The following is a 57,183-nucleotide window of genomic DNA, read 5'->3' on the forward strand; positions in this document are numbered from 1 at the left end:
ATCGGAATACGGCAACAAGATTGTGACGGACTCCCCGCTCACCGGCATTACCCGCAATCCTTGGGATCGGCGCGTGACGCCGGGTGGCAGCAGCGGCGGCTCGTCAGTTGCGGTCGCACTTGGCATGGGTCCTTTGTCGCTGGCCACCGACGGCGGCGGGTCGGTTCGTGTGCCGGCGTGCTGGAGCGGCGTCGTAGGCTTTAAGCCCACGTTCGATCTCGTGCCGACCGGCGTAGCCGGCTCCTGGACGCGACTGTCCACGCTCGGGCCAATTGCACGCAATGTGCGTGACGCCGCGTTGATGCTCAGCGTTGCATCGGGAGTGCACGAGCCTTTGCGGTCAGAGTCAGTTCGCCCGGTGGACTATCGCATTGGACTGGAGGATGGCGTCGCCGGGCTGCGCGTGGCGTATTGCCCTGGCATTGCGGGCGTGACGGTCGACCCCATGGTCGCTGCAAGTGTCGCGCAGGCCGCGGACGTGCTCAAGGCCTTGGGTGCGCACGTCGAGCAAGTCGATGTGAAGCCGCTGGCCAATTATCTGGACAGTCGCATGCACGCGATTCAGTGGTCGGTGTTCTTTGCGCAACGTGCATGCGCGATGAGCGAGGCGCAACGTGCACAGCTCGACTCGGACGTACAGGTCCTTGTGCAGTCCGGTCTGCAAGTCACCGCGCCAGAACTTGCCGGTGCGTTGCGTGCACGTCATCTGCTGGGTGTCGAGATGGCCGCGTTCTTCGAGCGCTACGACTTGCTCGTGACACCGGTGTTTCATTGCGGCCCATTGCCGGTGCCCGGGTTGCCGAAGACACTGCTCACGGCACCTCAGCAGACATCGTGGTGCAACCAGACCGGGCTGCCTGCCGCGAGCGTACCGTGCGGCCTGCCCGGTGGTTTGCCCACGGGGGTGCAGATCGTTGGGCGCCTGCACGCGGATGCACTCGTGCTGCGCGCCGCACGCGCCTACGAGTCGGCGCGCGGCGCGTTTCCCACGGCGCCCCTGTTTCAGGGTGAGCACGCGGCGGTAGCCACGGAGGTAACCCCGTGAGCGTTCAAATCGCAAAGATCGTGGTGCATCTGGTTGAGCGGCGTGCCGAGTTGAGCGCCGCGATCTATCCAGCGCACCGCCAGGCCATTGCAGCTGCGATCCTGTCACGGCAGAACTGGCGAATAGATGATCCTCTTGAGCCTCTGTACGAGCTCGGTGCGGAGCTGGGGACGTCGCTGACCGAGCACGCCCGATGTGCACTGGGCGTGCAACGCGGGGCCATTCAAGTGTACGGCAAGGCCGCCTTGGTGGGCACGGCGGTGCCGCTCGAGTGTGCGGCCGCGCTGTTACATCCACGAATGGGCAAGGCGATACGCGCCTGTCTACCGGGGACCACCTCGCTCATTCCGTCGGTCACGAAGCGCGGCGCCGCAGGTGCGTGTCTGGACATTCCGTTGCATGGCGCGGTTGACATGTGGAACTTCGATCACTTCGATACCGCGTCGCTGATTGTGCCGGATTCTCCTGCGCCGGATGAACTCGTGGTGGCCGTCGCATTGGCCGAGCACGGTCGGCCGCTCGCGCGCGTCGTGTCCGCGTAGACGCGTCGCCCCGGTTGCGCGCGATCGATTCGAACAACGAGGAGGAGAACCTATGCGGAAGATAGTTTGGGGCTTGGTGCGCGCTTGCGCTGTTTCGGTTGGGATGTGGGGCATCCCGGGCGTCGTCCACGCCCAGTCTTCGGTATCGCTTTACGGTTTGATCGACGCCTTTGTTGGCGAAACGCATGCGCCAGGCGCCGCTGGCAGTGCCTGGCAGGTTGGCTCAGGCGGGATGACGACGTCATATTGGGGCGTGTCTGGATCGGAGGATCTTGGTCACGGCATGAAGGCGGTATTCACGCTGGAGAGTTTTTTCCGTGTCAACGCTGGTCAGCTCGGTTCATTCAATGGTCAGTCATTCTTCGGTCGCAATGCCTTTGTCGGACTGAGCGGAGGCTTTGGGGAAGTGACGGTCGGGCGCAATACGGCACCCCTGTTCGTCTCCACGTTACTCTTCAATCCGTTCGGTAACTCGTTCGCGTTCTCGCCGATGATCTCCCACGGATACCTGGGCTCCGCCATGGGGGCAGCTTCCGTGCAAAGCGATACGGCGATCGACAGTTCGGTGTTGTATCAGACACCGGAGGTCGGCGGGCTCTCTGCAAGCCTGCTCTATAGCAATGCGGGTGTGGCTGGCCATGCTGGACAGGCGAACTATAGTGCCAACGTCCTTTACTTCGCCGGCTCGTTTTCGGCAACGGCTGCGGTGCAAAGCTTGCACACAGCTTCGCTTTTTCTTAACGGTGCGACGGCACAAACGGCATGGCTTGTCGGCGGTGCCTATCGGATCGACGCGACGAAGCTCATGTTCCAGTACGAGCGGGTGAGTAACAATAGCAACGTGACCGACGACACCGTGCAGGTGGGAGCAAGCGCGCGATTCGGTATGGGCAGTATGCTGCTGTCGTGGGCGGGCACCCGTCGGCGTCCTGTCACCGGTTTCGACATCCGGTGGTCGACGTTCGCGCTGGGCTACGACTATCCACTGTCGAAGCGCACAGACATCTACGCGGCGTGGCGCTATGACACGATTACGCATGCCTCATCAGGAAATGGCGTCGGAGCCGGGGTGCGGGTGCGGTTTTGATTTGCTATGCAAGCACGTCTAGTCGAAACGGATGTCGGTGCCTATACCTGGTTTGGTGATCCCATTCAGCTGGTGCCGGCGCTCGTCGGCACTATCACGCTCAGTCCCGGCAGGTCCGCAAAATCCGGCACGTTCAGCGTCATCAGTGCGTAGCCGTGCTCAATCGCTTGCGAGGCAATCCACAGGTCGTTGCAGTGGGGCCGCGGCGAGCGGCCGGTTTGCTCGACGGCGGCGGCCAGCACGCCGAACGCGGCCGCGGTGTGGCGCGTGATGTCCAGCGCAGGCCGGCGCTCGAGGCGCAGATGCGCGGCGCGCGCTAGGCCGCATTCGCGCAGGACTGCACGCCGAACGCCAGTTCGCCGAGCAAGATCGTCGAGATAAACACCGGCGTATCTCCGGCTGCATCGATCACCGCGCACGGCGCGACCATTCCGCCGGCGAGCCCGACCCCACGCAGCTGTCGATGATCACGCCCACGGGTCACGCACTCCGTATTCGAAGCCGGTGCGGCTGTCGTGTAGCCAACGGGCCGCGGCCTCGGCAACGATCATCGGCAGACCGGCGAGCGCCTGGGCGGCGTTCATCGCGGGTTCGGCGGGCATCAGGCGCGCGATCACGGTCTGGTTGCGTTCGACCACGATGGTCTCGCCTTAGCGGGCAACTCGGTCGAGAATCTGGCGGGTGTGGCGCGCCAGATCGGTGGCGGTGATGGTTGACATGACAGCCTCCTGATACAGTGAATTCGTATTATGCGTATTTTCACGGCTCGAAGGCACGGTGAGTTGCGGCCCTTAGCACGCGCCTGATTTTCAGCCCGACGGTCTCTCTAGCCGGCGGAAGTTTCGTGTTCACGAACGGGCGCCGTCGGTTCGTGTGGTCGCGCGATCACGGAGCGCGCGTTACCGGTCAAGGGCGGGTCGACGCGTATTACCCCGGCTTCGGAATGCTCGAACGTATCGGGCATTTGGATCTGGGGGGCATCCGACATACCAAGTATTCATTTCATGGCGACATGAAAGTCGATTTCAGCCGGACATTGCGGCTTTAATTGCGGCGATGCCGCTGTTCTTAACTGAACAATTTTGCCATAGGTTTAGTGCCGCGCAATCGCGTTAAGAAGAAGGCATTCGAGAGACGGCGTCTAGCGAAATGAAGGGAACATATTAAGGGCTATGTTACCCTTCACTTCGTGACATCGAGCGAACGCCCCAAGCTTGTCGCTCACACAACTAAAGTTGTGGCTATGTTTCAACTAAAGTTGTGTTCAGGCGGCTGGGCCGCATTGGCCAGACCTATCACACCTGAACGTTGGCTGTTCTCCCATCTCATGGCGCGGTCGGCAACGTGACGATGAATGTCGTTCCCTGATGAGACGACGTGACCTGGATCTCGCCACCGTGCGCGTGCGCAATGCTCTGGCAGATGTACAGACCCAGCCCTACCCCGGCCGCGTGACCGTCGCGGTTGGGCGCGCGGGCTCGGGTCAGCGGATCAAACAGAGTGGGTAACAGTTCAGCCGCGATCGGCGTGCCGCCATTGAATACGCTCAGCGTCACGGCGTCATCGCCGCCATGGGCGCAGGCTAAGATTCGGCCATCGCCGTAGCGGGCGGCATTGACCAGCAGGTTCACCAGCAGCTGCTGGACCCGCCGGCGATCCCACGTCCCCGTGAGCACCCCATCGAGCCGCAGCTCCAGTTCAACGGCAGGAAACGCGGCCCGAACCTCGTCGGCCGCCTCGGCGACGAGCGCGCGCAGATCGGCGGCCTCAATGCGAAGTGGCAAGTTGTCGGTCAGGCGCGACTGCGTGAACACGAGTAGATCATCGAGCATCGCCTGTATACGCGTCGCCGCTCGCTCCACGATTCCGACGATTTTCTGGGACTGTTCGGGCTTGTCTGCCCCGTGACGGAGCACGTAGGCGCTACTGGCGATGGCGCTGAGGGGCGAGCGGAGGTCGTGTGCGAGCACGGCCATAAACAGGTCTCGGCCGTGCTCGATGCGGCGGGCATAGGCTCGCACGGACTCGGCGAGGGCTTGATCGATCGCTTCGTTAAAGCGCGTCATCTCCTCCAATGCCAGGTCGGACGCGTCCGGCGCGACCTGCGCCCAGCGCCGCAGCACGGCGGCCCGCAAGGCCCGAAATTCCGCGACCAGATCGTTGATGTCGAACCCTTGCAGGACCCGTATGTCGGCATGGCCGCCCGCGGTGACGTTGAATGCCGACGACGGGTCGCGCGACCCGTGTGACTTCGCTTGCTGTTGAGCCGCGCTCTGCGGAACCCGCATGTTGGCTGCGATCGCGCTCAGAATCGCGGCGCCGGCGTCCCGCAGCTGGGGCTCGCTCAACGGATGGGCCTGCATGCTGAGGGATTTTGCGTAGTCGGACCATTCCCGGACCAGATCCGTGATGTTGGCCTCGATGAAATCGGCGAGCGTCATGCGCGTCTCCAGTAATCCCAGGACGAGTCCTCTACGCGGCGCAGTGTAGACCGGACCGTAGGGATGCGCCATGAAGAAAAACCACGCTGTCAGGGTAAGAAAGGAGACAGTCGACTTTCGTGGGCGAGCTACAGTGTATCGATGAGCCCCCTTTTATCTGGCTAGCCCTGACCGCTGCCGGCACCGGCGAGGGACCTGCCCCGTGCAAACAGGGCCAGCCGGAGTCTAGTAAAGTTCAAACGATGCTGGTATTGAGCGGATGGCGGCAGCGAGTCACGTGTGCGATTCACGGACATCGTTTCACTTCTTGGTCGCCTTTTTCGTTCCGTGGTGGAGAGTAATGACAAGACAGGTCGGACCGGGATCCGCCAAACCTGAATAGCCCCTCGAGCTTCTAGCTCGCTAAGTAAATGAGGTGCGGGTCAGCGGACTTCATGGTGGGCCGCAGCGTATCAGGCTGCAACAAGCCCGGATATAAAGCTGCAACCCATCCTGTCGCAGTCAGAGCACACGAAAACCCTTCGCAAAGGGGAGGCGTTCATATAGAGAGGCTATGTCCGGTGTTTCAGGGGGCTGCTCCACCAGCCGCCACGCTGGCGCACCCATTCGACCCACGGCGAAGCGCTGGGCGGCCCGCCAAAGCCTTTCTGGTAGCGGATGACCGTCACATAGCGCAATGTAGTTCCGTCACTCCGGAACCCTCGCGGATCAAGGCTTCCGGCCCGTAATTTGACGACATTATTTTGGTCTACGGGTGCGAAGAGACTTCGCGATGCGTCAAACACGTCGCCCTGCATTTTCAATTTGCGCGATAGTGACTCGGCAATTTTCCGTACAATGGCGTCAGGAGGTGAGTGACCATGGCTACCACACGATTTGAGGCCCGCATCGAAACGGATGTGCACGCGGCGATCCGGCGCGCTGCCGAGATTCAGGGGCGCACGATGTCCGATTTCGTCGTCTCGGCCGCCCGGGAGGCAGCGCAACGCGCGATTGCCGACGCGGAAGTGATCCGCCTGTCGGTCGCGGAATCGGAACGGTTCGCACACGCGATCCTGACGCCCGCCGAGCCGGTCGACGCGCTCAAGCGAACGATCGATCTTCACGATCAACTGCTGCGTAACGCATGAGCGGTGCGCAGTTGGTAGTGGCCGCCCTTGAGGCGGCTCATGATCGATCTCGATTCGCATGCGGCACGCCCGCGCTTGATCGATATCTGCGCGAGGTGGTTACGCAGGACGTACGCCGCAGGGTGGCCGCTTGTTTCGTGATGCTCGACGGCAACGTCGTCGCGGGCTACTACACACTGTCTGCCGCGAGCGTCGCGCTCACGGATTTGCCGCACGCCATCGCACGCAAGTTGCCCCGTTATCCTGCGATCCCGGCGATCCCGGTGGTGCGCATGGGGCGCCTGGCCGTCGATCAGGCATATCGCGGCAGGCGACTCGGCGCAGCGCTGCTGGTCAACGCGCTGCAACGTGCCGCAAAGTCCGAAATCGCTGCGGTGGCTCTGACGGTCGACGCAAAGGACGAAACGGCGGCGGCGTTCTACCGGCATTTCGGCTTCGCGCCGCTGACTAGCGACCCGCTGGCATTGTTCATGCCATTGGCAACGGTGAAGTAGCGGAAGCTATCCTGCGGGAAATGACGGAGTCGGTGATACTGGGCTACGGCGCGAGGCGTTTAAGGACGCGGTGAACGCACTGTGACGCAGCTCGATGTCGGGCAGGCCGCTTATGCCGGACTGCACCGTGAAATTGCCGATGTAGTTGCGTCGTCGCGCGAAGCGACGGCTCGCACGGTGAACGCCCTGATGACGGCGACATATTGGGAGATCGGGCGACGAATCGTTGAGTTCGAGCAGGGCGGGAAGGGGCGGCCCGCTTATGGCGACGCGGTGATCCGCCGTTTGGGCGCCGGGCTGTCAGAGTGATTCGGTCGTGGTTTCGGATGGCGCAATCTCGCGCAGAGGCGAGCTTTTTACTTGACGTGGCCTGCAGACCGGATTGTGCAGACACTGTCCGCACAATCCACGCCCACCCGGATTGACCCTGCCTCGTTTTCACGTTCAGCATGTCATGCAGCGTCGCGTCGGGTTTCGTATTCGACGGGAGTGAGGTAGTCGATCGACGTGTGCATGCGCTGCCGATTGTAATAGCCTTCGATCCAGTCGACGATGTCCAGGCGAGCCTGAGCGCGGGTTTCGTAGCGCGTTTGGTAAATGCGCTCGACCTTCAGAGTTTTAAAGAAGCTCTCCATCGGCGCGTTGTCCCACGCGTTGGCACGCCGGCTCATCGAGACTGTCATGCCGAATTCGGCGGCTAGATTCCTATGTGCTCGACTGGCGTATTGGCTGCCCCTATCCGAATGCAGCAGTAATCCGGGCCTGGGTTTGCGTTGCCAGTATGCGCTGCGTAAGGCTTGGCAGACCAGATCCGACCGGACTCGAAAATGGCCACGCATATTCGGTCTGATTCGTGCCGAGCCTTCTTAAGGCTCTCAATCAGAACTCGTCAACCACCCGATATCGGTTAATCATCTGGTACCACTTCCACGGCCCCGACATCATGTATTCGAAGTCGGTGGCGAACTCTCGGACGCCAGTATCCGGATGCTGGCGCAAGCTGCTGCAGAGATCGGCCGTCTGCTGCATCTTTTCGCGGTGCATGTCGCAGGCACGTTGGATCGCGTGCTCCGCGGATATACCGTATTCGTGAGCCAGCACATCCACGACGTTCCAGCGCAGTTGCCGGGGCGATTGCGCATCGCGCAGGTAGCTCGCGATGTCGTTGTCGATGCCGTACAGAAAATCGCCGAGCAGGTTCAGCTCGCGCAGCGCGGGGCTGCCCCAATGTGCGCTCGAAATCGGTCGGTCGCTGCCCATGTCGATCATCGACGCGAACAGGCTCGACCCGGCCGTGTTGCCGCGGATCACCAGGAAATCCTGCAACGTGGGCATGGTTCCCTTGACGCGGTAGCCGAGTTCGCACCCGTTGCCGTGCAGCCAGCGCAGGATACCCATGTCGAATCGGTAGAGCTGCTCGCCAGTGGCGACCTTGTGCAGCCGAAGCAGGATGTCCTGCAACGCGACCCAATACGGTTCCTGAACGTCGAGGGGCTGCTGCGGCGCATCGGCGATTTTTTGGAAGCGGGCGAGATTGGCCGTCGTTTGCGAGAAATCGCCCCGGCTGGCCGGGCCTTCGAACCCGGACTCGTCGAACTGCAGGATCCATGTGCACAGATGGCCGGCGGGTTCCAGCGTCTCGAACGGCATGCGCGGATAGCAGAGGGATGTCAGCAAGCCCGTTTGCGCCGCATGGAACAAGGTCCACTCGCGCTCCGTCCGTACCAACCCGAATTTCTGAACCCAGGCTTCGATGCTCGCGTCGAGTTGCGCACGCATGGGATTGACGTCCTGAAGCAGCGGGCAATAGCGCTCGGGAATCACCAGGGTGTCCGGCACTGGGGTGAGCTGGCGCGGATCATTCATGGGCGGCACTCCGAGATGTCATGCGGGCAGGTTCAATGCGCGGGACGCCGGGCCTGTTCGTCGTCACGCTGTCGACCGTCTCCATTTCCGGCGGATAAAACTGCGCCGCCCATTTCCGATATTCGAGGACGGAGCGATCCATGGGCGTGGTGGCAGGGTGGGGCCGATGAGTCTTGTAGTCCCAGATGCGCTTGTCGCGCATGTTCTGCATGTGAAACCACGGTTCATAGAGTCTGACGACGAGGGTGTTGAGCAGCAGGCGAAGCAGGCGTGGGAGGGCATCGAATGCAGCGATGCGGGCGACATGACTCCATCTGAGCGTCCATTTGGCCGGCCCGATCTGGGTGAAAGCGCCAAGCGTCCGGATTTCCAGTCCGATGCCGGGAAATTCGAGTTCACCGATCAGATAGCCAATGCCATACCAACTGGCGCGGAAGTTGAACGGCCACCGGTTCTCGTACATCGTCTTCGTGTAGGCAACCATAATGGGGCCATCGATCGTCACCTCCGGCATGACGGGCGCGCGGAAGTGATGAACGTGCGCCATATGGCCCATGTCGGCGCCGTTTTCGGCCGAATCCTGCATATGTCCTGCGATGACCGTACAGCGGTACACGGTGCGGGAGAATTCCATGCTGTCGAAGGCCGGGATATCCCACATCGGTGGATTGCCGTCGAAGTCGTACCAGACCCACGCCATTCCACCGGTTTCACGCAAGTACCATCTGCTCAACCGCAGACCCGGCGATGGGGGTTCGTTTTTCGGGCGCAGGCACGCGCCATCGGGCCCGAACGCATAACCGTGAAAGGGGCAGACGAGGTTTTCGCCCTTCACTTTGCCGCCGTGGCCGAGGTGCGCACCGAAATGCGGACAATACGAATTGATTGCGTTCAGCACGCCGGATCGAGTCCGGTACAGCACGATTTCACCGTCGGCGAGCGGGAAGGTCCGTACCGCCCCCGACTTGACGTCGTGGCTGTAACACACCGCAAACCAGCCCCTCGGATACGGTTGGACGCTGCGCTTTTCGACCGTGACGCAACGATGCTGGATAGGAATGGCCGGACAGTTCATCTCGTCTCTCCCGTTCAGGTTTCGTTCACGCGCTCGAGGCCTCGACGGCTATCGGCGACGGATTCATGGGCCGGGTAGAACTGGGCCGCCCAGCGTCGAAACGCCATGATGGGTCCGTCGCCGGGCACCAGCCTGGCTTCGTGGTTGTAGCGGCGGTGATTCCAGATCTTGATGTCGTTGCCGATCTGGTATCGGAACCACACCCTGAGCGCCAGCACCAGCGTATCCTGCAGCCCGCGTCGCAGCGGGCCTGGCCACCGGTCGAGCGCATCGACGTGAATGAAATTCAGTACCCGGGCGCGCCATTCGAGCGGTGCGGTCGGAACCGGGCAACTGAGCACCTTCAACTGCACGCGCAGCGTCGGCACGTCGATTTCGCCGATCATGTATCCGAGGCCGCAGTACGTGTTCCGGAAATGCAGCCACTGCCTGGAAGCGTGCGTCGTGATCTCGTACGTCAGTCTGGGACCCGCGGCCCGAAAGGCGCTGACCTGCGCGTCGGCAAACTGGTGAACGCGCACCAGATGCAACCTGTCGATGCCGTTTTCGGCGATGTCCTGTACGTATCCGGGAATGTCGAAGGTGTTCCGGTCCGCGCGGGAGAACGCCCGGAGGTCGAGCTCCGGCACATCCCACGTGGGCGCCCGGCGTTCGGCGTCGTGCCACACGAACACCACGCCGTTGACTTCACGCAGCGGCCATTCGGTCAGTCGGGGGCCGCCGTGCAAGGGCGGGCTGTCTCGATCCGGCTGGCATTGTCCGCCCGGCGCAAAGGAAAGCCCGTGATACGGGCAGACGAGATGCTCGCCGTCGACCTTGCCGCCATGGCCGAGATGGGCGCCCAGATGCGGACAATACGGGCTGATGGCTTTGGCGGCGCCGGACTGCGTACGGTAGACGACAAGTTCGCCACCCATGAATGGAACGGTCTGTATGCGGCCTGGTTTGAGATCGCGGCTGAAGCACGCGCCGAACCAACCGTTCGGGTAGGGCAGCGGACTGCGCGCATCCACCACCGGGCTGTGTCGGGGCAAGATCGGGTAGGTCGGATTCCGCATGGGACATCTCCGAATGCGACGGTTGCGCAAATGACTCGTCACGCGGCGCTCGAGGCTTGCCACGCGCCGGACGGCGAGCGGATCAGGTATGCGGCGCGAGCGCCGATGCGGTGCCGTGCAGCAACTCGGCCGGCAGCGGAAAGACCGCTGTTTCACGCCGTCCGGCCATGGTTTCGATCTCCAGCGGTGTGTACGTCCGCAATGCCGCAATTACCTCGTCGACCAATGTTTCGGGTGCGGATGCACCCGACGTGATGCCCACGGTTGCGATGCCCTGGAACCACTGCGGCCCCAGCTCACCGGCATCGGCGATCAAGTGGCTAGGGATGCCCGATTCGAGCGCGATCTCGTGCAGTCGTACGGTGTTCGAGCTGTAGCGGGCGCCAATCACCAGCATCAGTTCGACTCTGCGGCAAAGCTCGCGTACGGCCGTTTGCCGGTTCTGCGTGGCATAACAGATGTCGTGGACATTCGGGCCGACGATGCCTGGATATCGCTGTTTGAGCGCGTAGATGATGTCGCGCGTGTCGTCCACGCTGAGTGTGGTCTGCGTGATATAGGCCAGCGGCGCGTCGGCGGCAAACGGCAGGGCCGCCACATCGGCCTTGCTTTCCACCAGGACCGTCGCGTCCGGTGCCTGGTCCAGCGTGCCGACGACTTCGGGGTGTCCGGCGTGCCCGATCAACACGACGGTCTTCCCTTGCGACGCATAACGCCGGGCCTGGACGTGAACCTTGGCGACGAGCGGGCAGGTGGCGTCGAGCACATGCAAGCCGCGCTGGCGCGCTTCTGCCTCCACCATTTGACCCACACCATGGGCACTGAACACGGTCACCGCCTGTTCGGGAATGTCGTCGAGGGACTCGACGAAGACTGCACCTTTGCGCTTGAGGCCGTCTACGACTCGCCGGTTGTGGACGATTTCGTGCCGAACGTAGACGGGAGCACCGTATTTTTCCAGTGCCCGATCGACAATGTCGATTGCGCGTACGACTCCGGCGCAAAAGCCGCGAGGTTCGGCAAGGATGACGCGCATGTTGAAATCTCCGGGAAAGGTGCGATATGTCGATAAACGCGGAACAGGGTGCCGTCATGGCCGACCGGCGAATCCATCCGCTGTCGCGTAAGAGCGTGGTTCTCTGCCGGCGCCGAGCGTTTGCTTCAGATTCAGCGCGGCGTGCCGCGCATTGATCAGCGGTTGTTCGCAAAAGCTGCGCGCGGGGCCTGGCGGCAGCGCGTCCAGGTACGCCTGCGCCAGTGCGAGCTCTCGCTCGACATAACCGAGCATCTCGGGCAAGCCCCAGCCGTGCGGCCAGAAATCGACCCCGCGCCCGGTGTCTTCGTCGCGATCGATCAGGATGTTGACGGCCTGCAGCGCGCGGCCGTATCCGATGGCGTCGGTACGGTTGGTATCGGTGTGATTGAACCAGCCCCACAGATCGCTGAGTAGCAGTACCAGCGTGCCGGCCACCGCATAGGTATACCGGTTCAGGTCCTGCTCGGTCCGGATCGCGAAATCCGATTCGACCCAGTCCGCCATTCGCTCTGCCATGACGGAAAACGTGTCCAGTACGCGAGGCGCGATGTCGATCGGCGCGAGCGTGACCCATTGGCCCAGTTGCAGCGAAACCGGCGGGAGAACGTCCTCATAGCCTTCAAATGCAGTCTGAAAATCCGCCGGGGAGAAATGGGTTTGCAGGATGGCGCTGACCCGCCGAAGCAAGCGAGCACGGTCCGCGGCGGCCATGGTCGGATGATCCTCGATTTCGTCGATGCCGCGCATGCACAGGTAGGCGCACGACGCCGCCTCGTTCAGCCTGGGCGGCAGGCCGACTACGGGCAGATACCATGTCTTGCTGTACTGCCGGATCATGTCATGGGCTTTCGAGAGCGGAACCATCTTTTTCTCCCGGTGGGAAGGAAAGGTTGCGGGCCAAGGGTTGCGGCAGGGTTAGGACACCAGGCTCATGCGCGTCATTGTTCGGGGCGAACGACAAGAGGCGGCGACGTCATTGAAAAAGCGATCGATGGATCGCACCAGCCCATCGACATCGAGGCCGCAGGCGGCCAGCAGCATGGCCGGGTCGCCATGCTCGATGAACTGGTCCGGCAGGCCGAGTTGTAATACGGGAATCGGCACACGATGCGCGGCCAGCACTTCCAGACAGGCGGAACCCGCACCACCGGCGATGCAACCTTCCTCTACCGTGACGAGTACGTCGTGCTGGTCGGCGAGGGTACGCACCAGGTCGATATCCAGCGGTCTGATGAAGCGAATGTTCGCCACCGTGGCATCCAGTTGCTTGCCGGCTTTCAGTCCAGCCCCCACCATGGAGCCGAAAGCCAGGATTGCGATGCGGGCGCCTGGTGGCTGCGACGAGGTACGTATCACCGCGCCCTTGCCGATCGGGATGGGCTGCATCTCTCGAACGGGCGGCACGCCGGGGCCGCAGCCGCGCGGATAGCGCACGGCCGCGGGACCATCGTGATCGAGCGCGGTATGCAGCATCTGGCGGCACTCGTTTTCGTCCGCCGGCGCCATGAGAACGAGATCCTGGATGCATCGCAGGAACGCAATGTCGAACGCACCCATGTGGGTCGCGCCGTCCGCGCCGATGATGCCTGCCCGGTCGATCGCAAACGTGACCGGCAGCCGTTGGATCGCGATGTCGTGGATCAACTGGTCGTATCCGCGCTGCAGGAACGTCGAGTAGATCGCTACCACGGGTTTCAGTCCGTCGGCCGCCAGCCCGCCGGCGAACGTGATCGCGTGCTGCTCGGCGATGCCGACGTCGAAATAGCGGTCCGGGAAGCGTCGTTCGAAGTCGACCAGCCCCGACCCTTCACGCATCGCCGGGGTGATCGCCACGACACGGCCATCGCGTTCGGCCTCGTCGCACAGCCAGTTGCCGAACACCTGCGTGTAAGTCGGCTTTCCGGGGGGCGAGGGCGGCACGATACCCACGTCGGGATCGAATTTGCCGGGGCCGTGATACAGGACGGGATCCTTCTCCGCAAGCGCATAGCCGCGCCCCTTGCGGGTGATGACGTGGAGCGGTTGGGGCCCCTTGAGCGTGCGCATCGTTTCGAGTGCGGGAATAAACGCGTCGAGATCGTGGCCGTCGATCGGGCCGACGTAATTGAAGCCGAATTCCTCGAACAGCGTGGCAGGCAGCAGCGCCCCCTTCACTTGTGCCTCGAGTCGGTGTGCGGCGCCCGCGAGAGGCGCCGGCATGGCTTGCAGCACCGACTTCGCCTCTGCCTTCCGTCGATTGAGAAAACGGTTCGCCGTCAGCTTTGCGATGCAGTCTCGCGGCGCGCCTACCGTGGGCGAAATCGACATGTCGTTGTCGTTCAGCACGACGAGAAGGCGCAGGTCCTTGCATCCCGCCAGGTTGTTCATCGCCTCGAAAGCGATGCCGGCGCTCAACGCGCCGTCGCCGATCACCGCCACGCAATGCCGCGCTTCGCCGTTGATCCGGGTGGCATGCGCCATGCCGAGCACGGCGGAGATCGACGTGCCGGAGTGCGCGGTGCCGAACGCGTCGTACAGCGATTCGCTGCGACGCGGAAAACCGGAAATGCCGCCGCCTTGCCGCAGTGTCTCCATTGCATCGCGCCGACCAGTCAGGATCTTGTGCGGATAGGACTGGTGACCGACGTCCCAGACGATGCGATCGCGCGGCGTATCGAATATGTAGTGCAGCGCGATGGCCAGTTCGACGGAACCGAGATTGGAGGCGAGATGCCTGCCGGTGGCGGCGACGCTGTGCAGCACGAAATCGCGCAGTTGGGTCGCGAGGTCAGGCAATTGTGCGCGCGCGAGCTTCCTGAGGTCGGCCGGCGTGTCGATTGCACTCAAGGCATCCATGTCCGTATCCCGGGGTGATAGGGGCGGCGGGTTATGGCGATGCCGACAGGAGGGCGGCACGTGGCTGGAACACGGCGTCATCGAGCCGAACGCGCGCGTGAATTTCGCCAAGCAGCGGGCCGGGCTGGTGCACGTGGGTTTTGGTATCGGCCCCAAGCTGAGCACCGTTTGAGTCCGCCAGAATCAGTATTTTTTTCATTTACTTTCACCTGAATGCGATTCGCTATTCAAAAAATAGCTGCCTTCGAAAATGGAATTCGATTCGGCAGGGTGCAATGCAATGCAACATATTTTCTTCGGAATTGGATATTAAATTCCCGCGACCAACATGAAGCCGAAAATTGCGTTCGTGCCATTATTGAAATGGAAAGCGAGGCGATTCGAAACGAGCCATATCATTACCCATATGCAGACTGCCCTCCGATGACGCCGCCCCGTTACGAACAGGCAGGCGGTGGTTGCTGTGCACGTTGTAAATCAGGAAGCGTTTCCGTTAGACAACGGTTTACAAGTCGGAACGATCTGCGTTGGCTCTTTATTGAATTTATGTTTGGTTAAATCTAGGAGGGCGATTCGTGAATGTCAAGAATCAAACATCATCTGATTTTGTAATAATGAACAGGGAGGCGCATGTGGGATTTATTATGTAGTCGCCATATTTTTGGAGTTTTATACAATTCCAGAGGTCGATGAATTTCGCGAAACGATCACCCGGTTCGGAAGACGATATGGCAGACAGCTACGCCTCGTCCCTTGCGACCATTCACAAGACCCTGGCCCTGTCTCGTTTCCACGTACAGCAAGTCATGCGGCGATCAACGCGGCCTCGTAGTCGACAGGGGTATGGAAGTCGATGGAGGTGTGCAGGCGTTGCCGATTGTAACGACCGAATACTAACGCTCGGCACTGTCCAAGAAATCCAAGCGGTTCAGGTGGATATCTGAATCCAGGTATGACAAGGCTTGTAATGCCTAGGTCGAAATCTCCGCACTTGAACGCACCGGCATACCGAGTATTCGGTTCATGGCGATATGGAAGTAGATTTCAGCTGGACATTGGGGCTTCAATTTGCGCCGATGCCGCCACCCTAACAGTCCGCTGGTTAGCCTAGGCAGCGGGCCCTGATAGTGCCGGGACCGGGCACAGGCCCGCGCATTGTTGGTGTTTGTGGACAATGCGACGAGCCGGTTCGGATGCGGTACTTCACGCAAACTGAATCGACCTTCAGCTGTTTCGGAGCGACGTGAGCAGGCATCGAGCGGCGCGGCAAACCGGGGTCGGCCACTGACACGGTTCAACGGACAGGCAAACGTTTGAGTCGAACTGATCTCAATCGGCGATACAGAGCCAACCCGACGGGAAAACCCGTCTACAAGACGGGTTTGGGTCAGTGCTTACCGGCTGCTTGAATACCCTCGTGTTCCCGCCATCGTTTGCGCGGGTCCGACAGCGAGGGGGCAGATCATGCGCGTGAACGACAATATGGACCAGATACCGGTGCGCGGCCGAGCCGAGAGTGCGACTGTCATTCGGACGGCCGGTACGCCCGTATTGATGATATGTCGACGCGATAATATCAGCGCGCGCCGCACGAGTGGAGATGGGCGATGACCACGCAAGACTTCGTGGCGATGGCTCAGCAGTGTGCGCCTGCCGTCGCCCCGCAGACGTTGGCTGCCATTGTACGAATCGAATCGGGATTCAATCCCTACGCTATCGGTGTTGTCCATGGCCGTTTGGTGAGACAGCCTCGGCGCGAGGACGAAGCGATCGCCACGGTCAAGGCATTGCAAGCGGCGGGGTGGAACTACAGCGCCGGCCTCGCGCAAATCAATCGCGACAACTGGTCTCGTTACGGATTGACCGCGAGGACCGTCTTCGACGTCTGTCGGAACCTGAGCGTTGGTGCGGCTATTCTTCGGGCATGTTTTCTGCGGGCTCGCCCTATTCATGCCCATCCACAAGAGGCGTTGCGCGCTGCGCTGTCGTGCTATGCGAGCGGGAATTTCGTAACCGGTTTTCGCGTCGGATATGTGCGACGGATTACGGAAGCAGCGGCGTCGGGCGACACTTTCGTTCCTGCGCTGACGTCATCTGCAAAGCCGATTCCGGTGATACGCGACCGTGTGACTGGGTCTCGGGCTGAGAGCCGCGGGCGCTCGACTCCTGTGTCTCCTCCATCCTCGAACCCGAACGACGACACAGCGCGAAGCCAAAATAACGGTGGAGTCGAAGGCAGTGCCGTTATTTTCTGAGTAAGGAAGGTGGAATTCGGCTGGATGGAGTGCATTATGAAATCTGTATTCCTAATTAGCATAAGCGACGTGAGACTGAGAAAAACGTGTGTTGCGTGGATCTCGTCGAATTGGCGCCGCATTGCAGTGCTCGGCGTGCTCGTCATGGCAACCCCTCCGGCATCTGCACAACTCAGTCAGGTCAATACCTTGCTGATCACTATTCAGAACACGTTGCTCGGTGTGGGCGGGGTGGTGTGTTCGATTTCCATCATCTGGGCCGGCTTCAAAATGATGTTTCAGCACGCCCGGTTTGGCGATATCGCGCATGTTTTCATCGGCGGCCTTTTCGTTGGCTGCGCAACGGTCATTGCTGGCATGTTGATTCCGACGGCCTAACGTGAACACGGAGCTGATTGTGAACACACTCTCCGACCCCGTATTCAAAGGCTGCACGCGGCCAGCGATGCTATGGGGCGTTCCACTTGTACCGCTGTTGATGGTCGCTGGCGGCATGCTGATCCCGGCAATCTGGGTATTGATGGCGAGTGCGCCTTTGGGTGTCGCAATCGTACTGTTGATCATTCCCGTGTTCGCGACGATGCGCATGATTACGCGTCAGGACGACCAACGTCTCGCTCAGCGCATGCTACGCGTGAAAATGAGACTGTGCCAGCGCAACCGGCGCTTCTGGGGCGCGCATGCCTATGCGCCGATCCGATTGAAGGCGCGAGGGTGACATGAGCACACCGTCGGCACACGCAACCCTCGTACCGCGCGAAGTGGTGCTCGCAGATTTCATCCCATTTTCGTCGCATGTCACGGACCGCGTGATTCGCACACGCGAGGGTGACTATATACAAATCTGGAAAATTCCCGGGATTGCATTCGAGACGGCCGATCCTGCCGATATTCTCGCGCGCCATGTCACCTTCAATCAGCTGGTGCGCAATCTGCCGGGTGGCCACGTCGCGCTATGGACGCATCGGCTGCGGCGGCGTACCGCGGACAGGTTCGAGACGACCTATCTCAACCGATTCTGTCAGGACTTGGCTGAGCGCTACTACGCGAGCTTTGCCGGTTACACGATGATGACCAACGAGCTCTACGTGAGCGTCGTATATCGTCCTCACCGGACGCGATTGGGGCGGCTGTTCAGCCGTGCAGCACGCCGTACAGTTGACGACATTCAGCGCGATCAGCAAGACGCATTGCGTGCGTTGGCCGATATCGCCGCGCAGATCGAGACTGGTCTCAAACCGTGGTCGCCATGCGCGCTCGGTGTGTATGAACGCCGCGATCCATTGACCAAGCGGCTCTGTCGCTATTCCGCCGCGCTCGAGATGCTTGGTTACCTAGTCAACGGAACGTGGGAGGCGGTACCGGTTGGATACGGTCGAATTTGCGACACTTTACCAACCTCGCGCCTGTTCTTCCACCGTGAGAAGCTCGAGATCCGCACACCTACGCGCACCCGCTATGCGGCGTTGCTCGACCTGAAGGACTATCCGGAGCAAACCGAGCCAGGCATGCTCAATGGATTGCTCTACGGCGACTTCGAGTACATCGAAACGCAAAGCTTTACCGTGCTTGACCGTCCCAGTGCCAAGGAGGCGCTCGAGCGCCAGCGCAACCAACTGATTGCGGGAGATGACGTTGCTGTCTCGCAAATCGAGGCAATGGATCAAGCCGCGAACGATCTCGTCAATGGCGATTTCGTTTTGGGCGAGTACCACTACACGTTGGCTGTGCTGGGAGATACCTTGGATGAGGTAGTGCGGCATGTCGCCCAAGCACGAACGAAGCTTGCAGACGCCGGCTTCCAGAGTGCGCTCATTGATCTGGTCGCCGATGCTGCGTGGTTCGCGCAGTGCCCCGGCAACTGGCGATACCGACCGCGAGAGGCGAAGCTCACATCACGCAACTTTTGCGCGATGGCCAGTTTGCATAATTTCGCGACTGGAAAGCGAGAGGGTAATCCGTGGGGCGAAGCTATCACGATTGTCAAAACGCCCAGCGGGCAACCGCTCTATCTGAATTTTCACGCGACGCCCGAGAAAGTCGACTCAAACGACGAGAAGGCGCTTGCCAACACGCAGATCATCGGCCGAGCCGGTGCAGGCAAGACTGTGCTTGAACTGTTTCTGCTCGCGATGGCAATGAAGTACGGTGTGATGGGCGTGCTCTTCGACAAGGACCGAGGAGCGGAAATCGGGATTCGCGCCATGGGTGGTCAATACACGGTATTTCACCGTGGTGAGCCCACCGGCATGAACCCGTTCCAGTTGGAAGCGGACGAGGCGACACACAGTTTTTGGATACGTCTCGTGTGCAAGCTGGTCGACAACGGAGTACCGCTGTCCGCGAAGGATGAGCTCGATATCTCTCGCGCGATCCGGGAGGTTGCACGCATGGATCGATCGCTGCGTCGGTTGTCCATGGTCAGGCAACTGTTGCCAAACGTTGGAGATAACAGTCTTCATGCGCGGCTTGCCAAATGGTGCGCCGGCGGGCGCCTCGGGTGGGTGCTCGATAACCCGGTTGACCGGATTGATCTAGATGCGCACCGATTGTTCGGTTTTGACGACACAGAACTGCTCGACGATCCGGAGGTATGTGCGCCACTGACGATGGTGCTGCTGCATCTGACCGAACGCCTGATCGATGGGCGGCGTTTCATCTATGTGATGACGGAGTTCTGGAAGCGCCTGCGCGACCCGGTGTTCAGCGAGTTTGCCAACGACAAGCAAAAGACCATTCGCAAGCAAAACGGCCTAGGTATTTTCGATACCCAGTCCCCTGCGGATGTGCTTAGCAGTCCAATCTCTCGTGCGCTTGTAGAGCAGACGGCTACATTTTTCTTCCTCCCCAACCCGAGCGCAGATCACGATGATTATGTCCACGGTTTCAAGCTGACCGAAGCAGAATTCAACATTGTGAGACGCATGGGTGAGCACAGCCGGCTGTTCTTGGTCAAGCAGGGTCATCGTTCGGCAATCGGGCGACTCGATCTCTCGGGAATGGGCGACGTGCTCGATGTCCTGTCGGGCACGTCAGACAATGTTGCGTTGCTCAATACGATCCGGGCCAAGGTCGGGGACGACCCCGATATGTGGTTGCCGCGCTTTCATGATGCCCTGACTGCTCGCCGGCGCCAGACGAGTGCGTTTCAAACCGCATTGTCGAGCACCGCTACACACGTGCAAGGTGGTGTTCTATGAATGGCCTCTTCAGCGCGGTGGGCGGTACGCTCGAAAATGGTATGCACACGTACGTGAGCGATGCATCGTCTGCGTTGTCGTCCGCGTTAGTACCCGCGGCTACCACGGGAGTGGTGATCTGGGTTCTCGCGTATGGCATGGCAGTGATTCGCGGAGAGGCACACGAGCCGGTGCCGGCATTTGCGTGGCGAGGTATGAAAGTCGTCATCACGCTCGCGTTTGCGCTAAGTGCGGGGCTGTACCAGTCCCAGGTCGTCAGTGCCGTGAGCGAGACGACAACCGGCGTCGCCCAGGCAATTCAGACAGCAGCCGTTCGTACCGGCGCAGGAAATGTTGGATGCGGGTCAGTAGAACAAGCGAGCGAGGCAAGCGAGCATGCTGTGGGCATTTATCGGACGCTCGATTGCTACGATCGGCAGCTTAACCTCGTGGTCGACGCCTATTTCGACAAAGCGACCCATGAAGGTCTGAGCATGAGCGGCATCGTCGCAGGTATCGGCGACCTCGCTTGTGGTCTGGTTGCCGCCTTCGGGGGCGCAATCTTTCTGATGGTGCTCGGCGTCGAAGTGATGATGGCACGCATGCTGCTCGACCTCGTACTTGCGCTGGGTCCCATATTCATTGCGTGTGGAGCATTTAGTCCTACTGTTAGATTTTTCGAAGCATGGACTGCCAAGCTCGTGAACTATGCGCTGTTGCAAGTGTTGGTTGCGGCTTTTCTTGGTCTCGCGCTCGCAGCGTTCTCGGCCAACCTCGCACCGTTTCAAGTAACGACTGCTGATCCGGACGCTTCTGCCGATGCGTTGGCCGCTGCCGCCCGTCAAGCACTTCAAGCAAGCGCCCCGTGGGCGGCGGCTTTCGGCATGTTTGTTACATCCATGCTATTGGCGACGATTGGGTGGCAGTTGCCGGCTGTGGCTTCGGGGCTTGCGGGCGGTGCGACTGTCTCAGGCTTTGGAGCGTTTGTCGCCGGCTACGCATCCAGACAGGCGGCCGGTGCGATGGCCTTCGCACTGCGCAGTGCAAACCGAAACGCGTCTTCCGGCGGTCAAATATCTAGGCCTGGCGCATTAGTGAGCACCGTCTCGCCGCATCCTCCCGCCTATCAACGGGCTGCACGCGAGCAGCTTGACCGTGCGCACGACTGAACAGGAAGCGAAGCCATGAAGCGATACCTATTCACGCATGTACTGATGAGCGTCATTGTCGCGGGCTCGGCGTCGTTTATTGAGCCGGCGAAAGCGGAAATCTATTCGGTCTATGACGAAAAGAACGTCGCCCAGGCGATCGCGATGGTCGGGCAGCTCAAACAACAAGTGCAGCAGGAGATGGCGTTGTACCGCTCAATGAGCGGCGCGCGCGGCTTTGGTGCGTTGCTGGATAGACCGGGGGTGGTCAATGCGTTGCCGGGCAATTGGCAAAGCGTGTATGCAGCGATTCGCGAGGGAGGGTATGCCGGATTGACTGGTCCGGCCCAGGCGCTGCGTGCGCAAAGCAAGCTCTACGACTGTGAAGATCAGCATGGCATCGATCAGCGAATTTGTCAGCGTGCATTAAACAAGCCATTTCAGGATAAGGCACTTGGCCTGCAGGCATATCAGACCGAGCTTGCCGAACTCGACCGGATTGAACGTCTGATGCGGCACATCGATACGACACGGGATCCGAAGGGTATCGCGGAACTGCAAGCACGAATCCAGTCGGAGAGTGTGGCAGTCGGCAACGAAATGACGAAGTTGCAGATGTTCAAGATGCTCGCGGAAACCGAGGATCGCTTGATTACCGAGCAGCAGACTGAACTGCTTCTTAAGCGAGCGGGCAACACGCGGCGACTTCAGGATCAGATGGTGCCGATCACGTTTGGTCGATAAGGAGAACTGCAATGACGCGACGCCGGATGATATGCGTGCTTATCGGGCTGAGCATGTCGATGTCCGGATGCAGCGGTGTGCCGTCCAGGCTCGTGCTACCCGATGGAGCTCACCGCGTACCGGTCAATCAGCAACTGCCGGTGCCGCCGGGGGCGAACCTGCGGCTGGAAGGAGCTTGTCCGTGAACGATCAAAGCGATTATCGGCGTGCGCTTGATTTTGAGGCGTCGCTCACCGCGTTGCAGGCATGCTCCGAGCGTCGCGCATGGCAAGTGGCGTTTGCCGCCGTTATTGTTGCGGTCGGTTCGGTAGCGGCGCTTGCCGTGATGATGCCGTTTTATCGCGTGGTGCCGTTGCCTATCGAGGTGAACAAGCTCACCGGCGAGGCGCAATTCATCGAGGTGCTCGACGCAAAACGCGTGCCGCTGCGTGAGATCGAAGATAAGCACTGGGTCGAAGTCTATGTACGCACTCGCGAGCGCTACGACTGGGGACTGTTGCAAATGGATTATGACCGTGTCCTGGATATGAGCGACGAATCGGTCGCGCGCGCATATCGTCAAATCTATAGCGGTCCGAACGCGTTGGATCAGCAACTGGGCGCGTCAGTTCAATACCGCACCCGAATAGTGTCGACGACGCTCGTGCCCGACGAGCCGGGACATGCTGTCGTGCATCTCGAGCGCACGGTGCGCAAGAATGGCATCGATACCGGTGAGCCAGCAAAGCGCTTTGTTATTACGCTCGCCTTTACCTACCGCCCCACGGTGCTGGTGCGGGAACGTTCGGCCATCGAAAATCCATTCGGCTTCAAGGTGACGGCGTACAGCCGAGATGCGGAGGATACGCCACCTGCTCCACAGGCCGGTGCAGGAGCTGGCCGATGAATACGCTCGCGACCATGGCGATCCTGTTGGCGTGCTTTGCGGCGCAAGCAGTCGACGCACACATCATGCCGGACTGGACGCGCGATGCCAGGGTGCGCAAAGTGCGTTATGTGCCGGACGAAGTCGTGCGCATTATCGCGCAGCGCGGCTTTGCCACCCACGTCGAGCTGGATCCGACCGAGCACATTCTTGTGGTTGCGCCAGGGGACCGCGACGGTTGGTATGTGGTAGCCAATCGGGGAGACCATGACGTTTATCTGAAGCCGAAACTCGCCGCTCATGACACGAATCTGATTGTCCGGACCGATCGGCGCAGCTACAGTTTTGATCTTCTCGTTCTGCCCCTGAAAGCGCGCTTTGGCAACGCGCACGAGATGTACCGGGTAAGTTTCGTGTACCCGGACACCGCTGCGTCGGATACGTCTATTGCCGCGCGCTTGGCGTGTTTGCAGAAACGGCTGTCTCAGCCGTCCGTCGTGCGTAACGCCGCGTACTCGATGCAGGTCATGCCACATGCAGAGGATATCGCACCGTCCGCAGTATGGGACGACGGTCGCTTTACGTACATTCGAATCCCCAACAATCGTCGTATACCCGCGATCTTCCGAATCGAGGACGATGACACCGAACGCGTGGTGGACAAGCACATGGACCGTGATGTGGTGGTCGTCCACGAGCTTGCTCGCCGACTCGTGTTGCGTCTGGGCGATGAGGCGGTTGGTTTGTGGAACGACGCATTCGACATTGATGGCGTCGCGCCGCGGCACGGTGTGACGGTCGACGGCGTGCGCCGCACGCTGCGGAGTCGCGAACATGACTGAGGACACTTCGCCCAACGGCGCAGCGACGGACGACAGGATCCGTCGCAACAGCTCGGCAGATATGGATACAGATACAGGATCCGAATCGTCTGTCATGCTCGATCGCGGCATGCCCAGCCTGGATGGGTTCGGGCGACGATCGTTCATCAACTGGCTAGTACCGCTCGCGATCATCGTACTTGCGCTAATAGGCGCGGTCTGGACAGTTCATGGTGTGCTCGCTCACCGAGACGAGGCTGCGCGTGCGCGCCGCAGTGCGCTCCATGCGCGAGGCGCACACGAAAAGGTGTTCGACGAGGTGCCGGCACTTGCCGAGCCTGCATCGGCTGCTGCTATGCCTATACCGGCGCCAGCACCGGCCGCGGTACAGCCTGCGCCGTCCAGTGATCGTGCTGCTCCGTTACGCAGCTACTACGACGCGCCGTTGCTTGCCGTTGGGGCCAGCAATGGGCAAATGGCAGACGCGAGCGAGAGTGAGTCAGCTTCCCCCAGTATTTTGCCCGTACATGCGGACCAGCCGCCGTCGAATGCGACTGCCGGTATGGCCGAGGAGCGGGCGAAACCCTTCTCACAGCCGCTGTCTCAGGTGCTCACGCCGACGCGCATGCCAAAGATGATGGCAGCGTTTATCGGCAACCGCAGTTTGCTACTCGCTCAGGGCACAAAGATCGATTGCGCGGGCGACACCGCGTTCGATTCCACCCAGGCAGGTATATCGACTTGCACGGTCGCACGTAACGTCTATTCCGACGACGGGCGCGTGGTGCTGATCGAGCGCGGCTCGCAAATTAATTGCGAATATCGTGCGAATCTTGCGCCTGGGCAACGACGTGTATTTATTCTGTCAGCACGAATTGCTACGCCGCACGGGGTAGCCGTACAGATCGATTCGCCGGTAGCCGATGCACTGGGCCGCATGGGTATGGATGGATCGATCGAGAATCACTGGGGCGCGCGCGTGGGCGCGGCGATGATGCTCGGACTGAGCCACGATGCGATCGGTTATCTGGCCACGCGCGGCGGCAATGGCAACGGCACGATTGTCTACCAGAACACACAGGCGCAAGGCAGCGACATGGCCACACGCGTACTCGATCAGACCATCAATATTGCCCCGACGCTCAGGCAACATCAGGGTACCGAGTTTACGATTGTCCTTGCTCGCGATCTGGACTTCAGCTCGGTTTATGCACTGGAGCCGGAGGGGGGGCGATGAAGGCGTTCGACGCAACACGTCAGCCGCAAACCGATCGCGTAGCCGATGCGATGTCGGTATTGCCCGACGATGCATCGGTGACGGAGCTGATGCGTTCATTCGCACCGTTGCTCGACGACGAAGCCGTAACGGAGCTCGTGATCAACCGACCACGGCGTATTCTGACCGAAACCCATCGCGGGTGGCAGGCACACGATTTACCGGAACTTGATTTCGAACGACTCATGGCGTTCGCCGTGGCGATTGCCACATTGACGAATCAGGGCGTCTCGACCGAGCATCCGCTGCTTTCCGCGCTATTACCGGATAACGCGCGCCTCCAACTCGTGGTGCCGCCCGTGGTTCCGCCGCGGACGGTATCGATCACGATCAGGCGCCCGAGCGCCGATGAAAAGACGCTTGAGTGCCATCGTGCCGACGGCATGTTTGAGGACACGGTTTGGCGACACGTTGATGGTCTCGGCAAGACAGGCTTAGCGTTGCGCGGAGCCGATCGGATGCTCGTCGAGCGGCTCGAAGCGCGTGATTTTTCCGCCTTCTTTGAAAGCGCCGTGCGAGCACGCCGCAATATTGTCATTGTCGGAAGCACGGGCTCCGGCAAGACGAGCTTTATGCGCAGCTTGTGCCGATACCTGAGCGCAACCGAGCGCATCGTGACGATCGAAGACGTACGCGAGCTGTTCATTCGGCATCTCGAAAACTGCGTCCATCTCCTCTATAGCAAAGGCGCTCAGGGGCGCGCACACATAACGCCTGCAGATTTGATTGCCTGCGCCATGCGCATGCGTCCCGACCGGGTGTTGCTTGCCGAGCTCCGCGGGGCGGAAGCGTACGACTTCCTGAAGCTTTTGACCACCGGGCACGCCGGCTCGATGACGAGTTTTCATGCGTCCAGTGCGGGCATTGCCATCGAGCGTTTTGCGCTCATGGCGAAGGAGCATCCCGAGGCAGCCGCCTGGGACATTGCTTCGCTCAAGCGTGTGCTGCGCTTGACCATCGACGTGATCGCTCACATGGAGGCGCAGCCCGTATTGGACTCGCACGGTGTGCAAGTCGGCAAACGCTGGGCGATGACCGAAGTCTGGTTCGACCCGCGCGAGAAGGCCGCTATCGAGTTTGACCCAACCGAGAGGTACTGCGATGGATGACATGTCCGGGACGCTTGCTCCAGTGTGGCGTGTGACGATTCTCACGCTTGCCATCACGATCGGGATATACGCCGAATTGGCTGCTGCCGAATGGTTGGCTTCATGTTTGTTATATGCAAGCGTGCATCTCAACCCACTTCGGGCAGGGTGGTCAACCTGGCTTGATGCGCTAGGGGCATGGCACGACGGCCGTCTTCCGAATATGGGGCGACGTGTGGCCGGTGCGGGCCTCATAGGGATGCTCGTCGCCTTCGGCGGCCCTGCGCTTGCCGTGTATACGTGGCTGGAACAAGCAGGCCGCAGGCCCTTGTATGGCGACGCGCGCTTCGCGAACGATGCGGAGATTCGTCGGGCGGGGCTGTTATGAGACAGATTGCACCCGCGAAGCCTCAACCGACGCTTGTGGTGGGCCGTTGGCGTGGCCGCTACCTGCGCTTTGCCGGTCAGCAATTCGTGCTACTTGCCGCGCCTGCTCGTTCAGGAAAAGGCGTGGGGATTGTGATCCCGAATCTGCTGAGCTATTCCGACTCCGTGGTCGTGCTCGATATCAAACAGGAAAATTTTCGCCTCACGGCGGGCTTCCGGCGCGCGCACGGACAAGCTGTGTACCTGTTCAATCCGTTCGCAGAGGATGGCCGCACGCATCGCTACAACCCGTTGTCGGTCATCGCAGACGGCATGTTTCGCGTCGGCGATATTCTGGCGATCGGTTACGTGTTGTATCCGGCCGGCGGGCATGACGAATTCTGGAAAGACCAGGCACGCAACCTTTTGTTGGGACTGGTCCTGCTGCTGTGGGATTTGCGCGAGGCCCGTCGTGCTGGCGCGAGCGGAGTGCCCGACTATCCGATCACAATAGGCGAGGTACTGCGGCAATCATCGGGAAATGGTCTGCCCGTCAAAACCTACTTAAACCGGATGCTTATACAGCATCGACAGTACTTGAGCCGCGCCTGTATTGATGCACTGAATCGATTCCTTACGAATGACGACAAGGTTCTGGCGAGCATTCTGGCCACTTTTAATGCGCCACTGACGATCTGGGCCAACCCGATTGTTGACGCGGCGACGAGCGCAAACGACTTTGATCTGCGAGACGTCAGACGCCGCAAGATGTCCGTATATCTTGGCGTGACGCCCGATCACTTAAGTGAAGCGGCGATACTGATGAATCTGATGTTCTCGCAGCTCGTGAATCTGAACACGAAGGAGTTGGCAGAGGACAATCCGGCACTGAAATATCAATGCCTGCTGCTGCTCGACGAGATGACGGCGATTGGAAAAATCCAGATTATCGCGCGTGCGGTGGCTTATATGGCGGGCTACAACTTGCGCCTGCTCTCGATCGTGCAGTCCGACTCGCAGCTCGAGTCTGTTTATGGCAGAGCTGACGCGAGGACCATTGTCACGAATCATGCGATGCAGATTCTCTTCGCCCCGCGCGAACAGAAGGACGCCAATGCCTACTCCGAGATGCTCGGCACGCGCACGGAGCGATCGCGCAGCACCAGCCGATCGAATGGCATGTTCGGTGCGCGCGGCGGTGCGAGCGAGAGCTTTTCCGATCAACGTCGTGCGCTGATGTTGCCGCAGGAGATCAAGGAGCTCGCTCGCGACAAGGAAATCATTCTTCTCGAAAATACCAAGCCGATTTTGGCGGACCGGATCTGCTACTGGCGCGATCGTGCATTTACTTCACGGGTAATGGACGCGCCGACTGTGCCTGCGCTCGATCTCATGCGATTTGGTGCACAAATCGAGCAGCGGCTGCGCGAACTGAGCGATGACGACGTCGATGATCAGACGGGCGAGTTGGCGCATGTGCGAGCGGACTATCTGGAACTTGTACACGCCTGGGATCCGCGCGAGCTGCCGCAGGCGCTGGACAATGTCAGTTGCGAGGAGGCAGCCGCATATGTGGATCGGCACTTCACGCTGCTGGGGGTGCCGGCTGACGACGTAGCGCGCGCCGCACGTCGTTTGGCGAGAGACGAAGATGGCATGACTGAGACGGGCGCGCGCAAGCGCGACCCGAGCCCCGTCGCGCGGGCAAGTGGTGGTGTTCAATGAGCGTTGCATATATCAGTGAGGCCGATCGCGTGCGCGCTGCTTTGGCGGCGATTCCGGCCGGCGACTATACGACATGGGTCGACATGGCGTTCGCCGTGAAGCATGGGCTTGGCGAGGCAGGTTTTGATCTGTGGGATGCATGGAGCCAGACGGCGCCGAATTACGATGCACGATCGGCGCGTGCGACATGGCGCTCGGCGAGCGAAAGTGGGGCGATCACGCTTGCGTCGTTGTTTTGGCTTGCCCGCGAGCATGGGTTCGATCTGGCCGGCTCGCGCGCGTTTGGCGATCGCGCGGCGCGGTCCGCGTCGGCGCATGCCCCCATTGTGGGCGCCGACGCCTCACTCGAGCGCAAGCGCCGGGCGCGCCGCGCCGCCGTCGCTCGACAGGCGCTAAGTATCTGGAATTGGGCACGACCGGTGGCACCTGACCATCCTTATCTGGCGCGCAAGCAGATTGCGCCGTTGCCTACCTTGCGCGAGCTGGAAGCAGAAGAGTTGCATGTGCTGCTCGGCTACGTCCCGAAATCCAATGACACTGCTCTATTGGGACGTGTGTTGATCGTGCCTGTTCGTATCGGCCACCAGATTTCGACACTCGAGCTGATCGATTGCGAAGGGCGTAAATCATCGCTGGCAGGCGGTGCGAAGGCGGGAGGCTGGTGGTTTGTTACGCCCGAACAGCATCGACGCGACGCGTGCTTGCCGGTGCTGATTGCCGAGGGTGTGGCCACTGCCGTATCCGCATGGCAGGCGACAGGGTGGTACACGCTTGCGGCTTTGTCGAGCGGAAATTTATCCAAAGTGGCTACGGTATGGCGCGCGCAGCACCCAAAGGATGCGCTTGTGATTCTGGCCGATCTCGGTGCTGGATTTACGCATGCGGAGCATGCGGCGCGCAATGCCCATGCACGACTGGTCGTTCCTCGGTTCGCATCGGGGGCGCATATTGCGAATCAGTTGCCGACCGACTTTAACGATATGGCGGTGCTCGACGGAAAGGAGGCGGTCGGCGAGCTGTTGCGGCGTGCGGTACTGGAGACACCGGCGCCTACATCGACTGACGCCAAGGCGAGCCGGACGCAAACCGAGGGTATGTCGTTTTACTTGACGGGAGACGCAGACATGGGATCGAGGAAGACGGACAAGGGCACGGCGGCGGACGACGTGCGCCGGCACGCCGAGGCCGACCGCTCGGACGGTGATTGCGCGTCGACGCAGCCATCTGGTACTCCGGAGGAAGGGAAACAGGCTTTCACCCACGAACCGGCGGCGAGCTCGGTCACCGAAACCACGGACGACGGGCAGCATTCGAGCCGGGGGCCACGTCATGCGGCGGGAGAATTCATATACGGGCTCGACGCCGTGCCCACGGAGGTCAAGGTGGCGGCCGAGCGGCGGTTTGGGGCTGCACTGAGGATGTCCACGCCACGAGAGAACGGAGGTCCCTATCGCGGGGAGGTGCTCAATACCGAGCATTTCCTTGTTCAAGAGGTGGCACCACGCAGCGTGGTGTTCCATGCGAAGGGAAGGATGACATTCGTGTCGGACCGGTTACGGTGGATGGACGAGCACCATCGCCTAAACGGCGCGGACGTACAGATTGTCTACGAAGGTGAGCGCGCGAAGCTGTACCCGTGGGACCGGGCTCGCGATCAGCTTGAGCGGGCGGTTGCATCACTGAAAAAATCTGCGCGGGAAATGGGGCTCGACGACATGGACGTGAAGCTCGCTGCGCTGCATGCAGCGTCATGGGCGCGCGTGAAAGCTGCACGTGCGGCCGCGCTCGCGCAAGCCAGGTCGCGCGTGGACGGGCGTGGCGATATCGACGACCCGCAGCGGTAGCGATTCGGTCACGCGCAATATGGATGGTGACGCCGCGCAGCTGAGCATTGCGCGACGCATAACCGGTGAGGTACATGATGGATGATACCCAGTCGCCGGCGCTTTTCGCACCTAGTGCGGACTTCGCCGTGAACGCCATCGAGCCTGAATGGACTGCGGACGTCGACATAGCGCGACGTCGTCCGTCGGACCGCTTTCCGGCACAACAATTCGGCTACCTCGCAATGCTTGCGCGTCGGCGCAGCGAGTCTGATGCGGCGCGCGCCCTGCTACGAGAGCAGGCTGGTGGCAGCCGCTTCGAGGCGGGGCGTGACGATGCAGGCACGGATGGTGTGTCCGATACCGGCGCGATAAATTCGGTGCCGAAGTTCACGGAAATCGCAGACGCGCCAGAGCGAGTTAGGCGAGGCTACCTGCGCGCCGGCGGTCAATATTTCCTGAAGGAGGCCCCGTACCCTCTGGCATTCGAGGATCGGGGGCGATATCTCGTCACGATGCAAACTCGTACAGACATTGTTGCTTCCATGATGGATATGGTGCAGGCGAAGGCGTGGACGCGCATTCGCGTGTCGGGGCACGACGCCTTTTGCCGCGAAGTATGGCTGCAGGCCGTTTCGATCGGTATTGAGGTAAGCGGGTACACACCGAAGCCCGCCGACCTAGCGCGCCTTTCTGAGTTGAACGCGCCCACGGAACACACACGCGATCGCGACTCCGAGCGTCCTGTGTTGCAGCCGCAAGTAGGGACGACTGCAACGCCTGCGGGTGCCCGCGACGAAAGTCCAGACCGTCGCATGGGCGCACCGATGCGCCACTCGAGATCGCTGGACGATGAGATTCAGCTCGCCGTGATTGTGGCGGCTATGCGCGAGCAGGGTTTCAGTGATCGTTCGGTCGATCGTGTTAAGCGTCGCGCTGTGCGCATGCTCGACGCGCTTCACGCTGAGGGCGTCGAGCTTCCCCGACCTCGCGTGTTCGATCCGACGGCTCCTTCCGCGCGAGCGGAAAAGGACGAAACCCAGCAATCGTCTGCCCCGTCGCGAGAAATCAATCACGCACCCGCCATGCAGTTGCCTGGCCAACGGTAGACGAACATGGGATCGCGAAACCGAGCGCGCATTGCGGTCGAACTGGGTGCGCTAAAGCCTTTGTGGCAGGCACGATGTGCGCAGAACGGGGTGAGCGCCGGTGAGGGCATCAGGCGGCTCGTGGCCGAAGCACTGGACATTGCCCATGACCCGCCGGACACGGCCGCAATACTTTCGGCGCCGAGCGAGCCGTTTGTACGGATCGGTGTGGGTCTGATGCCGGCCGAGTTGCAATGTATCAAAGGGCTGGCCCATGTCCAGGGGGTCACCGCCAATCGATGGATTGCTGCGTTAATTCGCGCCCATCTGACCGGAGAGCCGCAACTGGGAAACCGGGAGATGATGCTGCTTGCGGAATCGAATCGGCAGCTCGCCGCGATTCGTACGCGACTGGGTGAGCTCGCGCGCGACACGGGCGAGGGCCACCACGTACCTGATTGGGAGCACGCGCGCGCCATGATCCTTACACATCTGCGTTTTGTCGCACAGTTGCTGCAAACCAACCTGGACCGATGGAGCCGTTGATATGCCGTTTCCCAGACAGTACGTCGATGCGCTGCTCGTCAACTGGGGCGATCGACTGTTTCACGATCCGCTACGGCATGTGCGCGCCCCGCATCTGCCCGGCGTGGCATTGCCGCGCGATGCGCGGCGTCTGCGCGAACGGCTGGCTTTGACGCTTCGGCGCGCGCCCGAGGTCATGGTCAAGATTACCAACAAAGCATCAGGCGCACAGGGCATGGGTGCGGTGCGTCGACACCTGCAATATATTTCACGCGATGGCCATGTCGAGTTGGAAGACCAGGACGCGCGCGTGTTAATCGGAGACGCTGCCCTGCAGGACCTCTTTGACGAATGGCGATGGGGTGGTTGGGGGATGCCGGAGGAGAGCCGGCGTCGGGAAACCTTTAATTTGATGCTGTCAATGCCGGCGGGCACGGACCGCGCGGCCGTCCGAGAGGCGTCAAGGGCGTTCGCGCGCGAGATATTCGGCGACGGACGATTGTACGTGTTCGCACAGCACGATGACCAGCCGCATCCGCACGTACATCTGTGTGTTCGGGTGCGTGGTCCTGACGGGCGGTGTCTGAATCCGCGCAAGCGGGATCTGCGCACATGGCGCGAGGTATTTGCGCGACAGTTGCGCGAACACGGGGTCGATGCGAACGCAACGCCGAGGCTGGCTCGCGGTGAGACACAACGCTTTCCGACGCAGGCGGTGGTACGAATGCAGTCTCGTGGAGTTGCCCCGCGTTTTTACCGATCGGTGCTCGATGAGCGGGCGCAAATGGCGTTATGGGATGCGCATATCGAAACATTGGCAGTCTGGCGTGGGGTCGCGCAAGCATTGGCCCATTCCGGTGTCCCTGAAGACCGAACCATGGCAATGGCTATTGTGGATTTTGTGCAGCACATGCCGGCGAGGCAATTGCAGCCCGGCGCTACCCGACTCGACTCGGCCACCACGTGCTCACATCGTGCCCCCCCTCATGAGCACAGGTATATCGCTCGCTTCAAGGGTAAGCAGCGCAGTGTTGATGACAGGCCACCCGAACCGGATCCGCTATTTGACCGAGACTGATCGCCTTTCCGTCGGCCGTGTTTGGGTGTCGGGTGCGCGATTCTGCACGCATGACGTATGCTGCCGCGAACGGCGATTCGTGTGCACACACTGTTGGTTCACGGGCGTCGTGCGATTGTGGTACCGCGGCTGATGGGCACTGGGTAACGTGATGGCGTCCGTCGGCCTGACCGGTTCGCGACGTATACCGGCGCCGTCAGTGTTCACGTATGCAGAGCTTGCATCTGCTTTCGCGCATGCTCTGGCCTGGCGTCGAAGTCACGCGGCTTCATGTCGAGCCCTTAGGCGTAGGCAGATTCCATATCGGCAATGCCCATCAGGCGGAGCGCGGCATACAGATACGGAGTGAAGGCATCCGTCTCCTGGCCGATGTGCAGGCCGTCGCGCGAGTTGGCCACGATCGCGCTGACACCTTCGACGAGGCTTATCGGATAGGTCTTCGTGTACCGATTTGTCGCGCTCGAAGCTCGGAAGTGATGAAGCGGCGTCGCTTCCCGATCCGCCGCCGGGCATTACTGTCCGAAGCGCTGCGTGACGGTGTCCTTTAGGCGCGCTGCAGTCAGCTCGCCCATGTGCGATTCGACGAGCTCGCCTTTCGCGTTGAAGAACAGTGTGGTCGGCAGTCCACGCGAGCCATACGCATGCATCGCGTGCAGCGACGGATCGAGCAGCACGTGATCGAAACGCAGGCTCTGCTGCTCGAGGAACGCACGCACGGCGTGCGCGTTTTCTCCCTGGTTGAGCATCAGCACCGTGATGCTCGGATGGTCGCGCTGCGCCTGTTCGAGGATCGGCATCTCGCGCCGGCACGGTGCGCACCACGTCGCCCACAGGTTCACGACGACCGGCTTGCCGACGAAGCCCGCCGGCATCACGGGCGTCGAATCGAGCGCCTGGAGCGGCATCGCGGCAAGCGGCGGCGCGCCCCGCTGCAACGTCGCCAGCGTACCTTGCGCTATGCCCCACGCGCCTAGGCCCGCGACGATGCCGGCTAGCACCGGCCGACGCAGCGCCGGCAGGCGGCGCAGGCGCCAGGCTGCGAACACCAGCGCGGCCGCGATACCGATGCGCGCGTCGAAGCCCCCATCGCCGAGCGCGACGATCGCGCGCGGCGACGCCGCATAGTCCGGCCACCATTGCGCGACATAAGCGACCCGCGCCGCAATCAATCCGAGCAACAGCACGTCGAGGATCAGGCTCGACGCGCTCTTGTGATGCCCATCAGGCGGACGGCGCTGGATGAGGTGCGCGACGAGCCACGCCAGCAGCGCGGCGACAGCTACCGCGACGACGCGGATCGAGAAGGGACCAATGCTCAGCATGCGATGGGAAAAATGGACGTGATCGAGCGGGACAGGAGCGCAGGTGGGCCGTCGCAGTGCTCAAGCCTTCGACGGTCGTGCGGCGTTTCGACCGGTTGGCGCGTATGGGGGTTCCCTCAGAGAACGTAACGGCGTATTGCGGGTCGCGATGAGTGCCCCGGGGCAGCTCACGAGGGCGTGACGTTCACGCCAGCTTGCAGCGAATCAGACCAGTCTGATGGTCAACGGTATACCGTTCATCAACAATACGCAGACCGGTTTGGTGTGGTGTCCACCGGTATCCCGCCTAGGGATCTCTCCTTGCCGGCCGCTCCGCTCGCGAGCGGCCGCTTTTTTGCTGTCATGCGTGCGCGCGTGAATGCCTTGTGGCGGTCGGTGGGCGCGGCCGCACTCCGATGCATATCGGCTGATTTAACGGAATAGGACCGCTGCCAGATGCGAGCACCGGGCATTCACTCGCGCATTGCAGGACGCATGATGGTCGGTTCGTGACCGGCGAGGCAGTGCGTTGATGGCAGCACCGGGTCTGCCGCCATGGCCCGACGGGCCGCACATCCGCGATCCGTCGGGCGGCGGGCCTTACAGCCTCTTCGACGCTGCCGGTGCCGCGTCGCCTTGCGTGGCCGCGGCCGTCGGATCGAGCGTCGCGAGCGTCTTCTCGGTGAATTTCTCATACAGCCAGTCCATGCGCATGCTGTCGATTCCGGCGATACCGCCGAGCGCATACGACGCCGACACCTTGAAGTGGTCGACCGGATGATTGTCGGCATCGGTGAACGTGACGGTGCCGTCGACGTAATCGCTGCCGGCCATGAAGCCGAACATGACGGCCGAGAAACTTGAGCGCACGCGAATGCCAGTGACTTTGACATTCAGGTGCATCGCATCCGTTGCATCCGCCTTGGCCAGCAGCTTGCGTGCGTCCAATGCGTGTTCGATTTTCTCCTGCAGTTTCTTTGCGTCGAACTTCAGGTTGTCTTTCAACGCTTCCTGCGCGGCATTGTCGAGCGTGACCGTCACGATCACGGGCTTCTTGCCGAATGGGGTCGTTGATGCGGTCACGGCGGCCCCGGCCGTATCGCTGGCGTCGCGCGTCACGCTGCTGGCGCAGCCCGACAGGAAGCCGATCGTCACGAATGCCGGAGCGGCATGGCGGATAAGAGATTTCATGATTTGGTCTTTGATTGAGGTTATTGGAATGGGCTCTGTGGCCGAGCGGGAATCTAGCACGGAGCGATTCCATTCAAATCGTCGAATAGATCGAAAATCGATGCGGTGTTTGGTCGACGCGGCGCGATTGACCGAGGAATGGTCGAAGTAATGGGCAGTGCGTGATGAACGGCGGTGGAGATCCGCTATAGCTTGCGCGGCGGCGTCTCTTGGCTCGCGGTTATTGGCCGTTGCCCGACACCGCTTCGCCCAATCGATACGCGGTAAAGAACTCGTACCACGGCGAGCCTTGCGTGACCGGCACACCGAGCGCCGTCGTGCGCTGTTTCAGCGCGCCGAATACATCGTCGATGAACGCCCTCTGCGCGCCGTCGCGGAACGGAACCGGTTGCGTCCGCCCTGCGGCGAATGCGCCATACGCGATCGCCAGCAGGCGGGCGCGGTCGTCGGTGCCCGCGATCGTCGCGTTGATCGTTTCGACGAAGCGCGACCGGTCTTCCGCGCGCGGCGCGGACAGGCACAGGTACACGATCGCCGAGAGTGCATGCCGGTCCTTCACCCGCAGCAGCGCGGGTAGCCGCGCAATGATCTGTTCCACCGGTTCGTCGCGCAGCGCATCGGCGAAGTCGAGCACGGCAGTCATCGGGTTCGTGTCGGCTTTCAGGCGGTCGAGCGCCGATTGCGGGGCCGACGACGCGCCGTCCTGCATCCCCGCGGGCGCGGACCGCAACGCATCGGCCACCTGCTGCGTCCATTCCGGAAAGATCATCCGCACGTTGCCGAATTGCTCGCCGCCTTCCGCGGACGGATTCCACCGATAGACGATCGTGCCGCCGCGAATGAACGGCGAATACAGATGCTCGGCCGTTTGGGGTAGCGGCCGCCGGTTGATCGGCAGCCACGCGAGCGTGAGCCAGTCGTAGCGACCCGTCGCGGGCACCGCCGGGCTCGAACTCGCGACGACCTGCCACGTGCCGCGATTCGCATAGCGGCGGCGCGCGTCGGGTACCGGGACGGTCTGACCTTTCGCGGTGTCGAAATACGTCGTGCCGGTGACGTTCGCGCCGCTGTCTGCGGCCGGCGTGATGACGGAGATGACCCACGACGCGCCGTCCGCCGAACGGTAGTCGGACAGCTTCAGCGTCGCCACGTCATGCACCATGCGCGTTTCCGCGGCGACGGGGGGCGCGGGGAGATTGGCGGGGGCCAGGATGCTCGGCATGGACTTTCCTCGGGATCGGATGCGTATCGTCGAGCGGGGGGGCGATGCGCGGCGGTGCGGGTCGTTTCTCGTAACTGTAGGACGTTGCTACCGGCATCGCGAGGAACCGCCGCACAGGGCGACGAATGACACGGAATCATATATTGTAGTAACAAACCTACATATATGGCTTCCAGGAGTTCATCGTGACCATCACCACGCTCTCGAGTCGTGAACTCAACTAGGACGTGACCAAGGCAAAGAAGGCGACAAAGGACGGCCCCGTGTTCATTACCGATCGCGGCAGGCCGGCCCACGTGCTGCTGAGTTTCGAGGAATACCAACGTCTCACCCGGCAGCAGCGCAACATTGCCGACGCGCTCGCCATGTCCGGTGTCGGGGACGTCGAATTCGACCCGCCACGCGCGAACGTCAAGATCAAGGAGGTCGATTTCTGATGATGTTCGTTCTCGATACCAATGTGGTTTCGGAACTCCGGAAAGTGCGGGCGGGCAAGGCGGACAGGAACATGGCGGCCTGGTGTTCGACCGTCGATGCGTCGGTGCTGTTTGTCTCGGCGATCACGATCATGGAGCTGGAGGCAGGTGTCTTGCAGATCGAGCGCAGAGATGCGGAACAGGGGGCGCTTCTCAGGGCATGGCTTGACGGGCACGTCCTGCCCGAGTTCGCTGGTCGCGTGTTACCGGTCGATACTGCTGTCGCCCAACGATGCGCACGGCTTCATGTGCGGGACCGGCGATCCGAGCGGGACGCGCTCATTGCAGCGACGGCGATCGTGCATGGCATGACCGTCGTGACGCGCAACGTTGCCGATTTCGTTGAAACCGGTGTCGCGATTCTGAATCCGTGGGATTGAGCGAACCAATCGACTTGCTCCCGACGGAAATCGGATTCCGCTTGCACGCAATCGCGTCGATGCGCTTCGGCTTACCATGCGCATCTTGGGCCTACGACGCAGACCGATCGGGAGCACGCATGACCGACACGAAAGCCATTACCGAACACTGGACGCGGGTCGCCGACCAATGGATTGGCTGGGCCGGCAAGCCGGGCCACGATGCGTTCTGGAAATATCGCGCGGGGCTCGCGGCCTACATCGGTCGCGGCACGGGCGTCGCGCTGGAGGTCGGCTGCGGCGAAGGCCGCGTGAGCCGTGAGTTGAAGGCGCTCGGTTACGACGTGACCGCGAGCGACGCGGTGCCCGCGATGCTCGATGCCGCGCGTCATGCGGATTCCGCGCATCGCTATCGACTGGCGGACGCGGCCGCGCTGCCGTTCGACACGGCCAGCTTCGATCTCGTGATGGCGTACAACGTGCTGATGGATCTCGACGACATGCAGGGCGCCTTACACGAGGCGCGCCGCGTGCTGAAGCCGGACGGCACGCTGTTCATCTCGCTCGTGCATCCGTTCCGCGATCGCGGTAGCTTTGCCGGGCCACAGCCCGATGCGCCGTTCGTGCTGACGGGCAGCTATTTCGGGCGCGAGCATTTCGACGGAGTGGAAACACGCGACGGGCTGTCGATGCACTTCGCGGGCTGGTCGCTGCCGCTGCAGGCGTACATGGAGGCGCTGGAAGCGGCCGGGTTCGCGATCGTGTCGTTGCGCGAACCGCCGCCGGATCATGCCGATACGGATCAGTTGAAGCAGTGGGCGCGCGTGCCGCTGTTTCTGTGGATCAAGGCTCGGCCATTGCGTTGAGCGCGTGCGACTGATAGGCGACGCGGATGCTTCGTGCGATTTTCAATTCGAATGTGTGACCGACTCATCGCGCGCACCTATGCTGAACGAGCGCGAGTCGGCACCGTGCTTTCGCGCCTCGACATCTTATACTCGCAGCGTGTCCGCAACGCTGAACTTGCGTTACACAACCTGCTGATCGTCGCTGGTCTCGATCGAAACAGACAAGAACTGCTTGCCACGCGCTGGTGCACCCGCCGGTTCCAGTCGCAAGAGAAAATCGAAATATCGCTCCGGGAGCTTTCCAAGTTGTTCCTGGATCGCTGCCAGCTTGATGAGGCACTGGGCGTCCCAGTTCATTCCGACAACAAGCTCGCTCGTCACGCCGTTCCACTCGCTAAGTAGAATAGAGGCCGCACGAGCATGCTCTTCGGCGAAGCGTTCGATGCGTTGTTCGATGTAACGCGCATCGTCACGCATCAACGTACCCGAGATACACAATGAAACGGTATGCGCGACGGCGTCGTGTTTCACGTACACGCTGGCGATACCGCTCAGGTGCCGGGATACCCGATCGAGTTGTTCATCGTCCAAGTCGTCCTGGACGGACAGTGCGCCTGAGAGGCTGTACGGTGCGGGCTCTTCCATTGCGAACCTCCAGAGGTTGGGGGGAAATCAATGTCCCGATTGGGCCTAGAATTCCAGCTTTTAGCTAGGCTAGGCGGATTATCCGAGCGGAGCTGCCAGTACCTGAGTGTTTTGAGCATCAGAATGTGGCGGCGTAGACGTGTGATGCCGGACGTATTCTGTCGCCGGACCTTTCAACCGCTCGACATGTCGGCCCGGCGCGAGAGACATGAGAGATCGTTCCCCGAACCGTATGCGACTGAATACGGCGACGGTCCGGGCCCACTTCTGGGAGAATTCTTTCAATTTTCCTTCAATGGAGGTGACTTCTTGATCGGTAAGTGCACCGCGAAGGCGGATCATGACCGAATGCGTGACGGCGTCGGTGACGCAGTAGACGGTCGCGGAAGCGGGCAAGCTCTGCGCGAACTGCTGTGCGTGATTGCGTCGGAAGTGACCGACGACGGAGAGTGCGCCGCAGATTTCATAGGTGGAAGTCATAACGCCTCCTGTGAGAGAGCGACGGCATTGTCAGATGCATCTCGCTACCGTCGGTATCCGATCGACCATACCTGCCATGTTATGTATCAAATGAGCATATGTCAATAAAAATGAATCAACCGGATATATTTTCCGTACGCCTGAGGCTGGAGCGAAAGCGACTGGGGATGAACCAGACCGAATTCGCGGCGGCGGGAGGCGTTCAACAACATGCGCAGGTCAACTACGAAAAAGGGGCGAGGCTTCCGGACGTGAGTTATCTGGTGGGGATCGCGGACTTGGGTGTAGATGTCCAGTATTTGCTGACTGGCCGTACGTCCGACCCCGTAACTTTGGCGCTAACCAGCGACGAAGAACTGCTCCTCGCGGGCTTTCGAGAACTGAAGCTGCGAGAAAGGCGCGGGGTGCTGGCGCTCGTGGCTGCGATCAATGGTACGCCGACGGAACGACCGGGGACGGACAAGCCGTCGGATGAGACCGAGGGCGTTTGATTTCGTGGGACATGCGAGGAGCGTATAGCCGAAATTTGAGGCCGCAGAGCAGGGGAATGGCCGATCAACAGGATTAATCTGCCCCCATTATTGGCGACGAAAACTGAGACATCGAAATGGTGTCCCCGAGGATACAAAAATCCGGTGAAAGGACGAATTTGTATCCCGCGGGCTACCCGGGGTTGGGGGCCATGTCCCCCCGACGGTCGGGGTGCACGTGGCGGGTCGTCGATGCGTTGAATGAGAGTGAGTTGAATACCCGATCAACTGTACTCAGCGCGGAAGCATCTTTCTGTAAATCCTGCCGTTCGTGCCGCGCCGGTGTCGTCGGGCGCGCTGCGCTGTGTGATCCGTCGCGTGCGTCTGCCAGCCAGTGCACGTATTCGGCACGATGTCGGCGCGCGGCGTCGTACACCGCTTCGATCAGCGCGCGGCCGACACCTTTGCCGTGTTCGCTGTCGAGCGTGGACAGATCCTGCAGATAGCAGGACGGCCCGACGTGCGTCGTGCTGCGGTGGCGCAGGAATGCGCGAACCCGACCGGCCTGCCGTGACGCTCCGCGACCAGCGCGAACACCGGTTCGTAGCCGTCGAAGGAGCGCGACCACGTGAGCTGCGTGATGTGCGGCGGTAGCGTGGCGTCGAAGCGGCTATCGAAGAAGCGGTTGTGATCCCATTGCGGCAGCCATTGATCGTAGTCGTCTACTCCCAACCACGCGTACAGTCAGGCCGGTATCGGCAACGTTCATGTTCGTGAGCCTTTCGAGGAGGGAAGAGCGTTGCCGGCCAGACCGGTCGCGGGGCGCAACGACAAGAGGGCAGGGGCACGATGGGGGGCCGCGGTGCTCGCGTTTTCTGATGTCACAGCGCAACTGCATGCGGCTACCGTCGTGCAGCCCGAACGGTGCGGTGGGCTTTCTTTCAGTCTGCTAGACTTTTTGGCCGCCTGTCGCCATCCGGGCCGCGCCCCGGTCCATTGCGCCATGAACGAACACCACGCACCGAATCCGATCACCGAGGTGCTGCGCGCCTACTGGAAGGCCGATCGCTGGATGTTACTGACGGTTGCGGCCGTCGTCGTGCTGTCGAGTGCCACCGCCGTTGCCGCTCCGTATCTGTTCTCGCGCCTGATCGACGCGCTGTCGCATCGCGGCGCGCTGCACGCGCTCATGGCGGGCTTCGTGGTCTACGCGGTGCTGCTGGGCCTGTCCAGCGCGCTGCAACGCGTCGTGCAGTACCTCGCCTTCATGACGTCCGGGAATCTGGGATTCATCACCAGCACGCGCTTTTTCGAGCGCGTCCTGAAGAAAACCGCGGCGTTCTTCGTCGAACACAATCCCACCGAAATCCAGAGCGCGAATACGCGCGGCAGCCGCGCGCTGGCGGTGCTCGTGCAGCTTGCGCTGATGGATTTGATCCCCGGCACGCTCCAGATCGTCTTCACCCTCGTCACGCTGGGCGCAATGATCAACCTCGAAGTGGCGGCCATCACCGCTGCGTATGGCGCGATCGCGGTGACGATCGCGATCGTTTCCGCGCGGCGCTCGCGGGTGTACCTGGATCGCGCGATCGAGGCCGGGCAGGACAATGCGCGGTTCGTCGGCGGCGCGATCAACGCGATGGAGACGCTCCGGCATTTCGGCAGCCACCGCTGGATGAGCGAGCGTTTCGCGGAGAAGGCGCGCGCCGAGCGCGACAACTGGCGCGCCTACGTGATGCAGCACGTAGGTTTTCTTGCGCTGCTGGGGCTCGGCCTCGCAGTCCAGTTCTCGGTAACGTTCTGGCTGCTGTTGCCGCGTCATGCGGCCGGCGCGCTGTCGATCGGCGACATCGTGCTGTTCAACACGCTGCTGCTGCAACTGAACCTGCCGTTCGACATGCTCGCGCGCTCGATCGACGAGAGTGTGCGCTCCCGCGCCGCACTCGTGCCGTTCACCGCGCTCTGGACGGCGCCCGAGGAGCGGCAGGTGTCGCACGCGTCGGCGTTCGTGCCGCGCGAAGGGCGCATCGTGTTCGAGCGCGTCGGCTATGCATACGGCAACGGGCGCGGCGTGCGCGACGTCGATTTCGTGGCCGAGCGCGGCGGCATCACGTTCATTGTCGGCGAAACCGGCGCGGGGAAGTCCACTGTCTTCAGGCTGGCGTTGAAGTCGATCGAGCCGACCGCCGGGCGCATTCTCGTCGACGGTGTCGATCTCGCGACGATCGACCGTGCCGACTGGTACGGCGCGGTGGCCGTCGTGCCGCAGGACGTCGTGCTGCTGAACGAAAGCCTGGAGGACAACATCCTGCTCGGCCGGCCACGCGATGCGCAGCGCCTGCGCGACGCGGCCGCGAAGGCCACGATCCTGCCGTTCATCGAGGGCTTGCCGGACGGGCTTCACACGACGGTCGGCGAGCGCGGGCTGAAACTGTCCGGCGGCGAGCGTCAGCGCATCGCAATCGCCCGCGCGCTGTACGGCGATCCGACCGTGCTGTTTCTCGACGAGGCGAGTTCTGCGCTCGACGAAGCCACCGAGCGCGACATCATGGAGCACGTGCGGCTGCTGGCGCGCGACGTCACGGTGATCGCGATCACGCACCGGCGCTCGGTCATCGGACCGACCGACAAGGTCGTGCGGCTTGGCACGGCTCGCGTGCCGGCCTGATGCCCGTACCTCCACGACTTACCCGCGCATCGGCGGATTGAGCCGCGCGAACGCCGCTTGCCGGCGATACGGGAAGTACGGATACGGCGCTTCCACCGCGCTTGCCGCATCGAGTTTCGCGACCTGCGCATCGGTCAGCGCCCAGCCGACCGCGCCGAGGTTCTGCCGCAACTGTTCCTCGTTGCGCGCGCCGACGATCACCGACGACACGGTCGGCCGCTGCAGCAGCCAGTTCAATGCGATTTGCGGCACCGTCTTGCCGGTTTCCTCCGCGATCGCATCGAGCGCATCGACCACGTCGTACAGGCGCGCGTCGTCGACCGGCGGCCCGTAGCTGGCCGTTTCATGCAGCCGGCTGCCTTCGGGCAGCGGCGCATTGCGCCGGATCTTGCCGGTGAGCCGCCCCCAGCCGAGCGGGCTCCACACCAGCGCGCCGAGGCCCTGGTCCGCGCCGAGCGGCATCAGGTCCCATTCGTAGTCGCGGCCGACGAGCGAGTAGTACACCTGGTTCGCCACGTAGCGCGACCAGCCATGCCGGTCGGCCGCCGCGAGCGACTTCATGATCTGCCAGCCGGCGAAATTCGACACGCCGATGTAGCGCAGCTTGCCCGCGCGCACGAGATCGTCGAGCGTCGACATCACTTCCTCGACCGGCGTGCCGGCGTCGAATGCGTGCAGTTGCAGCAGGTCGATGTAGTCGGTGTCGAGCCGGCGCAGCGCGTCGTCGACGGCGCGCACCAGTCGTGCGCACGACGTGCCGGCGTCGTTCGGGCCGTCGCCGGTCGGCAGGCCCGTCTTGGTCGAGATCAGCACCTGGTCGCGGCGCCCCTTGAGCGCGGCGCCGAGCACGCGCTCGGACGCGCCGTCGGAATACACGTCGGCCGTGTCGAACAGGTTAACGCCGGCTTCGAGACAGATGTCGATCAGGCGGCGCGCTTCGTCGACGCCGGTATTGCCCCATGCACTGAACAGCGGGCCGGTGCCGCCGAAGGTGCCGGCGCCGAAGCTCAGGGCGGGGACCTGAAGGCCGGAGCGGCCGAGCGTACGGTATTCCATGTGCGTTTCCTTTCGTCGTATGGGCGCGGCGTGGCCGCGGATCGATCGTCAGGCGATCAATGTACCGTTTGCGCCATTCCCGGATAATCCAGGAGACGGCGAAAATATCCTTCGGAAGGGGCGAACAATGCTGCTCGACAACCTCGCGCTGTTCCTGCGCATCGTGGAGAAGGGCGGGCTGGCCGCGGCGGGTCGCGAGGTCGGTCTGTCGCCGGCCACGGTGTCGGAGCGGCTGACGGCGCTCGAGCGTCACTACGGCGCGGCGCTGCTTACGCGCACGACGCGCGCGATCAGCCTGACCGACGAGGGCCGCACGCTGGTGGACGGCGCGCGACGCCTGCTGGCCGAGGCCGACGAGCTCGAAAGCCGGGTGCGGCTGGGCGTGCAGACGCTGTCGGGGCCGGTACGGCTGAGCGCACCGGCCGATCTCGGGCGCGAGCGCGTCGTGCCCGTCGTCGACGCATTCCTGGCCGACCATCCGGGCGTGACGGTCGACCTGCATCTCGGCGACGGGTATGTCGACCTCGTCGGGCAGGGGCTCGATTTCGCGATCCGCCGCGGCACGCTGGCGGACAGTTCGTTGCGCAGCCGTTCGCTTGGCCGTGCGCGGCGCGTGGTATGCGCGTCGCCCGCGTATCTCGCCGCGCATGGCACGCCAGCGCATCCGGACGCGCTGGCTTCGCACGACTGCATCGTGATGCGCTTCGGCCAGGAGCTGTATGCCGAATGGCCGTTCAGCATCGATGGCGTGTTGAAGCGGGTGGTGGTGCGCGGTCGGCGCGTCGCCAACGACGGGGCGCTCGTGCGCGCGTGGTGCATCGCGGGGCACGGCGTCGCGCTGAAGTCGCTGGTCGACGTCGAGCGGGATCTGGCGTCGGGCGCACTCGTCGAGATCCTTCGCGACTTCTCGCCGGGTGAAGTCGATCTGCAGATCGTCTATCCGGGCAGCGTCGCGCAGCCGCGGCGCGTGCGGGCGTTGATCGACCGGCTGGCGCAGGCGCTGGCGTAGCAGCACGTTGCCCGCGCGCGGCCTGCGAGACGTTGCGACGGCGATTCAGCCGTGATCGCAGCGAATACCGAAGGTGCATACCGACGAACGACATCACGCCCGAAAATCGTTCTTCAAACCATTTGCCCACGTTTCGTCATTTAGCTAATATTCAAAACGTCAAACGAATCCGAATCCCCATGGACGACGTCACCCGCCTCAGCGCGCTGGCCAACGAAAGCCGTCTGGCCGTGATGCGCTGGCTCAGGCAACCGCGCAAGCATTTCCCGCCGCAACCGCATGGCGACGTCGACGAGCTCGGCGTGTGCTGCACGTACATCACCGAGAAGCTCGGCATCGCGCCGGCCACGACCACGCGCCACATGCGCATCCTTGCGGACGCCGGCCTCGTGCAGGCGACCCGCGTCGGCAAGTTCACGTACTACAAGCGGATCGACGGCGCGCTGCAGCAGCTCGGCCGCGATCTCTCGAAACTCTGACCCTGACCGAGGCAACCGACATGGACGAACTTGCATTGCTGGCCGACGCCGATCGGCGCGCACACGCGTATCTGGCCGCAACGAACGAGCGGCGCGCGTTTCCCGACGCGGCTGCGCTGGCCGGTCTCGCCGCGTTCGACGAACCGCTGCCCGACGCGGGCCGCCCGGCCGACGACGTGCTGCGCCTGCTGGACGAGCGCGGCACGCCCGCGACGGTCGCATCGAACGGCCCGAACTACTTCGGCTTCGTGATCGGCGCGACGCTGCCGGCCGCGGCGGCGGCCGAGCGGCTGATGCTCGCGTGGGACCAATGCGCGTCGTCGTATGCGAATTCGCCGGTGGCGGCGACGCTCGAGCGCCAGGCCGCGCGTTGGGTCGTCGATGCACTCGGGTTGCCAGAGGGCAGCGCGGTCGGCTTCGGCACGAGCGCGACGGCCTGTACGCTCGTCGCGCTGGTGGCCGCGCGGCGTGCGCTGCTCGCGCGCAAGGGCTGGGATATCGACGAGGACGGGCTGATCGGCGCGCCGGAAGTGAAAGTCGTGATCTCCGCGCTCGCGCACATCACGGTGAAGAAGGCGCTGCGCGTACTCGGCTTCGGGATGAAGCGCATCGTCGTCGCGCCGGTCGATACGCATGGCCGGATCGACCCGGCGCAGTTGCCGCCGCTCGACGACATGACCATTTTCTGCGTGCAGGCGGGCGAAGTGAACACCGGCGAATTCGATCCGTTCGCGGCGTTGATTCCGCCCGCGAAGACGGCCGGCGCGTGGGTGCACGTCGACGGCGCGTTCGGCCTGTGGGCGCGCGCGTCGTCGAAGCGCGCGCTGACGGACGGCATCGACGGCGCGGACAGCTGGACGACCGACGGTCACAAATGGCTCAACACGCCGTACGACGGCGCGATGGTGATCTGTCGCGACGCGGCCGCGCTCGCCACCGCGATGAACAGCGACGCCGTCTATCTGAGCGGCGCGCACGATGCGCAGAAGAACCTGAACCTGGAGTTCTCACGCCGTGCGCGCGGCATTCCCGTGTGGGCCGCACTGCGCTCGCTCGGCCGCGCCGGCGTCGCGACGATGGTCGAGCGGCATTGCGCGCAGGCGGCGCGGGTCGCCGACGGCCTGCGGGCGGCCGGCTACGACGTGCTGAACCGCGTCGTGCTGAACCAGGTGCTCGTGCGCGCCGGCACCGACGAGGAAACGGCGGCGATCCTCGAAGCCGCGCAGGCGTCGGGCGACGTGTGGTTCGGCGCGACCGTGTGGCAGGGGCGGCCGGCGTTCCGGATCAGCGTGTCGTCTTGGCGCACCGAGGACGCGCACATCGATCGTCTCGTCGCGTTGCTAACGAAGCTGCGCGGCGTGCACGTGGGTTGAGCGTCACGCGTCGTCCGCGGCCGACACGGTTGCAGACGCACCCTTCAGGCACTCGATGAAGTGCAGCGCGGCCGGCGTCAGCAACGCATGCCGCCGCATCACGATCGCGACCGTCAGCGCCGGCATCGGCTCGGCGAGATTCAACGCGACGATCCCGCGCGACTGGCGTTCGACCTCGGCGAGCGGCCGCGCGAACACGCCGAGCGCATCCGTCTGCGACACGAGCCCGAGCGTCGCGGCAAACGACGGGCAGTGCACCACGCGTTTCGGCGCGTCGAGGCCGAACGGCATGAAGATCGAGCGGATCAGGTCGTCGCCGCCTTCGCCGTAGCGCGGCACGCACCAGTGCGCATCGACGAGCTCGCGCAACGAGCGGGCCCGCGCGAGCCGATGCCGGCTTCGCGCGACGACCGCGAACGCCGTGCGGAACAATGGAATGCTCGCGAATTCGTCCGGGTCCGGCAGCGCGTTCGACAGTTGGTGCGTGACGATGAAGTCGAGCGAGCCGTCGCGCAGCCGCGCGAGGTCCGTCGCGGTCAGTGCATCGTCGACGTTCAGCGTCGCGCCGGGCAGGTCGCGCGTGAAGGCCGCGAACGCGGGCGGCAGGATCGTCAACGCGACGGTCGGGCTGACCGCGATCGATACCGAGCCGGTCGTGCCCAGCCGCAACTGCTCGATCTCGTCGCGCGTGCGCTGGATCTCCTCGACGATCAGCCGCGCGCGAATCGCGAATGCGCTGCCGTAATCGGTCAGCGCGATCCCCTTGACGCTGCGCACGACGAGCGGCACGCCCAGCTCGTGTTCGAGCTCGCGCACGATGCCGCTGACGGCCGGCTGCGTGACGCCGAGCGCACGCGCCGCACCGCGAATGGTGCGATGCTCGGCGACCGCGAGAAACGCATCGAGTTGCTTGAGCTTCATGGGCGATCGATCCAGTGAGAAAGAAGGCACGGGATTCCGGGCGGAACGCCGGGTGACAAGTAAAAATTATCGTCCACAACGAAATCTTGGATTTTTCTTATTGGATCGAGTGTATATGCTCAGTGCTTTTCAGGAGTGGCGACGATGATGCGCGTGAACCAGCAGAGACTGTGGGATTCGCTGATGGAGATGGCGACGATCGGCGCGACCGCGCACGGCGGCAGTTGCCGGCTCGCGCTGAGTGACGACGATGCGCAGGGCCGGCGCCGCTTCATCGCATGGTGCGAGGCCGCAGGCTGCGAGATCCGCATCGATCCGATCGGCAACGTGTTCGCGCGCCGGCCCGGCACGCAGCCCGGCTTGCCGGCCGTGATGTGCGGCAGCCATCTCGACACCCAGCCGCTCGGCGGCCGCTTCGACGGCGTCTATGGCGTGCTCGCGGGCCTCGAGGCGATCCGCACGCTGAACGAGCACGGCATCGCGACGCGGCACCCGATCGACGTCGTCGCGTGGACCAATGAGGAGGGCTCGCGCTTCACGCCGGGCATGATGGGCTCGGCCGTCTATGCGGGCGCGCTCGATCTCGACTACGCACTGGCGCGCCCGTGCATGCAGACGGGGGTGCTGCTGCGCGACGAACTCGAACGCACCGGTTTCGCCGGCCCCGCGCGCGAGCGACAGATGCCGAAAGCGTATTTCGAAGCGCATATCGAGCAGGGGCCGGTGCTGGAGCAGGCCGGCTTGCCGATCGGCGTCGTGACGGGGGTGCAAGGCATCTACGAGCTCGACGTCACGGTGGTCGGCTTCGAGTCGCATGCGGGCACGACGCCGATGAGCGTGCGCCGCGACGCGATGGGCGTGGCGGCCGCGATGATCGCCGCGATCGTCGAGCACGGTCATGCGTTCGATGCCGATGCGCGCGTGACCGTCGGCCATGTCGCGTGCCAGCCGAATTCACCGAGCACGATACCGGGCAAGGTGCGCTTCAGCGTCGACGTGCGCCACCCGTCGCGGCCGGCGTTGCAGCAACTCGTCGCCGATATCGAGGCAATCTGCATGGCGCGCACCGCGCTGCGTGGCACGAGCGTGCAGGCGCAGACGATCGCCGAATATGCGCCGGTGGTGTTCGATGTGGACTGCGTCGCGCGCGTGCGGCAGGCGACGGCCGCCGCCGGCTATCCATACCTGGAGATGTGCAGCGGCGCGGGGCACGACGCGGTGAACCTGTCATACGTCGCGCCGTCCGCGATGGTGTTCGTGCCGTGCAAGGCCGGGCTCAGCCACAACGAAGCGGAAGATGCCGATCCGGTGCACCTCGCGCAAGGCGCGTCGGTGCTGGCGAACCTGCTGGCCGATTGCGCACGTTAACTGCGTCGCCGGGTGCGGCTCGGCGCCCCCTTGCCAGCGTGAAAATGTCGGACAATGGCTGCTGCGCGCGCCGCGCCGGCGTCGCGCGTTCAACCGAAGCATTCACGCTTGCGAGATCCCCATGTCGACTCCCTTTCCCCGGGAACTGCTGAAGGCCGCCGATATCGCGAAGATGGAACCGACGCGCGCGGTGCATTCGCTCAATCCCAATGCCGTGCGTCTGAAGCGACCGCTCAGCGACCTGACCGGGCTGACGCAATTCGGCGTGCACCTGCTCACGCTGATGCCCGGCCACGAATCGGCCGAATATCACCGCCACCTGTACGAAGAGGAATTCGTGTACGTGCTGTCCGGCACCGGCGCGGTGACGATCGGCGAGCACGCCAGTGAAATCGGCCCCGGCGATTTCATCGGCTTTCCGCGCGGCGGCGACGCGCATACGGTGCAGAACACTGGCGATGCGCCGCTGGAACTGCTCGTCGGCGGCCAGCGGCTCGAGCACGACGTGTGCGAATACCCGCGCATCGGCAAGCGGCTTTATATCGCGGGCGAGCTCGAGGAGTATGTCGAGCTGCCGAAACAGCCGTGACGGCCGGTTGCACGTCATTTTCCGAGCAAGCTGTTCGTACAAAGTGCGCGCGGGAACTACCGCGGACAGATAGTGCGTGCACATCGAATACTCGGTGAATGTCCCGATCTCGGACGAGTGAGATGATACCCGTCGCCGGCGCATGCATCGCGAAGCCACGAAGGTCGTAAACGTGGCCGCGCGAGATGCGCGATTCGTGCGCACAATGCTCTTGATTCCAATGGAATGGTTGTCGTCGGCTGCTGCCTATATCGATGCGTCAGATACCTTTTCTTGCTTTTGCACTTTCGGCCCTTGTGCCCGGTCTGGTGTGGTCGTATTGGGCCGACGATCCCGGATCACTCAAATACTCCATCCCAATCGCCTACCTGGGCACGGCAGCGTTTGCCATTCCACAATATCTGCTGGTCACGAAATACTGGCGCGTTTCGATGATTTCATTGTGCCTGTGTGGCAGCATCACGGGGGTGTTGACTTGGATTGCCACTTATTTGATTTACACCGCGATCTGGGATGACGATGTTTTCAAGGACGGTTTGGCGGTCGTTCTCGGGTTCATGGCGTTCGTGGGCCTTGGGGCACTGGCGGGCTTCGAGTTCTGGCTCATGCATCGTTGGCAGCGATCCGAACGATGAATTTGCTCCTCGCGGGTGGGGGCGACGACGGATTCCATATAAAAATCGAATCAATCGCTTTTGTTTAGATAAACAAAATAAAAATTCGTAAAAACACGGGGTAGAGAAAACGCGTTTATTTGGGCACGCTGGTGCCCATTGTCCGTTTCTGGGTGCCGGTATTTCGATAGGTCGGTGCATCTTTTTGGGATACCAGAATGCGGAAATAAATACGCGCCCGGCATTTTCGACCGATTGCGCGGGTGCGCGACGAGTCACGAAAAGATTCCTGATCGAAAGCTCAGTAGTTCGAACAAACGGCTTGATTCAAGAACGAAACGGAGACAGGCGATGTCGAGGAACTGGGGGTTGGGAACGGCGCTGCTAGCGCTGTGTGTGGCCGTAGCTTCCTGCGGCGGCGATGGCGATTCGCCGTCGGCCGTGGCGGCGAACATGTCGACGTCCGCGCAGTCGCAGGGCAATGAGAACGGCAACGGCGGCAAGGACAACAGCAACGACAATGAAAGCGGCAACGGCAACGAAGCGGCAAGGAAAAACGCCGACATCCGCGTCGTCCAGTACGTCAACCCGCTGATCGGCACCGACTACGCGGCCGACCAGCCGGCCGACCCGGTCGGCTCGGGCCTCGGCGGCGGCACGTTCCCCGGGCCGACGGTGCCGTTCGGGATGATGCAGTGGAGCCCGATGACGCCCACCGCGCAATACGACGGGCGCAAGGGCGACGGCTCCGGTTTCTCCGGCGGTTACTGGTACGGCGACACGTCGATCAACGCGTTCAGCATCCTGCATCTGAGCGGCACCGGCTGCTGGGCGAACGGCGGCTACCTGAACGTGATGCCGCAGCTCGCGCCCGGCGACGCCGGCACGCCGGCCACATTCGATCACGCGAACGAAACCGCGCAGGCCGGCTATTACGGCGTCACGCTCGGCAACGGCATCAAGGCCGAGCTGACGACGACGTTGCGTACCGGCTTCGCGCGCTTCACGTACCCGGCGCTCGCGCAGGGCCAGCAGGCGACGATCGCGATCGATCCGACCGTGCTGAACAACCGCGCGCAAGGCACGACGAGCGACACGGTCAGCCAGGTCGGCGACCGCGCGCTGTCGGGCACGATCGCGGGCGGCGGATTCTGCTGGGCCGGGCATGCGGTGCCCGTCTACTACTACGCGGAATTTAGCCGGCCGTTCGCGGCGAAGCCGGCGCTGTCGAACAACCGCCCCGTCACGTTGACGTTCGACGTCGACAGCAAGCATCCGGACGTGATGATGAAGCTCGGCATCTCGTTCGTCAGCGAAGCGAACGCGAAGGCGAACTTGCGTGCGGAGAATCCGGAAACGGATGTGCGAGGCGAACGGAACTGGCGTTTCGACAAGGTGCGCCGCGCGGCGAGCGCCGCATGGAACGCCCGCCTGAACGCGATCCAGGTCGCGGGCGGAAGCGATGCCGACAAGACCAAGTTCTATACCGCGTTGTATCACGCGTCGCTGCATCCGAACGTGTTCAACGACGTGAACGGCCAGTATCCGGATTTCTACGCGTCGAACGGCGCATCGACCGCTCCGACGCGTCAGGTCGAAAACGGCCGCACGATGTACGCGAATTTCTCCGGCTGGGACATCGACCGTTCGTTCATCCAGTTGCAGGCGTTACTCGATCCGGTGCGCACCAGCGACATCGTGCAGTCGCTCGTGCTCGATGCGAAGGCCTGCGGCGCGTTCCCGCGCTGGGCGTACTTCAATACGGAGACGGCCGTGATGCCCGGCGATGCGGGCTCGATCATCGCGGCGAACGCGTATGCGTTCGGCGCGACGCACTTCGATACGCAGGCCGCGCTGTCGATCATGAAGGCCAGCACCGCGCCGGGCGCCGCGTGCGCCGGCACGCCGGTGATGGGCAGCCGTGCGGACTACGACCGGCTCGGCTACGTGCCCGCATCGGGCAGCGGCGACAACCAGACCGCGTCGAACACGCTCGAATACGCACTGCGCGATTTCGCGGTGTCGCGCTTCGCGACGGCGCTTGGCGACACGGCGACGGCCGGCGCGCTGCTGAAGTCGAGCGGCAACTGGCAACACCTGTTCGATCGCGGCGCGATCCAGCCGAAGACGTCGGCCGGCGCGTGGGTCACCGACGGGTCGGGCTTCATGGAAGGCAATTCCGAGCAATACACGTGGTACGTGCCGCACGATCTCGCCGGCGTGATCGCGCAGGCGGGCGGCGCCGCGCCGGTCGTCAAGCGGCTCGACACGTTCTTCACGCATCTGAACATCGGCACCGAGCAGCCGTATTTCTACGTCGGCAACGAAGTGACGATGGCCGTGCCGTGGGTCTACGCGTGGGCCGGCGCGCCGTCGCATACACAGCGCGTGCTGCACGCGTCGCTCGCCAACGCGTTTGGCCCCGGCGCGGCGGGGCTGCCCGGCAACGACGATCTCGGCGCACTGTCCGGCTGGTACGTGTGGGCCGCGCTCGGTCTCTACCCGGTCGTGCCGGGCGTGAGCGGCGTCGCGCTGTCGAGCCCGCAGTTCGAGACGATCACGGTGCGCGTCGGGCAGCAGGACGGCAGCTACCGCCTGCTGCACATCGTCGCGCCGGGCGCGGGTTCCGGCGACCGCGCGTCGTTCTACGTGAAGTCGCTGAAGCTGAACGGCACGTCGTGGCCCGCCGCGTGGCTACCGCTCGAGCACATCGCGAAGGGCGGGAAGCTGACGTATGCGATGACGGCGGATGCGAGCGCCGCGACGTGGGGCGCCGATGCATCCGCGATGCCGTCATTCCCGCGGCCGGCGGGCGCGCAGTAGGGCGGGAGGATCGAAGAGCGGTTCTTGCCGACAGGATCGACGCAAGAGATGGAGGGACGAACGGATGAAGCTACGTCACGTGGTGGGTATCGGATGCCTTGCCGTGTTGTCGGGGTGCGGCGGCGATCAGGGGGCAACGGATGCGAGCGTGCTCGCGCAGATGTCGAACGCACCGGGCAACCAGAACGACCAGGGCGATCAGAACGATCAGAACGATCAGGGGGAAAACGGCGGTGCGCACAAGCGATCGCTGCTGCGCAGCGTCGATCCGATGATCGGCACGGCCAACCTCGACATCAACGCGGACTGGAGCAGCGGCGTGCGCGGCCATGGCCACGTGTATCCGGGCGCGACCGTGCCGTTCGGCATGGTGCAGCTCGGGCCGGACACGACCGGCGGCGCGCATACGCTGCCGTGGAACTGGGATCGCACGTCGGGCTATCAGTACGACGATCCGTTCATCACCGGCTTCACGCATACGCACCTGTCGGGCACCGGCATCGGCTCGGGCGGTGAAGTGCGGTTCCTGCCGACGCTCGCGCCGGTCGACACCGCGACGCTGGCCAAGGTCGCCGCCGATGCATCGATCACCTACGACGCGTCGTTCAGCCACGACGACGAAACCGCGAGCCCCGGCTATTACCGCGTGAAGCTGGCGCCGGTCGGCAGCGGCAACACGCCGTGGAACGTGCAGGGCGCGAAGATTCTCGCGGAGATGACGGCGACCACGCATGCAGGCGTGCATCGCTACACGTATTTCCCGAGCGCGGCGACGCAGAAGCGCAGCATGATCGTGAGCATCGACAACCCGATCGGCGGCTCGACCGCGAGCGGCAAGATCCAGGTCGTCGACGCGCGGACGATTGCCGGCTGGCAGTTCACGAACAACTGGGCGAACAACAAGCCGACGTATTTCGTCGCGCGGTTCTCGAAGCCGTTCGATGCGCAGCACGTCGCGTTCAGCGCGGACGGCTTCAAGGCGTACCCGACGTTCGCCGACGGCAGCGACGGCGGCGCGGTCACGGTGAAGGTCGGCATCTCGCCGTCGAGCATCGCGGATGCGCAGGCCAATCTCGAGTCGGAAGTCGGCGCGAAGTCGTTCGACCAGGCGCGCGGTGCGGCGGAGCGCATGTGGAGCGCCGCGCTCGACCGGGTCCGGATCAAGGGCGGCAGCGCCGACCAGCGGACGATGTTCTACACGTCGCTGTACCGCACGATGCTCGCGCCGACGGTCTACAACAACGCGGACGGCAGCTACGTCGGCATGGATTCGTCAAACGATGGCACGACGTCGCCGCCGACCACCAGCAAGCATGCGAACCCAGGCTTCGACTATTCGTCGACGTTCTCGCTGTGGGACACGTTCCGCGCCGAGGCGCCGCTGATGACGCTGGTGCAGCCCGAGCGCGTCGACGGCTGGGTCAAGTCGCTGCTGACGCAGTTCGCGCAGAACGGCAAGGGCGAGCTACCGGTGTGGCCGCTCGCGCAAACGGAAACCTTCACGATGGCCGGCCACCCGTCGATTCCGATGATCGCCGACGCGTACCTGAAGCGCCTGACGAGCGCGAGCATCGACGACATCTGGACCGCGTTGACGACCACGCAGCGCGCGAGCGCGCACGGCTTCGACCAGTATCGTCAGCGCGGCTACGTCTATGCGGGCGACAACGCATCGGTGTCGACCACGCAGGACTATGCGTTCGACGACTGGGCGACGGCCGCGGTCGGCAAGGCGGCCGGCAAAGGCGCGGCCGACTACCAGCCTTATCTGACGCGCAGTCAGAACTACCGGAACGTGTTCAACCCGGCGCCGAACAACGGCTGGAAGTTCTCGCAGCCGAAGGATGCGCAGGGCAACTGGGTCGCGGGCTTCGATCCGACGGCCGCCGAGAAGACCGACTTCTCCGAATCGAATTCGTGGGTCGACACGTGGAACATCTTCCACGACTTCCCGGGGTTGATCACGCTGCTCGGCGGCAAAAGCCAGTTCATCGCGCAGCTCGACCGCACGTTCGATCCGGCCAATCCGCTGACCTTCCAGTACAACCAGGGCTTCCCGGACCTGACCGGCCGCAGCGGCCAGTTCTTCGCGGGCAACGAACCGGCGAACCACCTGCCGTACCTGTACGACGTCGCCGGCATGCCGTCGAAGACGCAGGACCGCGTGCGCACGGTGATGGACGACATGTACTCGCTGACGCTCACGGCCGGCGATCGTGCGTTGCTGAGCGGCGACAGCCTGAAGGCCGCGCTGAACGATCCGCAGCGCGTGCGCGATGCGGCGATTCCTGGCAACGACGACTGCGGCCAGTTGTCCGCATGGTACGTGCTGTCCGCGCTCGGCATCTATTCGCTGAATCCGGTGGGCGGCGTGTTCTATTTCGGCACGCCGCTGTTCGAGGAGGCATCGATCGACATCCCGGTGGCCTTACGCAACGGCGCTGGCGGCGCGTTGAAGTTCGGCGGTGCGCGACGCTTCACGATCACCGCGCATACGGCGTCCGGCGCCGCACCGTCGTCGGTCAATCGCTACGTGCAGTCGGTCAGCCTGAACGGCACGCCGCTGCATCGGCCATACATCACCTATGACGAGATGAAGGCGGGCGGCAGGCTCGATTTCGTGATGGGCTCGACGCCGAACGATGCGTGGGTCGGCCAGTGGAACAGCCAGGATCCGAACAGTGCGCTCGCGCCGGCGCTGGCGTTGATCAACTAGTTGGCAGGGACGCCGTAACAAGGTCGCCTTGATTTCGGCGCACATTTGCCGGATTCCGGCAGTACGCCGAGCCCGGCGAGAAGACGGGCCGCAGAACAACGCGGCCGCTACCTGTACGGGGAACGGTGACGGCAACTGGCCGCAGGCCAAGTGTCGACACCGTCGCGCCGCCCGCGCTCAACTAATGCGGCTTTGCTATTTGGGGGCGTATCAGGTTGACTGACTCGCCGTCACTCGGGTTCCGAGTGGGGCGGTCAGTAGCGGCTTCACGCTTTGACCGGTTTGCCTGTCGCTCGCCACTACCGCGTATTGCGAAGGGGGGTAAGATGCCTTACAATTAATTGAAAAGTAAGGAGATATGATGTTCGAAGCCACACTTACCAGCAAGGGGCAACTTACATTGCCGGCCGGCATCCGGCATGCGCTTGGCCTTGCCGCAGGCGTGCGGATTGTCTTCACACCACTGGATGACGGTACGGTCATTTTGCGCGCCAAAACCCGCAGCCTGCTTGATTTGCAGGGTGCCCTACCGTCGATCACAAGTGTGCCAATCGATGCCATGAGGATAGGCGACGCTTGATGCCCAGTCTTGATACAAATATTCTGGTGCGTTGGTTGACCAATGACGACGTTGACCAAGTCGCGCATGTCCGTGAGCTGTTTGCCGCTTCGGCTGGACAAGCGGACGCATTCTACATACCGGTAACTGTGATGCTCGAACTCGAATGGGTTCTGCGATCGCGCTATAAATTCGACCGCCAGCAGATCCTGACTGCGCTCACGGCCCTGCTCGAGACGCGGGAACTGAGTTTTGAAGCGGAGGGGGCGCTTGAACGTGCGCTGCACATGTATCGCGAGCACGGCGGGGACTTCGCAGACTGCCTGCACGTCGGCCAGGCTAGTGCAGCTAGTCGGGCACCTCTACTCACATTCGACGAGCGTGCTGCACGGTTGCCTGGCGCCGAAATTCTTGGTGCGGGGCGAGCGCAGTTGCTATGAGTCCTGCAGGATTGCGGTGATGTCGGCCGTACGTCGCTTAAGAGTCGCAATAGGCGGAACGGGTTCTACTAGAACGCCCTTTTAGGTCCTTCGTGGATGTGATCTTGTTGTTGTCGCCATCACGTTCGTGTCCAGTTGCGTCGTCGCCTATGATGCGGGAACGCCACTAACTGGGTTCCACGCCATGGACGCGCCGCTGCCGCCGATGTCTGCCCCGATTGCCGAAACGACACCTGAGACCGAAGCCGCCGGCGAGCCGCGCGCGGCGCGCGTGCACCGGCCGGTCGCGCTTGTCACTGGCTCGACGTCGGGGATTGGCGCGGCCGTCGCGCGTCGCCTGGCAGCCGACGGCTACGCGGTGATCCTGCATTCGCGCTGCTCGGTCGATACCGGGCGTGCAATGGCACGCGAACTCGGTAGCGCTTATGTGCAGGCCGATCTCGCCGACGATGGCGAGCGCGCGCGGTTGATTCGCGATGCGCTCGCGGTGTACGGGCGCCTCGACGTGCTCGTCAACAACGCGGGCGTCAGCCGCGTGATTCCGCATGACGACCTCGCGGCGGCCACCCCCGACGTGTGGCGCGAGATGCACGAAATCAACGTGATCGCGCCGTTCCGGCTGGTGGCCGAAGCGGAGGCCGCGCTGCGCGAGTCGGCGTCGCACGGGCGGGCCGGGTGTGTCGTGAACGTCAGCTCGCATGCGGGCGTGCGCCCGAAGGGCGCGTCGATTCCGTATGCGGCCGCGAAGGCCGCGCTCAATCACACGACACGGCTGCTCGCCCGCACGCTCGCGCCGGCGATTCGCGTCAACGCGGTCGCGCCGGGGCTCGTCGATACGCCGCTGACCGCCGACTGGACGGACGCGCAGCAGCTCTGGCGCGAGCGCGCGCCGATGCGGCGCGCGGCGACGCCGGACGATATCGCGCAGACGGTCGCGATGCTCGTCGCCTCCGATTACGTGACGGGCGAGATCGTGATGCTCGACG

55 protein-coding genes and 2 pseudogenes (2 of these 57 cut by a window edge) are annotated in these 57,183 nt (G+C 62.8%); 38 read left to right on the forward strand and 19 right to left on the reverse strand.

The features are described from left to right. The 3 genes in view from WS54_RS01250 to WS54_RS01260 are tightly spaced (at most 52 nt apart) and all read left to right on the forward strand, a layout consistent with a single transcriptional unit that may run on beyond the window. Positions 1-1,045 carry the 3' portion of an amidase family protein gene (locus WS54_RS01250; protein WP_059781603.1) on the forward strand. It extends 374 nt beyond the left edge of the window, so only the last 1,045 of its 1,419 coding nucleotides appear in the window; its start codon lies beyond the left edge, outside the window; it ends in the stop codon at positions 1,043-1,045. Continuing rightward, positions 1,042-1,587: an amino acid synthesis family protein gene (locus WS54_RS01255; RefSeq protein WP_059781601.1), complete on the forward strand. Its 546-nt coding sequence runs from the start codon at positions 1,042-1,044 to the stop codon at positions 1,585-1,587. Before WS54_RS01250 ends, WS54_RS01255 begins: the two co-directional genes overlap by 4 nt. Before the next feature lie 52 nt (positions 1,588-1,639). Further along, positions 1,640-2,674, forward strand: a complete 1,035-nt coding sequence (locus WS54_RS01260) for a porin (protein WP_059781599.1) — start codon at positions 1,640-1,642, stop codon at positions 2,672-2,674. A 65-nt stretch (positions 2,675-2,739) separates the two neighbouring features. Here the strand turns inward: WS54_RS01260 and WS54_RS01265 are convergent, their stop codons facing one another. From WS54_RS01265 to WS54_RS01275, 3 genes are all read right to left on the reverse strand, one after another. Next, positions 2,740-3,093, reverse strand: a complete 354-nt coding sequence (locus tag WS54_RS01265; protein WP_226244962.1) for a hypothetical protein — start codon at positions 3,091-3,093, stop codon at positions 2,740-2,742. A gap of 48 nt (positions 3,094-3,141) precedes the next feature. Further along, positions 3,142-3,312, reverse strand: coding sequence for a hypothetical protein (locus tag WS54_RS01270; protein ID WP_227746320.1), 171 nt, complete (start codon positions 3,310-3,312; stop codon positions 3,142-3,144). A gap of 687 nt (positions 3,313-3,999) precedes the next feature. Beyond that, positions 4,000-5,115: a sensor histidine kinase gene (locus WS54_RS01275; RefSeq protein ID WP_059781597.1), complete on the reverse strand. Its 1,116-nt coding sequence runs from the start codon at positions 5,113-5,115 to the stop codon at positions 4,000-4,002. A gap of 860 nt (positions 5,116-5,975) precedes the next feature. On the opposite strand from WS54_RS01275, the gene WS54_RS01285 reads away from it, so the two are divergent. The 3 genes from WS54_RS01285 to WS54_RS34500 all read left to right on the forward strand — a co-directional run bounded on the left by WS54_RS01285 (position 5,976) and on the right by WS54_RS34500 (position 7,048). Beyond that, the gene (locus WS54_RS01285) at positions 5,976-6,245 is read left to right on the forward strand and encodes a type II toxin-antitoxin system TacA family antitoxin (protein WP_059781595.1); all 270 of its coding nucleotides are present in this window, start codon (positions 5,976-5,978) and stop codon (positions 6,243-6,245) included. Continuing rightward, complete coding sequence (locus WS54_RS01290; RefSeq protein ID WP_059781592.1) at positions 6,242-6,739, forward strand: GNAT family N-acetyltransferase; 498 nt, start codon at positions 6,242-6,244, stop codon at positions 6,737-6,739. The genes WS54_RS01285 and WS54_RS01290 overlap by 4 nt, the downstream gene beginning before the upstream one ends. 81 nt (positions 6,740-6,820) lie before the next feature. Next, positions 6,821-7,048, forward strand: a complete 228-nt coding sequence (locus WS54_RS34500) for a DUF1016 N-terminal domain-containing protein (RefSeq protein WP_011548488.1) — start codon at positions 6,821-6,823, stop codon at positions 7,046-7,048. A 143-nt stretch (positions 7,049-7,191) separates the two neighbouring features. Here WS54_RS34500 and WS54_RS01300 read toward each other — a convergent pair. The 8 genes and pseudogenes from WS54_RS01300 to WS54_RS33485 all read right to left on the reverse strand — a co-directional run. Continuing rightward, positions 7,192-7,563: pseudogene (locus WS54_RS01300) on the reverse strand (IS3 family transposase); the annotation flags it as partial. Positions 7,564-7,618: 55 nt separating this feature from the next. Beyond that, entirely contained in the window at positions 7,619-8,605 is a 987-nt protein-coding gene (locus tag WS54_RS01305) for a terpene synthase family protein (protein WP_159086622.1), read from the reverse strand. After that, positions 8,598-9,680 (reverse strand): Rieske 2Fe-2S domain-containing protein, encoded by a 1,083-nt coding sequence (locus tag WS54_RS01310; RefSeq protein WP_082725085.1) that lies wholly within the window; start codon positions 9,678-9,680, stop codon positions 8,598-8,600. Before WS54_RS01310 ends, WS54_RS01305 begins: the two co-directional genes overlap by 8 nt. 14 nt (positions 9,681-9,694) lie before the next feature. Next, complete coding sequence (locus WS54_RS01315) at positions 9,695-10,738, reverse strand: Rieske 2Fe-2S domain-containing protein (protein WP_082725084.1); 1,044 nt, start codon at positions 10,736-10,738, stop codon at positions 9,695-9,697. Between the two features lie 82 nt (positions 10,739-10,820). Further along, entirely contained in the window at positions 10,821-11,774 is a 954-nt protein-coding gene (gene ispH, locus WS54_RS01320; protein ID WP_059781582.1) for a 4-hydroxy-3-methylbut-2-enyl diphosphate reductase, read from the reverse strand. A 54-nt stretch (positions 11,775-11,828) separates the two neighbouring features. Beyond that, entirely contained in the window at positions 11,829-12,638 is an 810-nt protein-coding gene (locus WS54_RS01325) for a squalene/phytoene synthase family protein (protein ID WP_006479011.1), read from the reverse strand. A gap of 51 nt (positions 12,639-12,689) precedes the next feature. Beyond that, positions 12,690-14,609, reverse strand: a complete 1,920-nt coding sequence (gene dxs / locus WS54_RS01330; RefSeq protein ID WP_059781579.1) for a 1-deoxy-D-xylulose-5-phosphate synthase — start codon at positions 14,607-14,609, stop codon at positions 12,690-12,692. 31 nt (positions 14,610-14,640) lie between these two features. Beyond that, the gene (locus WS54_RS33485; protein WP_159086623.1) at positions 14,641-14,808 is read right to left on the reverse strand and encodes a hypothetical protein; all 168 of its coding nucleotides are present in this window, start codon (positions 14,806-14,808) and stop codon (positions 14,641-14,643) included. A 1,408-nt stretch (positions 14,809-16,216) separates the two neighbouring features. On the opposite strand from WS54_RS33485, the gene WS54_RS01335 reads away from it, so the two are divergent. The 16 genes from WS54_RS01335 to WS54_RS01410 all read left to right on the forward strand — a co-directional run bounded on the left by WS54_RS01335 (position 16,217) and on the right by WS54_RS01410 (position 32,590). Further along, positions 16,217-16,864 carry a lytic transglycosylase domain-containing protein gene (locus WS54_RS01335; protein WP_082725083.1) on the forward strand — a complete coding sequence of 216 codons (648 nt, stop codon included), beginning with the start codon at positions 16,217-16,219 and terminating at the stop codon, positions 16,862-16,864. Between the two features lie 24 nt (positions 16,865-16,888). Then, a complete protein-coding gene (locus WS54_RS01340) occupies positions 16,889-17,242 on the forward strand; it encodes a TrbC/VirB2 family protein (protein ID WP_059781577.1) in 354 nt (117 codons plus the stop codon). Positions 17,243-17,261: 19 nt separating this feature from the next. Then, positions 17,262-17,582, forward strand: coding sequence for a type IV secretion system protein VirB3 (locus tag WS54_RS01345; protein ID WP_153188209.1), 321 nt, complete (start codon positions 17,262-17,264; stop codon positions 17,580-17,582). 1 nt (position 17,583) lies between these two features. Beyond that, positions 17,584-20,064 carry a VirB4 family type IV secretion/conjugal transfer ATPase gene (locus WS54_RS01350; RefSeq protein ID WP_059781572.1) on the forward strand — a complete coding sequence of 827 codons (2,481 nt, stop codon included), beginning with the start codon at positions 17,584-17,586 and terminating at the stop codon, positions 20,062-20,064. Then, positions 20,061-21,212 carry a type IV secretion system protein gene (locus WS54_RS01355; RefSeq protein ID WP_059781570.1) on the forward strand — a complete coding sequence of 384 codons (1,152 nt, stop codon included), beginning with the start codon at positions 20,061-20,063 and terminating at the stop codon, positions 21,210-21,212. The genes WS54_RS01350 and WS54_RS01355 overlap by 4 nt, the downstream gene beginning before the upstream one ends. A 15-nt stretch (positions 21,213-21,227) precedes the next feature. Continuing rightward, positions 21,228-21,935 carry a P-type DNA transfer protein VirB5 gene (virB5, locus tag WS54_RS01360; RefSeq protein WP_059781567.1) on the forward strand — a complete coding sequence of 236 codons (708 nt, stop codon included), beginning with the start codon at positions 21,228-21,230 and terminating at the stop codon, positions 21,933-21,935. Positions 21,936-22,116: 181 nt separating this feature from the next. Further along, positions 22,117-22,821 (forward strand): virB8 family protein, encoded by a 705-nt coding sequence (locus WS54_RS01365; protein ID WP_059781658.1) that lies wholly within the window; start codon positions 22,117-22,119, stop codon positions 22,819-22,821. Next, entirely contained in the window at positions 22,818-23,642 is an 825-nt protein-coding gene (locus WS54_RS01370) for a TrbG/VirB9 family P-type conjugative transfer protein (RefSeq protein ID WP_059781564.1), read from the forward strand. Before WS54_RS01365 ends, WS54_RS01370 begins: the two co-directional genes overlap by 4 nt. Then, positions 23,635-24,858, forward strand: a complete 1,224-nt coding sequence (virB10, locus tag WS54_RS01375) for a type IV secretion system protein VirB10 (protein ID WP_059781562.1) — start codon at positions 23,635-23,637, stop codon at positions 24,856-24,858. Before WS54_RS01370 ends, virB10 begins: the two co-directional genes overlap by 8 nt. Beyond that, positions 24,855-26,006 (forward strand): P-type DNA transfer ATPase VirB11, encoded by a 1,152-nt coding sequence (gene virB11, locus WS54_RS01380; protein ID WP_059781560.1) that lies wholly within the window; start codon positions 24,855-24,857, stop codon positions 26,004-26,006. Before virB10 ends, virB11 begins: the two co-directional genes overlap by 4 nt. Further along, entirely contained in the window at positions 25,999-26,373 is a 375-nt protein-coding gene (locus WS54_RS01385; RefSeq protein ID WP_372585115.1) for a hypothetical protein, read from the forward strand. The genes virB11 and WS54_RS01385 overlap by 8 nt, the downstream gene beginning before the upstream one ends. Beyond that, a complete protein-coding gene (locus tag WS54_RS01390) occupies positions 26,370-28,076 on the forward strand; it encodes a type IV secretory system conjugative DNA transfer family protein (RefSeq protein ID WP_059781558.1) in 1,707 nt (568 codons plus the stop codon). Before WS54_RS01385 ends, WS54_RS01390 begins: the two co-directional genes overlap by 4 nt. Then, the gene (locus WS54_RS01395) at positions 28,073-29,920 is read left to right on the forward strand and encodes a PriCT-2 domain-containing protein (RefSeq protein WP_059781555.1); all 1,848 of its coding nucleotides are present in this window, start codon (positions 28,073-28,075) and stop codon (positions 29,918-29,920) included. Before WS54_RS01390 ends, WS54_RS01395 begins: the two co-directional genes overlap by 4 nt. 74 nt (positions 29,921-29,994) lie before the next feature. Further along, complete coding sequence (locus WS54_RS01400) at positions 29,995-31,008, forward strand: LPD7 domain-containing protein (RefSeq protein ID WP_179955200.1); 1,014 nt, start codon at positions 29,995-29,997, stop codon at positions 31,006-31,008. 6 nt (positions 31,009-31,014) lie between these two features. Beyond that, on the forward strand, positions 31,015-31,533 hold the full coding sequence (locus tag WS54_RS01405; RefSeq protein ID WP_059781551.1) for a hypothetical protein: 519 nt from the start codon (positions 31,015-31,017) through the stop codon (positions 31,531-31,533). Position 31,534: 1 nt separating this feature from the next. Continuing rightward, positions 31,535-32,590 carry a relaxase/mobilization nuclease domain-containing protein gene (locus WS54_RS01410; protein WP_082725082.1) on the forward strand — a complete coding sequence of 352 codons (1,056 nt, stop codon included), beginning with the start codon at positions 31,535-31,537 and terminating at the stop codon, positions 32,588-32,590. 512 nt (positions 32,591-33,102) lie between these two features. Here WS54_RS01410 and WS54_RS01420 read toward each other — a convergent pair. The 3 genes from WS54_RS01420 to WS54_RS01430 all read right to left on the reverse strand — a co-directional run bounded on the left by WS54_RS01420 (position 33,103) and on the right by WS54_RS01430 (position 36,304). Further along, positions 33,103-33,912: a TlpA family protein disulfide reductase gene (locus WS54_RS01420; RefSeq protein ID WP_058902647.1), complete on the reverse strand. Its 810-nt coding sequence runs from the start codon at positions 33,910-33,912 to the stop codon at positions 33,103-33,105. Between the two features lie 579 nt (positions 33,913-34,491). Further along, positions 34,492-35,082, reverse strand: coding sequence for a DUF4410 domain-containing protein (locus WS54_RS01425; protein WP_059781549.1), 591 nt, complete (start codon positions 35,080-35,082; stop codon positions 34,492-34,494). 220 nt (positions 35,083-35,302) lie between these two features. Continuing rightward, entirely contained in the window at positions 35,303-36,304 is a 1,002-nt protein-coding gene (locus WS54_RS01430; RefSeq protein WP_059781547.1) for a hypothetical protein, read from the reverse strand. Positions 36,305-36,531: 227 nt separating this feature from the next. Between WS54_RS01430 and WS54_RS01435 the strand changes: the two genes are divergently transcribed. From WS54_RS01435 to WS54_RS01445, 3 genes are all read left to right on the forward strand, one after another. After that, entirely contained in the window at positions 36,532-36,741 is a 210-nt protein-coding gene (locus WS54_RS01435) for a type II toxin-antitoxin system Phd/YefM family antitoxin (protein WP_059781546.1), read from the forward strand. Continuing rightward, complete coding sequence (locus WS54_RS01440; RefSeq protein WP_171984103.1) at positions 36,741-37,160, forward strand: type II toxin-antitoxin system VapC family toxin; 420 nt, start codon at positions 36,741-36,743, stop codon at positions 37,158-37,160. The genes WS54_RS01435 and WS54_RS01440 overlap by 1 nt, the downstream gene beginning before the upstream one ends. A 119-nt stretch (positions 37,161-37,279) precedes the next feature. Further along, positions 37,280-38,005 (forward strand): class I SAM-dependent methyltransferase, encoded by a 726-nt coding sequence (locus WS54_RS01445; protein WP_006493299.1) that lies wholly within the window; start codon positions 37,280-37,282, stop codon positions 38,003-38,005. Positions 38,006-38,167: 162 nt separating this feature from the next. On the opposite strand, the gene WS54_RS01450 is transcribed toward WS54_RS01445, so the two are convergent. Both WS54_RS01450 and WS54_RS01455 read right to left on the reverse strand, forming a co-directional pair. Continuing rightward, positions 38,168-38,632 (reverse strand): hypothetical protein, encoded by a 465-nt coding sequence (locus WS54_RS01450; RefSeq protein WP_012493077.1) that lies wholly within the window; start codon positions 38,630-38,632, stop codon positions 38,168-38,170. A gap of 78 nt (positions 38,633-38,710) precedes the next feature. Further along, positions 38,711-39,112, reverse strand: a complete 402-nt coding sequence (locus tag WS54_RS01455; protein WP_077021669.1) for a hypothetical protein — start codon at positions 39,110-39,112, stop codon at positions 38,711-38,713. Between the two features lie 167 nt (positions 39,113-39,279). Here WS54_RS01455 and WS54_RS01460 point away from each other — a divergent pair, with 167 nt between their 5' ends. Beyond that, complete coding sequence (locus WS54_RS01460; RefSeq protein WP_227743184.1) at positions 39,280-39,603, forward strand: helix-turn-helix domain-containing protein; 324 nt, start codon at positions 39,280-39,282, stop codon at positions 39,601-39,603. 273 nt (positions 39,604-39,876) lie between these two features. Here WS54_RS01460 and WS54_RS01470 read toward each other — a convergent pair. Beyond that, positions 39,877-40,351: pseudogene (locus WS54_RS01470) on the reverse strand (GNAT family N-acetyltransferase). 234 nt (positions 40,352-40,585) lie between these two features. Between WS54_RS01470 and WS54_RS01475 the strand changes: the two are divergent. Beyond that, positions 40,586-42,250, forward strand: coding sequence for an ABC transporter ATP-binding protein (locus WS54_RS01475; RefSeq protein ID WP_059781544.1), 1,665 nt, complete (start codon positions 40,586-40,588; stop codon positions 42,248-42,250). An 18-nt stretch (positions 42,251-42,268) separates the two neighbouring features. Here the strand turns inward: WS54_RS01475 and WS54_RS01480 are convergent, their stop codons facing one another. Next, on the reverse strand, positions 42,269-43,306 hold the full coding sequence (locus tag WS54_RS01480; RefSeq protein WP_059781541.1) for an aldo/keto reductase: 1,038 nt from the start codon (positions 43,304-43,306) through the stop codon (positions 42,269-42,271). 127 nt (positions 43,307-43,433) lie between these two features. On the opposite strand from WS54_RS01480, the gene WS54_RS01485 reads away from it, so the two are divergent. From WS54_RS01485 to WS54_RS01495, 3 genes are all read left to right on the forward strand, one after another. Next, positions 43,434-44,315 (forward strand): LysR family transcriptional regulator, encoded by an 882-nt coding sequence (locus tag WS54_RS01485; RefSeq protein WP_059781540.1) that lies wholly within the window; start codon positions 43,434-43,436, stop codon positions 44,313-44,315. A gap of 179 nt (positions 44,316-44,494) precedes the next feature. Next, a complete protein-coding gene (locus WS54_RS01490; protein ID WP_059781538.1) occupies positions 44,495-44,794 on the forward strand; it encodes an ArsR/SmtB family transcription factor in 300 nt (99 codons plus the stop codon). A 20-nt stretch (positions 44,795-44,814) separates the two neighbouring features. Next, entirely contained in the window at positions 44,815-46,167 is a 1,353-nt protein-coding gene (locus WS54_RS01495) for a pyridoxal phosphate-dependent decarboxylase family protein (protein ID WP_059781536.1), read from the forward strand. Between the two features lie 3 nt (positions 46,168-46,170). Here the strand turns inward: WS54_RS01495 and WS54_RS01500 are convergent, their stop codons facing one another. Beyond that, entirely contained in the window at positions 46,171-47,088 is a 918-nt protein-coding gene (locus tag WS54_RS01500; RefSeq protein ID WP_059781534.1) for a LysR family transcriptional regulator, read from the reverse strand. 144 nt (positions 47,089-47,232) lie between these two features. Between WS54_RS01500 and WS54_RS01505 the strand changes: the two genes are divergently transcribed. The 8 genes from WS54_RS01505 to WS54_RS01540 all read left to right on the forward strand — a co-directional run. Further along, positions 47,233-48,456 (forward strand): Zn-dependent hydrolase, encoded by a 1,224-nt coding sequence (locus tag WS54_RS01505; RefSeq protein ID WP_059781655.1) that lies wholly within the window; start codon positions 47,233-47,235, stop codon positions 48,454-48,456. Between the two features lie 121 nt (positions 48,457-48,577). Continuing rightward, positions 48,578-49,045 (forward strand): cupin domain-containing protein, encoded by a 468-nt coding sequence (locus WS54_RS01510; RefSeq protein WP_006488377.1) that lies wholly within the window; start codon positions 48,578-48,580, stop codon positions 49,043-49,045. A gap of 254 nt (positions 49,046-49,299) precedes the next feature. Continuing rightward, complete coding sequence (locus WS54_RS01515) at positions 49,300-49,680, forward strand: hypothetical protein (protein WP_059781532.1); 381 nt, start codon at positions 49,300-49,302, stop codon at positions 49,678-49,680. 330 nt (positions 49,681-50,010) lie between these two features. Then, positions 50,011-52,482: a GH92 family glycosyl hydrolase gene (locus tag WS54_RS01520; protein ID WP_059781530.1), complete on the forward strand. Its 2,472-nt coding sequence runs from the start codon at positions 50,011-50,013 to the stop codon at positions 52,480-52,482. Between the two features lie 64 nt (positions 52,483-52,546). Then, entirely contained in the window at positions 52,547-55,198 is a 2,652-nt protein-coding gene (locus WS54_RS01525; RefSeq protein ID WP_059781528.1) for a GH92 family glycosyl hydrolase, read from the forward strand. A gap of 361 nt (positions 55,199-55,559) precedes the next feature. Then, entirely contained in the window at positions 55,560-55,778 is a 219-nt protein-coding gene (locus WS54_RS01530) for an AbrB/MazE/SpoVT family DNA-binding domain-containing protein (RefSeq protein ID WP_059781654.1), read from the forward strand. Further along, the gene (locus WS54_RS01535; RefSeq protein ID WP_059781526.1) at positions 55,778-56,197 is read left to right on the forward strand and encodes a PIN domain-containing protein; all 420 of its coding nucleotides are present in this window, start codon (positions 55,778-55,780) and stop codon (positions 56,195-56,197) included. Before WS54_RS01530 ends, WS54_RS01535 begins: the two co-directional genes overlap by 1 nt. 184 nt (positions 56,198-56,381) lie before the next feature. Further along, positions 56,382-57,183, forward strand: partial view of an SDR family NAD(P)-dependent oxidoreductase gene (locus WS54_RS01540; RefSeq protein ID WP_059781523.1) — the 5' portion only. The gene runs 20 nt beyond the window's last position; the window shows 802 of its 822 coding nt (coding positions 1-802); the start codon lies at positions 56,382-56,384; the stop codon falls past the right edge of the window.

Origin of the sequence: Burkholderia sp. NRF60-BP8 (assembly GCF_001522585.2) — a bacterium.
Lineage (GTDB): Bacteria > Pseudomonadota > Gammaproteobacteria > Burkholderiales > Burkholderiaceae > Burkholderia.

Coding starts and splice junctions, on each gene's coding strand:
- WS54_RS01260 (WP_059781599.1), top strand. CDS start 1,640: ATGCGGAAGATAGTTTGGGGCTTGGTGCGCGCTTGCGCTGTTTCGGTT.
- WS54_RS01275 (WP_059781597.1), bottom strand. CDS start 5,115: ATGACGCTCGCCGATTTCATCGAGGCCAACATCACGGATCTGGTCCGG.
- WS54_RS01285 (WP_059781595.1), top strand. CDS start 5,976: ATGGCTACCACACGATTTGAGGCCCGCATCGAAACGGATGTGCACGCG.
- WS54_RS01290 (WP_059781592.1), top strand. CDS start 6,242: ATGAGCGGTGCGCAGTTGGTAGTGGCCGCCCTTGAGGCGGCTCATGAT.
- WS54_RS01305 (WP_159086622.1), bottom strand. CDS start 8,605: ATGAATGATCCGCGCCAGCTCACCCCAGTGCCGGACACCCTGGTGATT.
- WS54_RS01310 (WP_082725085.1), bottom strand. CDS start 9,680: ATGAACTGTCCGGCCATTCCTATCCAGCATCGTTGCGTCACGGTCGAA.
- WS54_RS01315 (WP_082725084.1), bottom strand. CDS start 10,738: ATGCGGAATCCGACCTACCCGATCTTGCCCCGACACAGCCCGGTGGTG.
- ispH (WP_059781582.1), bottom strand. CDS start 11,774: ATGCGCGTCATCCTTGCCGAACCTCGCGGCTTTTGCGCCGGAGTCGTA.
- WS54_RS01325 (WP_006479011.1), bottom strand. CDS start 12,638: ATGGTTCCGCTCTCGAAAGCCCATGACATGATCCGGCAGTACAGCAAG.
- dxs (WP_059781579.1), bottom strand. CDS start 14,609: ATGGATGCCTTGAGTGCAATCGACACGCCGGCCGACCTCAGGAAGCTC.
- WS54_RS33485 (WP_159086623.1), bottom strand. CDS start 14,808: ATGAAAAAAATACTGATTCTGGCGGACTCAAACGGTGCTCAGCTTGGG.
- WS54_RS01335 (WP_082725083.1), top strand. CDS start 16,217: ATGACCACGCAAGACTTCGTGGCGATGGCTCAGCAGTGTGCGCCTGCC.
- WS54_RS01340 (WP_059781577.1), top strand. CDS start 16,889: ATGGAGTGCATTATGAAATCTGTATTCCTAATTAGCATAAGCGACGTG.
- WS54_RS01350 (WP_059781572.1), top strand. CDS start 17,584: ATGAGCACACCGTCGGCACACGCAACCCTCGTACCGCGCGAAGTGGTG.
- WS54_RS01355 (WP_059781570.1), top strand. CDS start 20,061: ATGAATGGCCTCTTCAGCGCGGTGGGCGGTACGCTCGAAAATGGTATG.
- virB5 (WP_059781567.1), top strand. CDS start 21,228: ATGAAGCGATACCTATTCACGCATGTACTGATGAGCGTCATTGTCGCG.
- WS54_RS01370 (WP_059781564.1), top strand. CDS start 22,818: ATGAATACGCTCGCGACCATGGCGATCCTGTTGGCGTGCTTTGCGGCG.
- virB10 (WP_059781562.1), top strand. CDS start 23,635: ATGACTGAGGACACTTCGCCCAACGGCGCAGCGACGGACGACAGGATC.
- virB11 (WP_059781560.1), top strand. CDS start 24,855: ATGAAGGCGTTCGACGCAACACGTCAGCCGCAAACCGATCGCGTAGCC.
- WS54_RS01385 (WP_372585115.1), top strand. CDS start 25,999: ATGGATGACATGTCCGGGACGCTTGCTCCAGTGTGGCGTGTGACGATT.
- WS54_RS01390 (WP_059781558.1), top strand. CDS start 26,370: ATGAGACAGATTGCACCCGCGAAGCCTCAACCGACGCTTGTGGTGGGC.
- WS54_RS01395 (WP_059781555.1), top strand. CDS start 28,073: ATGAGCGTTGCATATATCAGTGAGGCCGATCGCGTGCGCGCTGCTTTG.
- WS54_RS01400 (WP_179955200.1), top strand. CDS start 29,995: ATGATGGATGATACCCAGTCGCCGGCGCTTTTCGCACCTAGTGCGGAC.
- WS54_RS01405 (WP_059781551.1), top strand. CDS start 31,015: ATGGGATCGCGAAACCGAGCGCGCATTGCGGTCGAACTGGGTGCGCTA.
- WS54_RS01410 (WP_082725082.1), top strand. CDS start 31,535: ATGCCGTTTCCCAGACAGTACGTCGATGCGCTGCTCGTCAACTGGGGC.
- WS54_RS01420 (WP_058902647.1), bottom strand. CDS start 33,912: ATGCTGAGCATTGGTCCCTTCTCGATCCGCGTCGTCGCGGTAGCTGTC.
- WS54_RS01425 (WP_059781549.1), bottom strand. CDS start 35,082: ATGAAATCTCTTATCCGCCATGCCGCTCCGGCATTCGTGACGATCGGC.
- WS54_RS01430 (WP_059781547.1), bottom strand. CDS start 36,304: ATGCCGAGCATCCTGGCCCCCGCCAATCTCCCCGCGCCCCCCGTCGCC.
- WS54_RS01440 (WP_171984103.1), top strand. CDS start 36,741: ATGATGTTCGTTCTCGATACCAATGTGGTTTCGGAACTCCGGAAAGTG.
- WS54_RS01445 (WP_006493299.1), top strand. CDS start 37,280: ATGACCGACACGAAAGCCATTACCGAACACTGGACGCGGGTCGCCGAC.
- WS54_RS01450 (WP_012493077.1), bottom strand. CDS start 38,632: ATGGAAGAGCCCGCACCGTACAGCCTCTCAGGCGCACTGTCCGTCCAG.
- WS54_RS01455 (WP_077021669.1), bottom strand. CDS start 39,112: ATGACTTCCACCTATGAAATCTGCGGCGCACTCTCCGTCGTCGGTCAC.
- WS54_RS01460 (WP_227743184.1), top strand. CDS start 39,280: ATGAACCAGACCGAATTCGCGGCGGCGGGAGGCGTTCAACAACATGCG.
- WS54_RS01475 (WP_059781544.1), top strand. CDS start 40,586: ATGAACGAACACCACGCACCGAATCCGATCACCGAGGTGCTGCGCGCC.
- WS54_RS01480 (WP_059781541.1), bottom strand. CDS start 43,306: ATGGAATACCGTACGCTCGGCCGCTCCGGCCTTCAGGTCCCCGCCCTG.
- WS54_RS01485 (WP_059781540.1), top strand. CDS start 43,434: ATGCTGCTCGACAACCTCGCGCTGTTCCTGCGCATCGTGGAGAAGGGC.
- WS54_RS01490 (WP_059781538.1), top strand. CDS start 44,495: ATGGACGACGTCACCCGCCTCAGCGCGCTGGCCAACGAAAGCCGTCTG.
- WS54_RS01495 (WP_059781536.1), top strand. CDS start 44,815: ATGGACGAACTTGCATTGCTGGCCGACGCCGATCGGCGCGCACACGCG.
- WS54_RS01500 (WP_059781534.1), bottom strand. CDS start 47,088: ATGAAGCTCAAGCAACTCGATGCGTTTCTCGCGGTCGCCGAGCATCGC.
- WS54_RS01505 (WP_059781655.1), top strand. CDS start 47,233: ATGATGCGCGTGAACCAGCAGAGACTGTGGGATTCGCTGATGGAGATG.
- WS54_RS01510 (WP_006488377.1), top strand. CDS start 48,578: ATGTCGACTCCCTTTCCCCGGGAACTGCTGAAGGCCGCCGATATCGCG.
- WS54_RS01515 (WP_059781532.1), top strand. CDS start 49,300: ATGCGTCAGATACCTTTTCTTGCTTTTGCACTTTCGGCCCTTGTGCCC.
- WS54_RS01520 (WP_059781530.1), top strand. CDS start 50,011: ATGTCGAGGAACTGGGGGTTGGGAACGGCGCTGCTAGCGCTGTGTGTG.
- WS54_RS01525 (WP_059781528.1), top strand. CDS start 52,547: ATGAAGCTACGTCACGTGGTGGGTATCGGATGCCTTGCCGTGTTGTCG.
- WS54_RS01530 (WP_059781654.1), top strand. CDS start 55,560: ATGTTCGAAGCCACACTTACCAGCAAGGGGCAACTTACATTGCCGGCC.
- WS54_RS01535 (WP_059781526.1), top strand. CDS start 55,778: ATGCCCAGTCTTGATACAAATATTCTGGTGCGTTGGTTGACCAATGAC.